The 44,206-nt window shown below is 62.6% G+C and carries 40 protein-coding genes and 1 tRNA gene (1 of these 41 cut by a window edge); 17 read left to right on the forward strand and 24 right to left on the reverse strand.

Annotated features, from left to right (window positions below; genetic code table 11):
* Positions 1-635: the 3' portion of a BamJ family beta-barrel-assembly machinery protein gene (gene bamJ / locus BXY39_RS19965; RefSeq protein ID WP_121939879.1), read on the forward strand. Its footprint begins 331 nt before the window's first position; 635 of the gene's 966 nt are visible here — the last part of the coding sequence; its start codon lies beyond the left edge, outside the window; it ends in the stop codon at positions 633-635.
* Between the two features lie 399 nt (positions 636-1,034).
* On the opposite strand, the gene BXY39_RS15980 is transcribed toward bamJ, so the two are convergent.
* Complete coding sequence (locus BXY39_RS15980) at positions 1,035-1,304, reverse strand: hypothetical protein (RefSeq protein ID WP_121939880.1); 270 nt, start codon at positions 1,302-1,304, stop codon at positions 1,035-1,037.
* Between the two features lie 60 nt (positions 1,305-1,364).
* Here BXY39_RS15980 and BXY39_RS15985 point away from each other — a divergent pair, with 60 nt between their 5' ends.
* The 5 genes from BXY39_RS15985 (at position 1,365) to BXY39_RS16010 (ending at position 6,938) form a co-directional block, all read left to right on the forward strand.
* Positions 1,365-2,381, forward strand: a complete 1,017-nt coding sequence (locus tag BXY39_RS15985; RefSeq protein ID WP_121939881.1) for a GNAT family N-acetyltransferase — start codon at positions 1,365-1,367, stop codon at positions 2,379-2,381.
* A 193-nt stretch (positions 2,382-2,574) separates the two neighbouring features.
* Complete coding sequence (locus tag BXY39_RS19405) at positions 2,575-3,909, forward strand: ZIP family metal transporter (RefSeq protein ID WP_170163891.1); 1,335 nt, start codon at positions 2,575-2,577, stop codon at positions 3,907-3,909.
* Positions 3,910-4,224: 315 nt separating this feature from the next.
* A complete protein-coding gene (locus BXY39_RS16000; RefSeq protein ID WP_121939883.1) occupies positions 4,225-5,052 on the forward strand; it encodes an SDR family NAD(P)-dependent oxidoreductase in 828 nt (275 codons plus the stop codon).
* 218 nt (positions 5,053-5,270) lie between these two features.
* The gene (locus tag BXY39_RS16005; protein WP_121939884.1) at positions 5,271-6,476 is read left to right on the forward strand and encodes an AI-2E family transporter; all 1,206 of its coding nucleotides are present in this window, start codon (positions 5,271-5,273) and stop codon (positions 6,474-6,476) included.
* 108 nt (positions 6,477-6,584) lie between these two features.
* Complete coding sequence (locus BXY39_RS16010) at positions 6,585-6,938, forward strand: hypothetical protein (RefSeq protein ID WP_147453610.1); 354 nt, start codon at positions 6,585-6,587, stop codon at positions 6,936-6,938.
* 434 nt (positions 6,939-7,372) lie between these two features.
* Here BXY39_RS16010 and cysK read toward each other — a convergent pair whose 3' ends face one another.
* From cysK to BXY39_RS16025, 3 genes are all read right to left on the reverse strand, one after another.
* Positions 7,373-8,296 carry a cysteine synthase A gene (cysK, locus tag BXY39_RS16015; protein ID WP_121939948.1) on the reverse strand — a complete coding sequence of 308 codons (924 nt, stop codon included), beginning with the start codon at positions 8,294-8,296 and terminating at the stop codon, positions 7,373-7,375.
* 198 nt (positions 8,297-8,494) lie between these two features.
* Positions 8,495-9,361, reverse strand: coding sequence for a serine O-acetyltransferase EpsC (gene epsC, locus BXY39_RS16020; RefSeq protein ID WP_245999313.1), 867 nt, complete (start codon positions 9,359-9,361; stop codon positions 8,495-8,497).
* A 446-nt stretch (positions 9,362-9,807) separates the two neighbouring features.
* Positions 9,808-10,560, reverse strand: a complete 753-nt coding sequence (locus BXY39_RS16025; RefSeq protein ID WP_170163892.1) for a lysophospholipid acyltransferase family protein — start codon at positions 10,558-10,560, stop codon at positions 9,808-9,810.
* Positions 10,561-10,904: 344 nt separating this feature from the next.
* Between BXY39_RS16025 and BXY39_RS16030 the strand changes: the two genes are divergently transcribed.
* On the forward strand, positions 10,905-11,237 hold the full coding sequence (locus tag BXY39_RS16030) for a PilZ domain-containing protein (protein WP_147453611.1): 333 nt from the start codon (positions 10,905-10,907) through the stop codon (positions 11,235-11,237).
* Positions 11,238-11,489: 252 nt separating this feature from the next.
* Entirely contained in the window at positions 11,490-13,694 is a 2,205-nt protein-coding gene (locus BXY39_RS16035; RefSeq protein WP_121939888.1) for a methyl-accepting chemotaxis protein, read from the forward strand.
* 164 nt (positions 13,695-13,858) lie between these two features.
* On the opposite strand, the gene BXY39_RS16040 is transcribed toward BXY39_RS16035, so the two are convergent.
* Complete coding sequence (locus BXY39_RS16040; RefSeq protein ID WP_121939889.1) at positions 13,859-14,281, reverse strand: energy transducer TonB; 423 nt, start codon at positions 14,279-14,281, stop codon at positions 13,859-13,861.
* Positions 14,282-14,537: 256 nt separating this feature from the next.
* On the opposite strand from BXY39_RS16040, the gene BXY39_RS16045 reads away from it, so the two are divergent.
* Both BXY39_RS16045 and BXY39_RS16050 read left to right on the forward strand, forming a co-directional pair.
* Positions 14,538-14,625: transfer RNA gene (locus BXY39_RS16045), tRNA-Ser, on the forward strand.
* 281 nt (positions 14,626-14,906) lie between these two features.
* Positions 14,907-15,143, forward strand: a complete 237-nt coding sequence (locus BXY39_RS16050) for a GIY-YIG nuclease family protein (protein WP_121939890.1) — start codon at positions 14,907-14,909, stop codon at positions 15,141-15,143.
* A gap of 291 nt (positions 15,144-15,434) precedes the next feature.
* Here BXY39_RS16050 and BXY39_RS16055 read toward each other — a convergent pair whose 3' ends face one another.
* From BXY39_RS16055 to BXY39_RS16070, 3 genes are all read right to left on the reverse strand, one after another.
* Positions 15,435-16,319 carry a tetratricopeptide repeat protein gene (locus tag BXY39_RS16055; RefSeq protein WP_121939891.1) on the reverse strand — a complete coding sequence of 295 codons (885 nt, stop codon included), beginning with the start codon at positions 16,317-16,319 and terminating at the stop codon, positions 15,435-15,437.
* A 1,062-nt stretch (positions 16,320-17,381) separates the two neighbouring features.
* Complete coding sequence (locus BXY39_RS16065; RefSeq protein ID WP_121939892.1) at positions 17,382-17,672, reverse strand: type II toxin-antitoxin system RelE/ParE family toxin; 291 nt, start codon at positions 17,670-17,672, stop codon at positions 17,382-17,384.
* 3 nt (positions 17,673-17,675) lie between these two features.
* A complete protein-coding gene (locus tag BXY39_RS16070) occupies positions 17,676-17,909 on the reverse strand; it encodes a type II toxin-antitoxin system ParD family antitoxin (protein WP_121939893.1) in 234 nt (77 codons plus the stop codon).
* An 850-nt stretch (positions 17,910-18,759) separates the two neighbouring features.
* On the opposite strand from BXY39_RS16070, the gene BXY39_RS16075 reads away from it, so the two are divergent.
* Complete coding sequence (locus BXY39_RS16075) at positions 18,760-19,089, forward strand: helix-turn-helix domain-containing protein (protein WP_121939894.1); 330 nt, start codon at positions 18,760-18,762, stop codon at positions 19,087-19,089.
* Positions 19,086-20,348 carry a type II toxin-antitoxin system HipA family toxin gene (locus BXY39_RS16080; protein ID WP_121939895.1) on the forward strand — a complete coding sequence of 421 codons (1,263 nt, stop codon included), beginning with the start codon at positions 19,086-19,088 and terminating at the stop codon, positions 20,346-20,348. The genes BXY39_RS16075 and BXY39_RS16080 overlap by 4 nt, the downstream gene beginning before the upstream one ends.
* Positions 20,349-21,504: 1,156 nt before the next feature.
* Here BXY39_RS16080 and BXY39_RS16085 read toward each other — a convergent pair.
* From BXY39_RS16085 to BXY39_RS16110, 5 genes are all read right to left on the reverse strand, one after another.
* On the reverse strand, positions 21,505-21,825 hold the full coding sequence (locus tag BXY39_RS16085) for a DUF6522 family protein (RefSeq protein WP_121939896.1): 321 nt from the start codon (positions 21,823-21,825) through the stop codon (positions 21,505-21,507).
* Positions 21,826-21,827: 2 nt separating this feature from the next.
* On the reverse strand, positions 21,828-22,466 hold the full coding sequence (locus tag BXY39_RS16090; protein WP_121939897.1) for a MarR family winged helix-turn-helix transcriptional regulator: 639 nt from the start codon (positions 22,464-22,466) through the stop codon (positions 21,828-21,830).
* Positions 22,467-22,869: 403 nt separating this feature from the next.
* Positions 22,870-24,246 (reverse strand): NAD(P)/FAD-dependent oxidoreductase, encoded by a 1,377-nt coding sequence (locus tag BXY39_RS16095; RefSeq protein ID WP_121939898.1) that lies wholly within the window; start codon positions 24,244-24,246, stop codon positions 22,870-22,872.
* Between the two features lie 293 nt (positions 24,247-24,539).
* Positions 24,540-25,295, reverse strand: a complete 756-nt coding sequence (locus tag BXY39_RS16105) for a class I SAM-dependent methyltransferase (RefSeq protein ID WP_121939900.1) — start codon at positions 25,293-25,295, stop codon at positions 24,540-24,542.
* Between the two features lie 106 nt (positions 25,296-25,401).
* Entirely contained in the window at positions 25,402-25,743 is a 342-nt protein-coding gene (locus BXY39_RS16110; protein ID WP_211332293.1) for a hypothetical protein, read from the reverse strand.
* Positions 25,744-25,860: 117 nt separating this feature from the next.
* Here BXY39_RS16110 and BXY39_RS19200 point away from each other — a divergent pair, with 117 nt between their 5' ends.
* Positions 25,861-26,331 carry a hypothetical protein gene (locus BXY39_RS19200; protein WP_147453612.1) on the forward strand — a complete coding sequence of 157 codons (471 nt, stop codon included), beginning with the start codon at positions 25,861-25,863 and terminating at the stop codon, positions 26,329-26,331.
* A 55-nt stretch (positions 26,332-26,386) separates the two neighbouring features.
* Here BXY39_RS19200 and BXY39_RS16120 read toward each other — a convergent pair whose 3' ends face one another.
* From BXY39_RS16120 to BXY39_RS16165, 9 genes are all read right to left on the reverse strand, one after another.
* Positions 26,387-26,671 (reverse strand): helix-turn-helix domain-containing protein, encoded by a 285-nt coding sequence (locus tag BXY39_RS16120; RefSeq protein WP_211332294.1) that lies wholly within the window; start codon positions 26,669-26,671, stop codon positions 26,387-26,389.
* Positions 26,668-27,021, reverse strand: coding sequence for a type II toxin-antitoxin system RelE/ParE family toxin (locus BXY39_RS16125; protein WP_121939902.1), 354 nt, complete (start codon positions 27,019-27,021; stop codon positions 26,668-26,670). The genes BXY39_RS16120 and BXY39_RS16125 overlap by 4 nt, the downstream gene beginning before the upstream one ends.
* A gap of 73 nt (positions 27,022-27,094) precedes the next feature.
* Complete coding sequence (locus BXY39_RS16130; RefSeq protein WP_147453613.1) at positions 27,095-28,390, reverse strand: relaxase/mobilization nuclease domain-containing protein; 1,296 nt, start codon at positions 28,388-28,390, stop codon at positions 27,095-27,097.
* 600 nt (positions 28,391-28,990) lie between these two features.
* A complete protein-coding gene (locus tag BXY39_RS16140; protein WP_121939905.1) occupies positions 28,991-29,515 on the reverse strand; it encodes a flavodoxin family protein in 525 nt (174 codons plus the stop codon).
* 458 nt (positions 29,516-29,973) lie between these two features.
* Complete coding sequence (locus BXY39_RS16145; protein WP_170163893.1) at positions 29,974-30,807, reverse strand: class I SAM-dependent methyltransferase; 834 nt, start codon at positions 30,805-30,807, stop codon at positions 29,974-29,976.
* Between the two features lie 806 nt (positions 30,808-31,613).
* The gene (locus tag BXY39_RS16150) at positions 31,614-33,041 is read right to left on the reverse strand and encodes a DUF3526 domain-containing protein (RefSeq protein ID WP_121939907.1); all 1,428 of its coding nucleotides are present in this window, start codon (positions 33,039-33,041) and stop codon (positions 31,614-31,616) included.
* Positions 33,038-34,462 (reverse strand): DUF3526 domain-containing protein, encoded by a 1,425-nt coding sequence (locus BXY39_RS16155; protein WP_121939908.1) that lies wholly within the window; start codon positions 34,460-34,462, stop codon positions 33,038-33,040. Before BXY39_RS16155 ends, BXY39_RS16150 begins: the two co-directional genes overlap by 4 nt.
* Before the next feature lie 11 nt (positions 34,463-34,473).
* Positions 34,474-35,202, reverse strand: coding sequence for an ABC transporter ATP-binding protein (locus tag BXY39_RS16160; RefSeq protein ID WP_121939909.1), 729 nt, complete (start codon positions 35,200-35,202; stop codon positions 34,474-34,476).
* A gap of 38 nt (positions 35,203-35,240) precedes the next feature.
* On the reverse strand, positions 35,241-37,187 hold the full coding sequence (locus tag BXY39_RS16165; protein WP_170163894.1) for a TonB-dependent receptor domain-containing protein: 1,947 nt from the start codon (positions 37,185-37,187) through the stop codon (positions 35,241-35,243).
* 724 nt (positions 37,188-37,911) lie between these two features.
* Here BXY39_RS16165 and BXY39_RS16170 point away from each other — a divergent pair.
* From BXY39_RS16170 to BXY39_RS19805, 4 genes are all read left to right on the forward strand, one after another.
* The gene (locus BXY39_RS16170; protein WP_211332295.1) at positions 37,912-38,598 is read left to right on the forward strand and encodes a DsbA family oxidoreductase; all 687 of its coding nucleotides are present in this window, start codon (positions 37,912-37,914) and stop codon (positions 38,596-38,598) included.
* Entirely contained in the window at positions 38,591-39,724 is a 1,134-nt protein-coding gene (locus BXY39_RS16175; protein WP_170163895.1) for an FAD binding domain-containing protein, read from the forward strand. The genes BXY39_RS16170 and BXY39_RS16175 overlap by 8 nt, the downstream gene beginning before the upstream one ends.
* Positions 39,725-39,766: 42 nt before the next feature.
* The gene (locus tag BXY39_RS16180; RefSeq protein ID WP_121939913.1) at positions 39,767-41,056 is read left to right on the forward strand and encodes an NAD(P)/FAD-dependent oxidoreductase; all 1,290 of its coding nucleotides are present in this window, start codon (positions 39,767-39,769) and stop codon (positions 41,054-41,056) included.
* A gap of 64 nt (positions 41,057-41,120) precedes the next feature.
* On the forward strand, positions 41,121-41,489 hold the full coding sequence (locus BXY39_RS19805; protein ID WP_281270024.1) for a winged helix-turn-helix transcriptional regulator: 369 nt from the start codon (positions 41,121-41,123) through the stop codon (positions 41,487-41,489).
* 401 nt (positions 41,490-41,890) lie between these two features.
* Here the strand turns inward: BXY39_RS19805 and BXY39_RS16190 are convergent, their stop codons facing one another.
* Complete coding sequence (locus tag BXY39_RS16190; RefSeq protein ID WP_121939915.1) at positions 41,891-42,604, reverse strand: DUF1826 domain-containing protein; 714 nt, start codon at positions 42,602-42,604, stop codon at positions 41,891-41,893.
* Positions 42,601-43,821 (reverse strand): zinc metallochaperone GTPase ZigA, encoded by a 1,221-nt coding sequence (gene zigA, locus BXY39_RS16195; protein WP_121939916.1) that lies wholly within the window; start codon positions 43,819-43,821, stop codon positions 42,601-42,603. The genes BXY39_RS16190 and zigA overlap by 4 nt, the downstream gene beginning before the upstream one ends.
* Positions 43,822-44,206 lie beyond the last annotated feature (385 nt).

Raw genomic sequence — 44,206 nt, forward strand, 5'->3', positions numbered from 1 at the left:
TCGACGGCACGGTGTTCGACAGCAGCCGCAAACGCGGCGAACCCGCCACCTTCCCTCGCCAGGGCCTGATCTCCGGCTGGGTCGAGGCCCTCGGCCTGATGCGGGCGGGCGACCGGTGGGAGCTGACCGTGCCCGCCGACATGGCCTACGGCGCCAATGAGCGGCCGTCCATTCCGGCCCATTCCACCCTGATTTTCGATATCGAACTGATCGAGGTGAAAAGCCGCGCCGCCCTGATCGAGGATATGAAGGCGCCGCAGCGGGCCTATCTGGACAGCAATGCCGGCGCCGATGGCGTCACCATCACCGACAGCGGCCTGCAATACAAGGTGCTGGAAAAAGGTACGGGCGGCGACAACCCGACGGCGGAATCAAACGTCACGGTGCATTATGCCGGCCGCCTGATCGACGGCACGGAGTTTGACAGCAGCTACAAGCGCGGCGAGCCCGCCACCTTCCCGCTGAACGGCGTCATTCCCGGCTGGACCGAGGGCCTGCAGCTGATGCAGGTGGGCGACAAGTTTGAACTGACCGTGCCCGCCGACCTGGGATACGGCGCCCGCGGCGCCGGCCAGACCATTCCGCCCTACGCCACCCTGATCTTCGAGGTGGAGCTCCTCAACATCGAAGGCTGACTGTTTCACCGCGTGTTCGGCACAGGACACGGGACGGCCGGCTGAAGGATTGGGCCGTCCCGTATTCCAAAGAGTCCCCAACGGGCCTGAGGATACGGCCTGGCCTCTATTAATTTTGGCAGGGTCACACCTTACCCGCAGCGTTCGCGACTGGTATCTGCCGGGTAGGATTTTGCCGGCCTGCTGCCCCTCTTTCCCACTGATTTTTGTTGAGCAGGGCTTAACCGTCCCACGCCCCCACCCGGCCACCCACGGGATCATATGCTATGGGTGGCCGGGTGGGGGCGTGGGACGGTTAAGCTCTTCGGGCTATAATCCCGTGAGGGAAAGGACCGGCCAGGCTTTTCAAACAAATTAAGGCAGGGCACCCAACTTCTGGCACCATCAAAGGTCACACCCTCACACTAGGCACAGCACGCCGTAACAGGTGCCGAAGACAAAGCGGAACAGCAGGTACAGGGCGGTGTCGATTGCCGCCATGGCGGCCAAAAACGGCAGGGCGACATACAGGACGCCATAGGCGAACGCCCACACGGTCAGGCGCGGCGGCGGCAGGTGCCGGCCCTGGACCGGTCCCGGCCTCGATCTCCGGCCCGTTCCACCTGAGGCTTCGTCGGCCTGTCGCTTATGTCTTTTGCCCTTGCGTCCGGGCGGCGGCTGTTCTGTCATGGGCGGCAGTTTAGCCCTTCCCGCCCGTCGCGGCAAAGGGGCGCTAGCAGCTGGACGCCCATGATGACGGACATCGCACCAGACGGCATAGACCTGCATTTCGGCGACATCGCGGCCCCGGACTGGGACGCGGTGGACGCCGACAGGCCACTGCCGGTGCAGCAGCACTGGGCCTACGGCCTGGCGGCGACGGCCATGGGCGGGCGGGTCCGGCAGGTGACCGTCACGGCCCACGGCCGGGCGGTGGCCATCGGTCTGATGGGGACGCGGCGGATCGCCAGGCTGATCCAGTTGTCGAGCCTGCTGCGCGGACCGGTGTGGCTGCCGGCGGCACGGGCCGGGCCGGGCAGGCGGATCGCCATTTTCAAGGCCCTGGCGCAAGCCCATCCCAAGCACCGCTGGTGTTTCCTCGCCGTTCAGCCCGACTGGCCCGCCGGCGGTGGCGCGGATTGGGACGGGGACGTAGACACAGGTGCGCGCGGCGATGCTGTCCTGCGGCGGGCGGGACTGCGGCGCGTGATGTCCGGTTTTTCCACCGCCTGGCTGGACCTGCGCACCGATACGGACCGGTTGCGCGCGGGTCTGCGGCAGAAATGGCGCAACCAGTTGAAAAAAGCCGAGGCCGCTCGGATACAGATCGCCGTCGGCGGCACGCGGGCAAGGCAGTATGACTGGCTGATCACTGCGGAAGACGCACAGCAGACGGCGCGCGGATACCGCGCCCTGCCGGCCGGCTTTGCCCGTGCCTATGCCGGGGCGACGACGACAGCGCCCGGGACCGCGTGCGGTGCCGGCATGCTGTCGGTGACCGCCCATCTGGGCGGGCAGAAAGTGGCGGGCGCCCTGTTTCTGTGCCACGGCACCAGCGCCACCTATCATATCGGCTGGACCGGGGCGCCAGGCCGCGCGGTCTCGGCGCAGAACCGGGTGCTGTGGGAGGGATGCCTGGCCCTGAAGGATCGGGGTATCCGCTTTCTGGACCTGGGCGGGCTGGACACCGGAGCGCTGGCGGGGATCAGCCGGTTCAAGCTGGGGCTCGGCGCCGCGCCCGTGACGCTGACCGGGAGCTGGATGTGAGAAAAGCGGAGAGCGGCGGGGTTGATGCGACGGGAAGCGACACCGGCCCCGCCCCGGGCCAAAAGCGAACCCGGCGCGAATTTACTGGCGCCGAGAAGTGTTATATTATAACAAATTGCGATACAGCCTGAACGGCATTGAGTGTGCCGCCCCGATGGAAAACCGAGACCGCTGGAAAACGAGACTGCCGCCCGTGCCCGTGAACCTTGTCATTTTAACGCTTGTCACCGCCGGCGCGCCGCTGATCGCCGGGATGCTGTCGCGCACGCCGGTCTTGCGGCGGGGGCTGGACGGCTTTGTCCTGGTCACGGTGCTGGCGCTGGGGGTGCTGAGCCTGCTGCCGGACGCCATGGCGCATCTGGGGCTGCCGGCGCTGTTGCTGGCGGCCCTCGGCTTCGGCCTGCCGTGGCTGGCCGAGCGGCTGCTGCACCACGGCGAGACGGCCACCCACCGCCTGCTGCTGGTGCTGTCGGTGTGCGCCTTTGCCCTGCACGTGGCGGGCGACGGCGCGGCACTGGCCCATTTCGGCGCGCGAATCGGCGACGACGGGAACTTTGCCGCCGGCATGATCATCCTGCACCGCATGGGGGTCGCCACCGCGCTGTGGTGGCTGCTGCGCCCCATGCTGGGCGTGGCCGGCAGCCTGGCGATGATCCTGCTGCTGGCGGTGGTCACGCCGGCCGGCTATATGCTGGGCAGTGCCCTGGACGGGGTGGTCCACGCACCGGTGAGCGCCGGCCTGCTGGCCTTTGCCGCCGGGTCGCTGCTGCATGTGATGCTGCATCCGGTGGAAATGCCGGCGCAACACACCCCGCCGGCCGGCGGCACAGAGACCACGGGGAATGCGGGGAACGCGGAGGCCGATACGGGGAACCGGCGCCGGCGCGCCTATGCCATGGCGCACCGGATCGGGACCTGTGCCGGGCTTGTCTTTGTCGCGCTGGTCTGGGGCGGGGTTCTGACCGGCGATGGGACGGCAGACCCCGGCATGGCTGATCACGGCATGGCGGATCATGGCATCGTAGGGCACGCGCCGGCGGATCCCGCGTTGGCAGAGAAGGCCCTGACGGACCCGGAAAAGGCGAACCAAGAACAGGTGGGCCAGGAACAGGCGGGTCGGGAACAGACGGGTCGGGAACAGACGGGCCACACCCTGACGGGACACGACCTGACGGGACACGGGGCCGCCATGGACCTGACCGTGGTGCGCCTGCTGTCACCGCTGCTGCTGACCCTGCTGGCGGTGCGGGGCGCGGCGCCCTGGACGGTGCTGGCCGCCGTCACCGCCGGCCTGACCGGCCCGCTGAGCCCGGCGGCGACATGGATCGCCGCCTGGACATCCGCCTGGCCGCCGGCCGCCGGGATCCTCCTGCTGTGCAATGCGACCCTTGCCCTGTGGGCGGTGGCGGTGGCGGGGCTGATGATCCGCGACGGCGCCCGGCGGTTCTTCGAGCCCTTTGTCCCGGCCCATCGCGGCCACAGCCACGGCACACACGCCAACATGTCCGCGCCGGGCACATCCGCATAAAATATCCGGCGACAGTGACGATATCCGGCCTGCGGGCCCCGGACTGACGGCAAAAGCCGGCAAGGGCCCGGGCGTCCGGCTCATTATGGTTTGAAGAGCCTAGCCGGCCCGCTCCCCCTCCCGGCCACCCATAGCGTACGATCCCGTGGGTGGCCGGGAGGGGGAGCGGGCCGGCTAGGCAGCGCCCGGCAAAAATCAGTGGAGCAACAAGACAACCAAACCCTGGCCCAATTGAAAAAATGAGAGTAGACCGGCCGGGCCCTGCAAAAACCGGACGAACGGCAGGGGGCACAATGCACACATGCGGAAACACCCATGCGATTTAAAAACCGGACAGTGGTTCTGACGGGCGGGACGGCGGGCCTTGGCGAGGTGACGGTCAAGGCGTTCGCGCGCGAGGGCGCGCATGTTTTCTTTTGCGGCCTGATCGACGCGGAGGGCGAACGGGTGGCCGCTGAAGCCACGGAAGCGGCCACACAAGCCGCGACAGACGCGGCCGGGGACGCCGGAGCGGGCGGCACGGCCCGGTACCGCCGGGCGGACGTGCGGCGGGCCGGGGACATGGCCGCCCTGGTGGAGGACGCCGTGACCGCCACCGGCCGACTGGATGTGGCGGTGAACAATGCCGCCATATCCCATGCGGCCGCCCGCATGGCCGAGCAGCCGCTGGACAGTGTCAACGATGTGTTCGCCACCAATATCATGGGGGTGTGGCACGCCATGCACCACCAGATCCCGCCCATGGCACGGGCGGGCCGGGGCGCGATCGTCAACGTCGCCTCGATCCTGGGGGCTGAGGGGGCGCCGTGGATGGCGGCGTATGGCGCCAGCAAGCACGCGGTGATCGGCCTGACGAAAAGCGCGGCGCTGGACTATGCCGGCGCGGGCCTGCGCATCAATGCGCTGTCACCGGGGCCGATGCGGACCCCGATGTTCCGCCGGGCGCTGGAGGATATCGGCGGCGACCTGAGCAAATATGCCGGCGGCCTGCCGGACAGCGGCCCGCTGGACCCGGCGGCGGTCGCCGAGACCGTGCTGTTCCTGGCCAGCGACGGCGCCGCCGGCATCAACGGCGCCAATATCATCGTCGACGCCGCCACCACCAGCGGCCATGCGGGCCCGCCCGAAACGCGGCAGGCATGACCGCACCTTGAAATCCGGGCCGGACGACCCCACAGTCTGTTGCTGACGGGCGATGCGCGGGGGACGGACCAAGCCCCCCTGAAACGGTACTTTGAAACAGTATTCTGAAACAGGGCCATAAAACGGCCCTATAAAGACGGCCTTGTGAAAATCCATGTTCCACGCCCGTGGTGCAAACCGGTGTTTCGAGAGCGGCAGTGTCCGGCGGCAGACGATTTATGACAGACTTGCAGAGCGACAGTGAGACCGGGCCTGAAAACCAGGCCAAGGCCCAAGCAGAGATACAGACAGAGATACAGGCGGAGACACAGGTGGAAACACAGGCGCAGGCCCATCCGGTGAGCGCCTGGTTCCGGCGCACCTTCGCCGACCCGCAGATGGTGCTGCTGGTGGTGGTCGTCGCCCTGGCCTTTCTGGGGATCATGCTGTTCGCCCAGATGCTGGCGCCGGCCATCGCCGCCGTGGTCATCGCCTTTCTTCTGGACGGGCCGGTGAAGTGGCTGGAACGGCGCGGGGTGCCGCAACTGCTGGCGATCCCAGGTGTTTTCATCGGGTTTCTGGCGCTGAGCACGGTGATCCTGCTGTCGGTGGTGCCGCCGCTGGTCACCCAGATCGCCGGTTTCATCAATGAAAGCCCGGCCATGGTGGAAAGCCTGACGGACCTGCTGCTGGAATTGCAGCAGCGGTTCCCGGCCATCGTGACGGAGGCGCAGGTGGAAAGCTGGCTGGCACAGATCGGCGCCGAGATCGGGGCGCTGGGCCCGCGCATCCTGCAATACAGTCTGAGCGGCCTGACCGGAACGGTGACCATGATCGTCTATCTGGTTCTGGTGCCGCTGATGGTGTTTTTCTTCCTGAAGGACAAGCGCGAGATCCTGGCCTGGGCCGCCAGCTTCCTGCCGGCGGAAAAGCCCATCATCGAACAGGTCTGGGGCGAGGTGGTCGGCCGGGCCGGCGATTATGCGCGCGGCAAGATCTATGAAATCCTGATCATGGCGGTGTCGGCCTTTGTCATCTATCAGCTGATCGGCCTGCGCTATGCCACGCTGCTGGCGGTGGCGACGGGGCTGAGCGTGATCATCCCCTATATCGGCGCGGCCGCCGTGACCCTGCCCATTGCGCTGGTGGGCTATTTCCAGTGGGGATTCAGTTCGGAAATGGCGGTGGCGGTGGCGGCCTATCTTGGATTGCAGGCGGTCGACGGCAACATTCTGTCGCCGCTTCTGTTTTCGGAGGTGGTGCAGCTGCACCCCAATGCCATCATCGTGGCGGTGCTGGTTTTTGGCGGCATATGGGGCTTTTGGGGGGTGTTTTTCGCCATTCCGCTGGCCACCGTGGCCAACGCGGTGGTGCGCGCCTGGCGCGACAGAACACAGGACCTGGTGGCATCCGCCGTAGGAGAGGCAAACACCCCCCCGTTGTAAAACGCAAAGACGGCGGGCCGGGGGAAGATTCAATTGCGCTGAGGTCTTCCAATCGGCGGCAATATCTGCACAATGGGCCGCGTTTTCATCATTGAACAAAGACACGCCATGATCCTCGAATCCCGCAGTATTATTTTTTCCGACGAAGAGTTGGTCCTGGCCATGCGCCCGATTATGGAAACCAAGGGTCTGGACCAGAATCTTCATCCCACCGCCGTGGTCTCCGAACTGGACGACGAAGGCGAGGTGGCCGTACGCTTCGAATCAAACGGGTCCGAGCCCGTCCAGTTTTCCAGCCGGGAAGTGGGCGCGGCGGTTTTGAACCATTGTATCGATCAGGGCATCCCCCTGCCGCGCGGATCCTATAAGGAACTGGCGATCCGCGGCGACCATGTGGCGCTGATCGTGCGCCTGGAAACCGGCGGCAGCACCGGCGGCACCGCCGATTACGACGACGAATAACCACACCCCCGTCTGGCGCGTAGCATAGCGGCCGATACGGCATGTTCCCCCGTCAGGACCGGACACCGGGCAAGGTCGGGACGCCTGAACCCTTATTTGATTTTTGGATGTGACCGGCGCCGGGTGTTTTCCGAGCGGCGTGCGGTGCGCCGGGTATTTATGGCTCCAAGAGCTTGGCCGTTCCTGATTTTTGTCGGGAAGAGCCTTGCCAGCCCGCTTTATTGCCCGAAGAGCCTGGCCGTCCCGCTCCACCCACTAATTTTTATTGGGCAGAGCTTAACCGTCCCACTCCCCCACCCGGCCACCCACGGGATCGTACGCTATGGGTGGCCGGGTGGGGGAGTGGGACGGTTAAGCTCTTCGAGTCATAATCCAGTGGGGGAGCGGGACGGCAAAGCTCTGCCCGATAAAACCCGGAACACTAGGCTTCCAGCCTAGTGTTCCGGCAGAAAATCCGGCACGGACAGATAGCGTTCGCCGGTGTCGTAGCAGAAGCCGAGAATGCGCGTGCCCTCGGCGATGCCCTGGTCCGCGATCGCCTTGTCGATGGCGGCGAGTGTGGCACCGGAGGAAATGCCGATGAGCGCGCCTTCCTCCCGCGCGGCGCGCAGGGCCATGGCCTTGGCCGCGTCGGCGTCGACCTGGACGATGCCGTCCAAAAGCGCGGTGTCCATGATGCCGGGGACAAAGCCGGCACCGATGCCCTGGATAGGGTGCGGCCCCGGCGCGCCGCCGGACAGAACCGGCGACAGCGCCGGTTCGACCGCCAGCACCTTCAGGAACGGCCAGTCCTTTTTCAGCAGCTCGGCACAGCCGGTGATATGGCCGCCGGTGCCGACACCGGTGATCATGTAATCGAGGCCGTCGTCAAAATCGGCGAGGATTTCCTGCGCCGTGGTCAGGCGGTGCACTTCCAGATTGGCGGGGTTTTCAAACTGTTGCGGCATCCAGGCGCCAGGGGTCTCGGCGACAAGCTGTTCGGCGCGGGCGACCGCGCCCTTCATGCCCTGTTCCTTCGGCGTCAGGTCGAATGTGGCGCCGTAGGCCAGCATCAGGCGCCGCCGTTCCAGCGACATGGATTCAGGCATGACCAGGATAAGCCGATACCCCTTGACCGCCGCCACCATGGCAAGGCCGATACCGGTATTGCCCGATGTGGGTTCGATAATGGTACCGCCGGGGGTCAGCGCGCCGCTGTTTTCAGCGGCCTCGATCATGGCAAGGGCGATGCGGTCCTTGATCGAGCCGCCGGGATTGGCGCGCTCCATCTTCAGCCAGACTTCGTGGGCGGGGAACAGGCGCGACAGACGCACATGCGGCGTGTCGCCGATGGTTTCAAGAATGGATGATGCTTTCATATGTCCCTCCGCTGGCTTGGCAAGGATTGGAAACGGGGACCGGTGCCGGGCGGCACGGCCGGACAAGGCCGCCGCGCCGCATTCCCGCGTCACAGTGTGTCCGGGTCACACTATGTCATAAATGATTGCCGTTTTGTGGCCGCAAGGCCGCAAAGGGCGGCTGTTCCGGATTCAGTGGGTCAGGGTCGATAAAGGGGCTTACGCCTCTTCGCGGCTGTCGATGGGCACCACCGCTTCCGTGTCGCAGGCGCGGAACATGATGCGCGAGCGCGGCGGCACCGAGCGGGTCAGCCAGACATTGCCGCCGATGACGGAATCGCGCCCGACGACGGTGTCGCCGCCGAGAATGGTGGCGCTGGCATAGACGACCACATTGTCCTCGATCGTGGGGTGACGCTTGACCGTGCGGTCGGCCCCGTCGACCCTGAGCGCGCCGAGGGTGACCCCCTGATACAGTTTGACATTGTCGCCGATCACGGCGGTGCCGCCGATGACGACACCGGTGCCGTGATCGATGAAAAAGGATTTGCCGATCCGCGCGCGGGGGTGAATGTCGATGCCAGTGCGCTGATGGGCATATTCGGTGATCAGGCGCGGCAGAAGCGGTACCTCCAGGCGGATCAGGGCATGGGCGATACGATACGCCGCCACCGCGTAAAAGCCCGGATAGCTGAGAATGACCTCTTCCAGGCTTTCCGCCGCCGGGTCGCCCTCCAACAGGGCGCGGCCGTCCAGCAGGCAGGCATCGGCGATATCGGGCAGGCCGGCGACAAAGGCATCCGCGACGGCCTCGCGGCTGCCGGCCCCGTCCGGCAGGGTCAATGGGCGCAGCAGGACGGCGAGGCGGGCGCTGTGGGCCTTCAGGTCATGGACCAGATCGCTTTCGCCGCGCGGCGCGGCGCAGAAATGCGGAAACATCAGCGCCAGCGTTTCGTGCAGAAAGGTGCCGACACGGTCGAGGCACAGGCCGGACAGGTCGCCGTGCCGCCCGTGATGGGCGGCCAGCCGCCCGGCTGTCAGCGAAAAAACCGGGACATTCGCGCCCGGCATGGAAGATTCCGGCATGTGTTACCCCTTATTGTCACGCCTTGTAACGGTATAGTTTAGGAATGCCGGCCCCGGTCGCAACCCCCCGACACAAGAGAAATTCTTGGTCCAGGCTGAATCTGATCTTGCGTGTGGGGGGTGTGTGTTTTTTGTCTGGCAGAGTGTGGGGGGTGGGCTGCTCCACTAATTTTTATCGGGCAGAGCGTGGCCGGCCCGCTCCCCCACTGGATTATGACTCGAAGAGCTTAACCGTCCCACTCCCCCACCCGGCCACCCATAGCGTACGATCCCGTGGGTGGCCGGGTGGGGGAGTGGGACGGTTAAGCTCTGCCCAATAAAAATTAGTGGGGGAGCGGGCCGGCCACGCTCTGCCCGACAAAAAACAGGGAGCGGGATACTCAAGCTCTACCTGACAAAATCAAACAAAGAGGCAACCCACCTCCGATTCCAACACTCTCGATTCCTCAGTCCTCCGGCAGGACATGGCCGTATCCGGCCTCGACCATCAGGGCTTCGGACCGGTCGACGACGGCGGCGCGCAACCGGGCCATGAAATCGTCTTTGTCGAGGGTGACGTCGATGGGCGGCAGGGCCTCGAACACCACGTGTCCGGGGCGGTGCCAGAAGCCGCGGGTCCAGAACAGGCCGGAATTGGTGGCAACCGGCACCACCGTCAGGCCGGCGCTGCGGCCCAGATGATAGGCACCGGCCTTCAGCGCCCGCCGGTCGCCGGGGCGGACCCGCGTGGCCTGGGGGTAGACGATCAGCGCCCGCCCGCCGGCGTGGATTTCGCCGGCGACCACATCCATGTCCCTGTGGGCCTTGCCCGACTGGCGGTCGATCTTGATCACCCCCATTTTCTTGAAAATCAGGCCGATCACCGGCAAGCGGAACAGTTCCTTCTTGGCCAGCGCCGACAGGTCGGGGCGCACCAGATAGGTCATGATGGGGTCGAGATTGCTTTGATGCGCGGCGGCCAGGATGACGGCGCCGTCACAGGGGATATTGTCCAGGCCGCGATATTCCACCCGGATGCCCATGAGCACGCGGGCCAGCACCACGCTGGACCGGCAATAGATATAAACGCCGCGCCGCACCGCGGCCTCGCCCGTGAAAAGGCACAGCGGCAGCATGACAAGACTACAGTACAGCGCCGTCATGCCGAAAAAGGCGATGTTGAACAGGGCGGACCTGACACCGTTGAAAAGCGAAACCACGAAACCCGTCTCCCCCCTTATTATATGCGGGCGTGGCCGCCCGGCGCGCCGCCAGCGTTCGCGACATGGCTGTTTTATGCCACCCGCGGGCGGCCCATCCGGCGGATCGGCAGGGCCCGCGTCGCACATCGCAATGAATGAAACGGCAAAACTCATCGCACCAAGCGCCTTTTGGACACAAGGGAAAAAATCCGCTAATTTCGTCTTCTGAAACGGGACAGGGCGTGAAGGCGGGCGGATATCCGGCCCCGGCAGCGCGCCACGTATAAGAGAGCCGGCATCCCGTTGGGCACGGGCCGGCCGGATAATGATAATACAGCGATCAACTGGGCAACAGCAACCACGTGACAGACAATAACAGACGCATGGACGACCGGCTGGACGTGTTGTGGACGGCCCGGCTGGAACAGGCGGACGGCCGGGTCGGCGCCTGCACGGTGCACGATATTTCGCTGGCGGGCATTCTGATCAGCACCGACGAACCGGTCACGGCCGGCGAGGAACTTCTGATCGAGATCGAGGGCATCGGCAGTTTCGCCGGCCGGCTGATGTGGCGCCACGAGAAGCAGGGCGGCGTGGCCCTGGTGGCCGGGCCGGACCTGTTGCTGAAAAAATTCGCCGAGCGGGCCGGGGAAGCCCTGTCCACGCACCCGGAAAAACCCGACGACGGATTCTAGACCACGTCTGCACCACTTTTGGGCGACGGCCGGCATTGCCATCCGGTCACGCGGGCGCCCCAATGTCCCGCACGCGCATCCACATCCCCCACAATAAACGCAATTGGTGTATTTTTTACACCAAAACGGCAGGTGCTGGCGAAGCCTTACCGGTATCACCACAAATTTAAGGAAATTTAACCAAGGCGTGACATTAAGTGGACCGCATCTTATACAGCCATCGACATACACGTGTATTGGGGGTGTTCGACCATGGCATCGCAAGGTTCCAAGGACCCGTTTCGTTTTCTGAGTATCCGTAACATTCTTTTCATGATTACCGGCCTGCTCGTGGTCATCATTCTGGGGTTCGCCCTCAATATGATGGTCGACGCGATCAGTCAGCAGAAGCGCGCCGAACAGGGCCAGATCGTCAATGCCCTGATTGACGACCTGAAAACCATGAAACTGGCCATCGCCGGGGCCCGCACGGTGGCCAGCACCGCGCTGGGATACGAGATGACGCCGCCGACCAGCTTCGCCAACGATGTGCGCGAGGCTCGCGCACAGGTGGACCGGGCCTACCGCACGATTCTCGACAAGCTGGGCGCGCTGCCGGAGTTTGACGGCAAGGGCAAGCAGCTGAGCAATTTCAACCAGACTTACGAGGCCTACCGCGCCATCGGTGTCCAACTGACCGAGGACATGGGCCGGCCGGCGGTAAGCCGCATGCTGCGCAGCCGGGACGTCACCCGCGCCCAGAGCAATCTGGTGGAAGCGACGGCGTCCCTGCGCAGCGCCATCGAGACCAGTTTCGAGCCCCCCAATGCCGCCATCGCCGCCCTGCGGGTGATGAAGCTGCAATTGTGGGTGATGCTGGAATATTCCGGACGCGAAGCAGCCATGATCGGCGGCAACATCGCCAGCAGCGACCCCTTGAGCGACGTGGAACTGCAACTGGTCTCGCAATATGGCGGCTATGTCATGAGTGCGTGGGAACAGGTGCAGAAAATGGCCCAGACCAATGTGGCCACACCGGAAATGGCCGCCCAGATCGAGGAAGTCGACAGCCTGTTCTTCGAGGAGTTTTCCTATATCCGCGACGATATCTATGCCGCCTCGGAAGAGGACGGCGCCTACAGCCTGACGCCCGACGCCTGGATCGGTGAGACCGAGACCGCGCGCGCGCCGGTCACCCGGCTTCTGGACATTGCCGACGACGTGAACAGGGTTGTGCGCAGCGAGGCCACCGCGGAAACCCAGAGTAATTTCATCTGGTCCATCGTCATCGTGGTCGCGGTGCTGGGACTGGCGGTGGTCGGCGTGTGGATCGTCATGTCGCGGGTGATCAGCCCGATCAACGGTCTGTCGCGGGCCATGACGGTGATCGCCGGCGGCGATTTCGACACCGAGGTGCCCTTTGCCGGCCGTCAGGATGAGGTGGGCGACATGGCGCGCACCCTGACGATTTTCAAGGAAAACGCCATCGAGCGCCAGCAGCTGGAAGAAGAGCAGCGCCAGCGCGACGAAGAGGCCCGCCAGCAAAAAGCCCGGGAAGAGGACGAAAAACGCCGCGAGGAGGAAGAGCGGCGCCGGCGCGAACAGGAACAGGAAGAAAAGGCGCGCGAGGAACGCCGCGCCGCCATGCTGGACCTGGCCGATCAGTTCGAGGCCTCGGTCAGTGCCGTGGTTGACGGGCTGTCCAGTTCGGCCCGCGACATGGAACAGGCCGCGCGCGGCATGACCCAGACGGCGGAAGACACCAGCGGCAAGTCCGACCTGGTGGCCAGCGCCGCGCAGCAGGCCAGCACCAATGCCAACATGGTGGCGACGGCGGCCGAGGAGCTGTCGGCGTCGGTGCGCGAGATCACCGGCCAGACCACCCAGTCGAGCGAAGCGGCCCGCGACGCCGTGAACCGGACGGAAAACGCCAGCAAGGACATTGCCGAGCTGGTCGCCGCCGCCCGCAAGATCGGCGATGTGGTGCAGCTGATCAACGATATCGCCGAACAGACCAATCTTCTGGCCCTGAACGCCACGATCGAGGCGGCGCGCGCCGGCGAGGCCGGCAAGGGCTTTGCCGTGGTGGCATCGGAAGTGAAGTCGCTGGCCAACCAGACCGGCAAGGCGACGCAGGAGATTTCCGCGCAGGTGGACGGCATGCAGGCGGCCACCAACACGGCGGTCAAGGCGATGGACCAGATCAAGGGCATCATCGCCGACATCGATTCCACCGCGGTGTCGATTGCCACGGCGGTCGAGGAGCAGGACGCCTCGACCCAGGAAATCGCCCGCAATGTGGCCGAGGTGTCGACCGGCACGGAAGAGGTGACCAGCAACATCAACGCGGTGCACCAGGGCGCCACATCCACCGGGGCGGCGGCCAATCAGGTGCTGTCGGCGGCGCAAGGCCTGTCGAAACAGTCCGACGATCTGCGCGGTCAGGTGGACCAGTTCCTGGCGACCATCCGCGCCTGAGCTGAGCGATCCCTATCGCCAATGAAAAGGCTCCGGCACGCATGTGCCGGAGCCTTGTTTTATGATGCGGTCTGTTTGTTGATACCGTCTGTTTGTTTTTGGCCCGTTTCAGGCGCTTTGTCTTTGCTAGGCGTTCCGGCTGTTCTTGGGTTTGCCGGTCCGCGTCAGTTCAGGCGCCAGGAAATCGGGATGATGAAGGTCAGGCGGCTGTCGTCCATATCGCCGGGCGGCGCCGGCAGCGGGTCGAGCCGCTTCATCATTTTCGGGATGGCGTTGTCGAGGATTTTCTGCCCCGTAGCCTCCACCACCTCGAAATTCTGGATGGCGCCGCTGCGGTCGATGGTGACCTTGACCTTGGCCGAGCCCTCGATCTCCCGCATCAGGGCGGAACGTGGATAGACATGCTTGGCCGCGATCTTCTTGGCCAGCGCGCTTTGCCATGATTTGACGTCCTGGGCCGCCGCCGGCTCCACCGCCAGCCCGGCGGCGAGACAACAGGCCAGCAAGACAGCCGGCATGGCGGCCGCGATCGGTGTTTTTGCCCGCGCGGTGGCGGGGCGATGTGGTCTCTTCCTTCTGAAAAGCATTGTTATGACCCCCTGGTTCGTTTTGGTAGTGCCGGTTTCAGTGCAGTGCACGGTGCCGAGTCTAATGAAAAAGCGTAAAAACACCCTAAACGCGCATGGCCTTTCCCCAAAGTGAGGGACGTGGCCGCCCGCATGGCGGCGTGCATGATGGAGCCGGCGGGACGGCTGCACGCAATTCGGCCTTGCGCGGCGGCCCCATATGGCTATAGTGCCCGCCGCACCTGCCGGTTTACCACACCGGCACGGATGACTGGATGGAGCGTTGGCCGAGCGGTTTAAGGCGCACGCCTGGAAAGCGTGTTGGGCGCAAGCCCTCAAGGGTTCGAATCCCTTACGCTCCGCCACCCTACGCCTTCGGCTTCGGGTGGCAGGCCACCCTGGGGCCTGACATGCGAAGACGATATAGGCGTAGGCGTGTCTTCCGAAGCCTTGGCGTAGGAAGGCTGGAAACCGTATGTGGTACGTGTATTTCCTCGAACTGAAAAACGGCGACATTTATGTCGGGTCTATCGGCACCCTACGCCTTCGGCTTCGGGTGGCAGGCCACCTTGGGGCCTGACATGCGAAGACGATATAGGCGTAGGCGTGTCTTCCGAAACCTTGGCGTAGGAAGGCTGGAAACCGTATGTGGTATGTCTATTTTCTCGAACTGAAAAACGGCGACATTTATGTCGGGTCCACCAGTGACCTGAAACAGCGCAAGCATGCGCACGACAGTGGCCGGGTGCCGTCGACCAAGGCTTTCCTGCCCGCTGAGTTAAAAGCGTACGTCGCTGTCGGCACGGCCGAGACGGCGCGGACGCTGGAACGGTATTTCAAATCCGGGTCCGGCAAGGCCGTCGCCAAAAAGCGGTTCTGGTGAGGATGGGGTTAAGCTGCTTGCGCTTGTTGTTTTTGCGTTCACGCAGGATCGCACATGCGATCCGCTCCGCGAGGGCGCCCTGACCGGGGTTGGATTTGCGCTCACGCAAGGGCCGCAAACGCGGCCCGCTCCGCGAAGGCGGCCTGACCGGCCGGGGCGCGGTCGCGCCCTGGGGAATCAGGGGTTAAAAACATCTCCACTTCGGTCGTTTCCACATTTTTCCCCACATGGGACGCAGACTGGGAAATGATGCGGTTGTGTCAGACACATAAAAGGAACCTTTAGTGGAAATCAGGAGTCAGTCGCAGCCAACTCTGTCAGCAACCTTTCCGCCTTGGCGATCTGGGTCTCGAACCAGTCTTCACGTGGCGTTTGTCCCGCTTCTCGAATGTAGACGTCAGCAGCGTTGCTAAAGCACTCTCGCGCCTGCAAGGCCAAGTCTGAGGACCTTCGCCGCTCAGCCAAGAGTAGGAAAACAAGCCCCATATTGCTCTGTATCATCGCCCATTGCAGTGGCACCCGCTCTCGGGTCCATTCCGCCAACGCCCCCCGATAGACAGCCACCGCCTCTTCCAGGCGCGCCGTGCCGCTCTCACGCCCCCCCAAGGTACACAGCGCGGTGCCGAGATTGGTCTGCGTCGTCGCCCAGCCGGCCGGCACCCGCTCCCGCGTCCGCTCCTCCAGCGCCAGCCGATAGGCGACCACCGCCTCTTCCAGACGCGCCGTGCCGCTCTCACGCTCCCCCAAGGTACACAGCGCGGTGCCGAGATTGGTCTGCGTCGTCGCCCAGCCGGCCGGCACCCGCTCCCGCGTCCGCTCCTCCAGCGCCAGCCGATAGGCGACCACCGCCTCTTCCAGACGCGCCGTGCCGCTCTCACGCTCTCCCAGAGCCCGAAGCGCGGTACCGAGATTGGTCTGCGTCGTCGCCCAGCCGAGTGGCACCCGCTCCCGCGTCCGCTCCTCCAGCGCCAGCCGATAGGCGGCCACCGCCTCCTCAAGGCGCGCCGTGCCGCTCTCACGCTCCCCCAAGGTACATAACGCGTTGCCGAGATTGGTCTGCGTCGTCGCCCAGCCGAGTGGCACCCGCTCCCGCGTCCGTTCCTCCAGCGCCAGCCGATGGGCGGCCACCGCTTCCTCAAGGCGCGCCGTGCCGCTCTCACGCCCCCCAAGGTACACAGCGCGGTGCCGAGATTGGTCTGCGTCATCGCCCAGTCGAGCGGCACCCGCTCCCGCGTTCGCTCCTCCAGCGCCAGCCGATAGGCGGTCACCGCTTCCTGAAGGCGCGCCGTGCCGCTCTCACGCTCCCCCAAGGTACACAGCGCGTTGCCGAGATAGTTCTGCGTTGCGGCCCAAGATAGGGCTTCGGTCTGTCGGGGTGTAACGCTTAAGACACGATGCCAAGTCGCAATACTGTCCTGGAGCGCTGCGTTGTCGCCTTTCTTCCCGCCCTGTTCATATTGAGCGTTGGCCGCGTCACTGAGATATTGCCGGTGTAAGTCGTCTCGTCGGCGCGGGACGTCCTCTGCCGCTCTTAAAAACAAAGCCGCAGCATCGGTAAAGCGCCAGTCAGACATGACAGCCTGTGCCCGCAAAGCGCGAATTTCCGCCAACCGGACAGCGTCCTCCGAGGACGCCGCAGCCGCTTCGGCTTGGCGTGCCTCCAATTGTGTCAGGATGCTATCGGCCTCCACCGTGTTGCCGGCCTGCAGCGCCTGATACGCTTCGTCAAGCGGCGCAGCCAAGTCGGGGGCGTCGCGTTCAAGGGTCGCGACACGCGTTAAAAGTTCCTTGTGCTGCTTTGCCAGATCCGCAAGCGCGACAGGGATCTGATCGGTCGGCACCTGTTCGCGGTCCAGGGTTGCGAACATATTGCGTAAGGCCGCATCCGTTACCGCGAACCGTGCCTGAATATCGGCGAATTTTTGAACGAGAGTGCTGTCCGGGCTCCGTTGCTCTTGCACGGCATCCAGCAACTGCCGAAGGTCAGCGCCTGTTATACCGGCGATATAATTGCCTTCAACGGTGACATTGCCCTGGGCTGCAATGGCGCCTTGACTGTCTTTGACCTGATTGGCCGGCGATGCCGCATCCTGCTTTGTCTTGAAGACGTGGGTAAAAACGGTCCAACCGCCTATGGCTAAAGCCACCAGGCCACTTCCGACCCAGGTCAGAAGATCTCGATTCTGTTCATTGAGCACAAAATCCCAGAGTGTTTCCATTATGTCCCCAGTGTCAGCGCTAAAGGGCCTGCTCAACATCCTGCCTTTGGTGGAGAATGCGGATCACGTTAATGGTGCCCGGTGCAGGTTTTTGAAAATACAGCATGTGCCGGCCGACCGCATATTTGAAATAGCCAGCGCGCGCATACTCGGCTGAACGGGCTTTCAGCCGTCCGGCGACCAGCCCTTCACAAGCCGCCCTGATTTCCGTGATATAGCGTCTGGCCTGGGCGGTGTCCCACTGTTCGACCGTATAGGTCCAGATCCGGTCCAAATCGGCCACGGCCTTTGGCGAGAGATTGACCACCACAGGCTATTGGTCTTTCGCGGCGAGGAAGGCGTCAAAATCAAAGGGGCGGGGCGGGCCGGAGTCTTCGCCCTTGACCAGGTCCGCCCTGAGGGCGGCCAGCCTGGCTTCCCGTTCTTCCAGCAGCCGCAATCCGGCGCGCACAACATCGCTGGCGGACCCGTAGCGGCCTGTTTCGATCTGGGTGTCGATGAAGCCGGTAAAATGCTCCCCGAGGGAGACGGAGGTGTTCTTGGTCATGGTCGCATCCTTTCCGGTCTTGATTATACCAAATATTGGTACTTTTGAAAGGTGAGGCCATTTCCGGTTTTCTTTGCGCTCACGGCGGATTGCCGCACAATCGCCTCCGCGAGGGCGCCCTGACCGGGGTTGGTTCTTTGCGCTCACGGCGGATTGCTACGCAATCGCCTCCGCGAGGGCGCCCTGACCGGGCGGGCCGCAGGCGCGGCCTGGGGGAGATGGGTTTGGGAGAACTCGGGCTGGGGCCGGTCTTTGCGCTCACGCTGGGATCGCACATGCGATCCGCTCCGCGAGGGCGGCCTGACCGGCCGGGACGCCGTCGCGCCCTGGGGGAGACTATTTTGGAATATCTCGTCTGGGGCCGGTCTTTGCGCTCACGCTGGGATCGCACATGCGATCCGCTCCGCGAGGGCGGCCTGACCGGCCGGGGCGCGGTCGCGCCCTGGGGGAGACTGGATTGGAAGAACGCGGGCTGGGGCGGTTCTTTTGCGCTCACGCAGGATCGCAGGGGCGATCCGCTCCGCGAGGGCGCCCTGACCGGGCGGGCCGCAGGCGCGGCCTGGGGGAGACTGGATTGGGAGAACGCGGGCTGGGGCCGTTCTTTTGCGCTCACGCAGGGGTGGCCTGACCGGGCGGAATTCGGTCGCGGCCTGGGGAGGCTGGGGTTGGGTGGTTCAACGCATTGCCTGTTCTGTTTGCCATGGCGTTCCTATGAATATTCTATCATATGATCTGTTTAATAGATCATATGGCAACTCTGATATATAAAAAATGATCAATCCCATGGACAAAGTGGGTGATATATAAAAATATATCACCCACCCCGCATTGACACAGCAAAAGGGATCGAATGGATATCGCCGCACAGATGGCTGACGCTCTCAAAAAAGCCCGCCAGGACAAGGGGTTGAGCCAGCGCGCCCTAGCAAAACGGACCGGGATGGCGCAAAGCCATATTTCCAAGATCGAGGCCGGGACAACCAATATCCGGATGTCCAGCCTGGCGGAACTGGCGCATGCCCTCGATCTTGACGTGGTGATCGTGCCCAAACGGCGCGTGCGCGCCGTTCATGCACTGTTGACGGCGGATACGGGCACGGATCGGCAACGCCCCGCTTACAGGCTCGACCCTGTCGGGGATACCGGGACGGGCGGCACGGGGGATGCGGGGCAATCATGAGCACAATTTCCCATCTGGATATTTACCTGCACGACCGGCCGGTCGGCGTCCTCGTCCTGCTGCCCGGGGACCGGAGCCTTTTTACCTTCCTGGATGAGTATATCGAGGACACCGCCCGCCCTGTCCTCAGCCTATCGTTCAAGGACGAATTCGGGGAGACGATCACGGCAACGCGGCCTGTCCAGACCAAACTGCCGCCTTTCTTTTCCAATCTTCTGCCTGAAGGCATCATGCGGAACTATCTGGCCGCGCGCGCCGGGGTCAAGGAGTCGCGCGAGTTTTTCCTGCTGTGGGTTTTGGGGGAGGATTTGCCCGGCGCGGTGACCGCCCGCCCGGCGGACGGTGTCAAACCGCCGCCGCACAGCGCCCTGAGCGACGCGCGGCAATGGGAAAAAGAGGACGATCATCTGAAATTCTCCCTGGCGGGGGTACAACTGAAGCTCTCCGCCCTGCGGCGCACGCATGGCGGCTTGACAATTCCGGCACGCGGCCTTGGCGGTGACTGGATTGTCAAACTGCCCGACCTGCGGTTCGCGGGCATTCCCGAGAATGAGTTTTCCATGATGTCGCTGGCCCGGCATATGGGCATCGCGGTGCCGGAAATCGCCCTCCTCGATCTGGATGAGATCGACGGGCTGCCGCGCGACATCACAGTCGTCAAGGACCAGAACGGGTTGAAGGGTCAGACCGGAGTTCAAGGTCAGGCCTTCGCCGTTCGCCGCTTTGACCGCCCGGAGGGCGGCGGGCGTGTCCACACGGAGGATTTCGCACAGATTTTCCGGCTGTATCCCGAGCGGAAATACGAACGCGCCAATTACCGCAACATTGCCGAAGTGATCGCCGCCGAGATCGGCATGGACGGGATTGAGGATTTTATCAGACGGCTCGTGTTCAACATCCTGATCGGCAACGGCGACATGCACCTGAAAAACTGGTCGCTGATCTATCCCGACCGGCGCCATGCCGCCCTTGCGCCGGCCTATGATTATGTCTCGACCATTCCTTATATCAAAAGCGATACGTTCGCCCTGAACCTTGGGGGACAAAAACGTTTTGACGATATCGGGCTCGACGCCTTTCTCGACATGGCGGACAAGGCATCCCTGAGCACGAAAATGACCCGCCGCATCGCGCTGGAAAGCGTCACGCGGTTCCGCGAGGTCTGGCAAAAGGAACATCCCCACCTGCCGATGCATGACAGCGTGCGGAACGCGATTGCGGCCAATCTGAACCGCTGTCCGCTTGCCAAAGCGCAGTAGGGGCCGGGCGAGCCGAAAGGCCGGTCAGTCCAACCCCCTCAAAATGTCCGCCGCTATGACGGGCACAAACGCGTACGGTCGCCGTTGTCTCCCGCCGGCCTGGGGAGATTATTTTGGAATATCTCGTCTGGGGCCTGTTTTGCGCTCACGCAGGATCGCACATGCGATCCGCTCCGCGAGGGCGCCCTGACCGGGCGGGCCGCGGTCGCGGCCTGGGGGAGACTGGATTGGGAGAACTCGCGTGGGGCCGGTCTTTGCGCTCACGCAGGATCGCACATGCGATCCGCTCCGCGAGGGCGGCCTGCCGGCCGGGGCGCCGTCGCGCCCTGGGGCGGCAGACGTTGAAACATCTCAGTGGGGTCTTTTTTGCGCTCACGCAGGGCCGCTTATCGCGGCCCGCTCCGCGAGGGCGGCCTGACCGGCCGGGGCGCCGTCGCGCCCTGGGGCGGCAGACGTTGAAACATCTCAGCATGGGGCCTGTTTTGCGCTCACGCAGGGCCGCTTATCGCGGCCCGCTCCGCGAGGGCGGCCTGCCGGCCGGGGCGCCGTCGCGCCCTGGGGAGCGGGGTTTGGAGGGCTCGCATGGGGCCGTTCATGTGTGCTGACGCCGAGACAACCTGCCGGGGCTTTGTCGTGCACGAAATTAATCCGGGGACAGTATACGGTTTTTCCTGAGCGATCATTCAGGCGCAACTGTTTGAAAAAACAGGGCTTTCGGAGCCGACCCGGAAGCGTCCGGGCGATATGGTGTCCCCGGTTTCAAGTCAAAGAAAAACGGGGAAAAAGCAGAGAAAGCGGTGGGAAAATACGGTGACAGTATACGGTTTTTCCGCCCGGTCACCGGGCGGCGCCATGCCGCGCGCCGGCCTTTTTTCGGCGGCACGGGGTCGGCACGGTCATCCCTGGTGCCGCGATCCGCGCGGGCACGGTAGCAGAACGAGGCCGGGGCCGTTATCCGCGCTCACGGCGGATTGCTCCGCAATCGCCTCCGCGAGGGCGGCCTGACCGGCCGGGGCGCCGTCGCGCCCTGGGAGAGGTGGGTTTGAGAGGTTTCGGCCGGGATCCGTGTCGTTGACCTATCGGCACAGAGCGACACGTCAGGCCCGTGCCCGCGTTGCCGGGGCACCGTTTGTGCGCATCATCGCCGGGGCGGGCCTTATGACTCGCGTCTGGCAAGGTCAACGAGACTGAGCGGGTCCTCTATGGGCGTGGCGGTGCCGACGGGCAACGGGTCTTCGGACAGGCTGCCGTCGGGTTGGATCACCACGCGCCAGACCCGCGCCCTGTAGCGGAAGGTAAGACGGGTGCGGCCGGCGTCTTCGCCCGCGCCGGTTTCACTGACACTCATGACCAGCCCCTTGGCCATGTTCTCCTTCAGCGCCTGAACGGTAAGGCCGAGCCTAGACGCCAGCACGTCGGCATCGACGGTGATCTGCGCGTTTTCCACCGCGACGGCTGCCTTCGGAATCGTCGGCATCGTCACACCCTTCCGCTGGCGGGCCGCACGGACTGTACAGAACGGGATTGGCCAGAACGGGATCGACCAGAAAGGGGCCCACCGGACTGGAAATTGATGCAAAGGCGATCCAGCTCGTCCGCTGTCAGCGGCGCGTTCACAAAACCGCATTCATAGGCGGTCACGCCGTCCTGACAGCAGCCGCCATCGCCGAAATGAACGCAGGTCCGACAGGTACCGAACAGCGGTTTGCCCGCCCGCGCGGCAACGGTGCCCAAGAGGGCCTGAAGACCGGCGGAGAAGTCGCCGCGCACGCCCGGAGGCAAGGCCTCCACGGCCAGCGCCAGGGCCCGGATGGGATCGTCCTTCAGAAGGGCGCCGGCTTTCTTCGTCACATCCAGTCTCACGCTTCGGCCGTCGGATTTGGAGCGGGTCTGTTTCAGATACCCGTCCGCGACGAGGCCCTTGATGGTTTGCGAGGCGGTGCCCCGCGTCGTGCCATGAAAGGCGGCGAATGCCGACGGCGTGCGCGAAAAGCGGTTGGCACGGGCGAAATAGCGCAATCCGGTCCACTGGGCCGAGGTCAGGCCGCCGGCAAGGCCATCGCCCGACGCGATGCGCCCGAGATGCAGGATCAATTCGGCGATAACGCGGCTGTCCATGCCGGCTCCTTTCACGGTGGGCTTCCCGGCGCCCGTCACGGTCAGGATAGATGATAGTGATTCGAAACTATTCTGGCATAATTATGATTTCGATTCGATATCAAAATACTATCGCCGCAAACCCTTTCGCCGCCGGATGACGGACGCCGCGAAAAGACGCCGATCAGCGGCAACGCCCCCAGGGGCCGATACCATGACGGCCGTATACCGTCCCCAGGTTTCAAGCCGGGATGAAAACCGGGGACAGTATACGGTTTTTCAGCCAGGGAAATTCGGCCCAATCCATTGAAAACCGACACTTTCAGGACAATCCGAAAAGAAATGCGGATCGTGCACTGTCCCGGTTTCAGGAGGCAAAAATCCGGTGACAGTATATGGTTTTTCGCCCCTAGTCCGGGTGGGACTATGCGGCGTGGCGGTCTTTTTTCGGCGGCACAGGGTCGGCGCGGTCATCCCTGGTGCCGCGACCCAAACGGGCGCGGCGGCCCGTGATCAGGCGGGCGCCGCGCTCGAAGCTGAGATAGGACCAAAGCCACTGTGTCGCGACGATGAGACGGTTGCGCAGGTCGATCAGGAAATAGATATGGGCGATGCCCCACAGCCACCAGGCAAGCCAGCCTTTCAGGCGCAACCGCCCGAAGGCGATGACCGCCGCCTTGCGGCCGATGGTGGCGAGCTGGCCGCGATCACGGTAGCGGAACGGCGCCGGGGCCGGCTTGCCCGCGACCCGCGCGGCAATGGACCCGGCCACATAAGCCCCCTGTTGCTTGGCGACCGGCGCGATACCCGGCAGCGGCCGGCCGGCGGCGTCATGCGCCAGCGCCGTATCGCCGATGATGAAAATGTCGTCCAGACCCGCCGGCCTGAGACCGGCCCCCACGGGGGCACGACCGGCCCTGTCCCCGTCCAGACCAAGCCAGGACGCCGCCGGCGAGGCTTTCACGCCGGCGGCCCAGATGATCGTCTCGGCCTCCAGGCGTTCACCGTCATCGCCCAGCGCCACGCCGTCCGCGTCGCACGCGGTGACGGCCCGGCCCAGACGCACATCAACGCCCAGACGCGCCAGCGCATCGGCGGTATAGCGGGACAGAGGGTCGGGAAAACCGGGAAGCACGCGGGGCCCCGCCTCGACCAGCACCACATGGGCCTGGCCGGGGTCGACATCGCGGAAATCGGCGGCCAGCGCCTTGCGCGCCAGTTCGACGACCGCGCCGGCCATCTCGACCCCGGTCGGGCCGGCGCCGACAATGGCGATGGTCAACAGACGCCGGCGCCTGTCGGCGTCGCGTTCCATTTCCGCCCGCTCAAAAGCCAGGAGAAGCCGCCGGCGAATGTCCGTCGCGTCGTCGATCGCCTTGAGGCCGGGCGCATGGGCGGCCCAGGCGTCATGGCCGAAATAGCCGTGCGTCGCACCGGTCGCCAGCACCAGGACATCGTAGCCGATGTCACGATCCCCCAAGCGAACCCGCTGTCGCGCCGTGTCAACGCCCGTGACCTCGCCGAGGAGGACACGTGTGTTTTTCTGCGCGCGGACCAGGCGGCGGATGGGCCAGGCAATGTCCGCCGGCGACAGCCCGGCCGTGGCGACCTGATAGAGCAGCGGCTGGAAAAGGTGATGGTTTTCCCGGTCGATCAGCGTGATGTCCACGGGGGCCGCCGCCAGCTTTCTGGCGACCGTCAGGCCGCCGAAGCCCGCGCCCACGATGACGATATGCGGGCGCGGGCCCGCGTCACGGGCGGAGGCCGTCCGCGTGCCGGATGTGGAGCTGTCGGTGTTCATGCGCGCCATCCTGTCCCCAAAGGGCGAAATCACACCGCGAAACGCGGTGGCCGGCAAAATGCCCCGCCGGTTTCACCGTGTCGGAAAAACCGGGCGTTTGCAATCCACATCGGACAGGACCGGGAACCTGGCGCCCTGGCCATGTCCGCCGTCCGTCCGGCGGCAAGGCGCCGGATGTGTTCCGGCGGGCGCGACGCAGGCGCCGACTGGTCCGCGCACGTGAATTCATCCGGTGACAGTATACGGATTTTCGCAAGGCCGGGCGAGCGGGGAAGGCCGGGCAGGCGCGCGTCTTACCCATCAACCTTGCGGGCAATATAATAGCCGTAGCCGACATGGTCCTTGTGCCGCTCGAACAGGGTGATTTCCTCCTCCTCCGCATCGACGACGGCGCGGGCGGCCGCCGAATGCGCGTGCCGGTCGAGAAACCGGTCGAAGCGCTGCCGCAAGGGCCGATAGTAATTGTCGAACCAGCAGTGTTCGGGCAGGACGAAATAGCCCATGGGCGCGAAGCCGTGACGCTCCAGAACCGCCAGCTTGGCGGCGGCCGTGTCCACCTCGGCATAGGCGTCGGTCCAGTAGGCTGTCAGATCGCGGGGACGCGCGGCCGTCAGCCACGTCAACTCGGAGACGGCGAGGATACCGCCCGGCTTGAGAAAGCGACGCCAGGCCGCGACGCCGGCGGTAAACCCCATAGTGTAAATGGCACCTTCCGACCAGATGGCGTCAAGGCTGCCGTCCGCGAACGGCAGCGCGTCCATGGACCCGGCAAGCGGCGTGATGCGGTCGGCGACCCCGGCGCGGGCGGCGGCCCGGTCCAGCGCGGCGAGAAAAGCGGGCATACAATCGACGGCGGTGATGCGCGCGTCCAGCGCGTCCGCCAGAACCAGCGTGGACGCGCCGGACCCGCAGCCGATGTCGGCGATGGTGAGGTTTTTCCCATCCCCCAGACCCGACAAGGCAATGGCCAGACGGGTTTCAGCGTCGCCGCCCGGCCCCTGGCGCGCGCCGTCCCTGTGCAGATCGTCAAGCAGATGCAGGTCATCCATGGAACAGACTCCGGTTCATCGGGGGTGTTTGTGCAACTCGGCACGATGCCTTACTATCGACTTCGGGTGTCCCCAAAAAGGCGGCCAAGCAGTCGCGGTCCGAGTGTCAGAGCGATCCGGTCGGCACCCAGATCGCGGCGGTCTCATCCCCCATGGGCTGTGCCTGTTGTGACAGGGCGAGAGAGCCGACCCAAGCACAAATAACGGCATACAGCTTATCCTCAAAGCTTTTGAGGTCGTTCGTCCTGGCCCCTGGGGAGGGCAAAGGCAGCATTTCCTTGACGCCGTTGATATGGCGATCAAGCGCCTGAACCAATCCGTCCCACTGTTCGATAAGCTTTTTACGCCTGCCAGCGGGTGTGTCGGCACGCCAGTAATTGCGTATTCTGCCAACCTTATACGGCACACGGTAATCCGCCGCCAAAAGGACCAGCGCGGCAACTATCATAAGAACTTCTGATACAAAGAAAAGCTTCTTATTTGACAAAGAACCTGAGCCAGACGAACTGGCGAAAGAAGCGCATAAATACTTTTCAGCGATTTCCAGAGAAAGAGATATGCAACATTGAAAATGATATTGGAAACTCTCAAGCGTTTAATAATATCACCAGAATTCTTAGTGATCATTGTTGCGTTGGTAGTGCTATATCTTAGACCTGAACAATTATCGGGATTTGCAAATAGTTTTTATCACTCATCAGAATCTGTAAAATACATTGCCCTATTGCCGGTAGCTGTACCGGTATGGAGCCTTAGAAGGTCACAACTGATTTTATTTCCCGATGCCGATGAAGATGGAAAAGTACAAAAATGGCCTCGATTTAGGGATTTGAAGGTCGCTGTATTTGTAGGTCTAATTTATCAGTTTGGCTTTGGAATAGTGAGTATAATTGTTTGGATTGAATTGTCTGAGGAAAATATCTTAATGCAGATGATAATCCTAATTTTCGCTATTTTGGGGTCGATAATCAGCGCGGGAACTTTTTATCTTGCCTCAATAATAGTGATGGAAACTCTAAAGAAGAACGCTAATTAATTGACTCATCTTATCTCGCACTGGTGGCCATATTTTCCAGACACCGCGATACCTCTTAAACCAATTCTACCTTTATGGACCGCCCGACAGCTTTTGCCGCCTGGGCAAGGGTCGCAAGTGTGACACTCGCATTCTCCGGATCAAGCAAGCGGTCTAGTTGCGAGCGACTGGTTGCCAGACGCTTTGCCATTTCAACCTTGGTGATACCTTTTTGCTTCATGGCTTGCGCCAGTTGCCATGCAAGTACGCGCTTGACCGCCTGTTCGGTGGTTGCTTCATAGGTGCCGCCCTCTCTCAGAAAATCTTCAAATGAAGACCCAATACGCTCATTATTCATCATATACCTCCCAAATCTTTCATGCGCTTGGCGGCGATATCCAGTTCCTTATCGGGTGTCTTTTGTGGCTTCTTGATAAAGCCGTGCAGCAGGATCATATGATCCGCATGCGTACAAAAGAATACTCGCCCAATCCGCCCGTCTTTCAGGCGCGTTCTAATCTCCCACAATCCCTTGTGGCCTTTGATAGACCGACAGATCGGCATACCGATAGGCCATCCAAATTCAGCCGTGCGAATATTATCTCCAATGTCTTTGCGGTCGTCTTTGGATAAGGATAAAAGCCAATCCTTGACGGGCTCCTTTCCTGTATCGCTGCGATAAAACCGCGCTTTGATAACTTTATCATTCATATAAATTGTACCTTATATAGTACATTATTGTCAAATATCTTCTAGCGTAACCGATTCTGGACACGCGACACACCTACCCCAATTCCGGTCCGCCCGGAGAGCGGTTTTTGGCCTTGAGTTGCTGGCGCATACGTTCCTGATCAAGAGCCTTATAGCCTTGCATTTTAAGGGCGAGACGGATTTGATAATGCAGGGTTTCGCGGTCATGTTTCTGGCGTTTCTTAAGCCGGGCGATGTTCTGTTGCAACTTCTGCCGGGCGATCTTCTGGGCGAAGATCAAATCATCTCTTTGTTGCTGGTTTGCTTTGAGGGTTTGCCAGATATCAAGCCTGTTCCGGTCTTTAATGATCTTCGTTTTCCCTGTGACCCTGGCCCATAGACCGGATAGGCCTTTTCGCAGTCTTTGCTGGCGTTTGCGCTGTTGCTCTTTCCATGCCTGCTGTTGGAAGTGGTTAAGGGATTGGCGTTCCGTTTTGTGTTTCTTGGCAAGGGCAAAGGCTTTTTCTGTGACGATGCTCTCTTGTGTTCGGTGCGATTGTTTCTGTCTCTTGATCAGGGTTTTCAGGTTCGGGGTGATACGCTCCGCGAACAGGGTTTTAGCTTCATCAATGGAGGGCAAGTCTTCTGCATCCCCCAGTCTGGCCTTGACATCCTTGGTGCGAATACCGGCATATCGGGCAATGGCATAGACTTCGCCTGTATAATCAAGTGCCACATATCCCCGTCTATCGCCACGGGCGATGATGAACCCGCTTTCCATCAAGGCAGAATTGAAGGCTTTGGCACTATCGGAATACCGCCAAGCAGATTGAAAGATTTGTTTGATCTCTCTGGGGTCCCGTCCAACCCTTAAGGCTTGTTGCCATTCCTCACGGGAGAAGTTCAGCGGATCACGCAAGGCCGGGTCTTTAAGACCGTCCGGTAGTGTCCATCCATGCTCAAGATAAAGCTCTTTGGAGAGGGCCGTCAGGTGGCGTTTATAAAAGGGCAGATTGATGGCTTTTAGCTTATCATCGTTCAAAGCAATCCTTGACCACACGACATGCGCATGGCGTCTACCTTCTTTTTCGTGAAAGACAATGGCGCGGGGCTGACCTGAAAGACCCAATCGCTGTTCGGCTTCATCCGCCGCGCGGATAAAGGCTGGTGTTGCAACATCTTCACATTGGGGCGGGTTCAGGGAACGCGAGAACAGATATTGTCTGCACTTGGTGGCTTTGGATATCGCATGCGCTTCTTCAAACGCTCCATGCGGATCATCCGCGATAAAGCCTCTGATCTCATGAATATCAATATGCTCATTTTCTTCCTTAAGAAGATGCATAGCCAGTTGCGCGCCGCCACCGCGTTGATTGCCTTCAAGGATCACTTGGCACCTCGCCCGCCGAGGCCGCGGGTCAAGATCAGACGGATTTCGTTAATATCATCGCAAGCCAACCTAAGCTGCGCCCGTACATCTTCATCTACCAACAACCTATCTGTCTTAGCGGCATCTGACAGAGTACGCATCGACCCCGCAAGACCGGACTGGGCAAATCGCGCGAGCAGTAATGCAACGAGGGTCGGATCAAGTATGCCCGGTTTTGGGGCCGCACGCTTATTGAAAATGCAATGCTTCACATAGGCCGATAGTGCCTGATCACCAGCATGGCGCTCCAGCTCCGCGCGTTCCTGATCGCTCAATCGGATAGATAGCGGAGCCGGGCGTTTTTTATGGAAGCCGTGTTCATGGATACGGCCTCCGATCAGGGAGGGGTTTTGTATTCAGGGTTGGTGTCTCCCCCGAGGAGTCCTCCTCCAGAAATGCAAGATCAAGGTCTCTAAGCTGGACTTCCCAATCCGCTAAAATCTCAAAGAATTGGTTTGAAGACTCGCACCCACTCTCCGCCATTTAAATTTTATATCGCTTCTAGTTACGCCTTTTGATCAAATAAAATTACTGTGAAAAAATTATATACTCTAAAGAGTTTTACAATGTCTTTCGTGCGCGTATGAGGCCAACAAAATTTTCAACTTTTTGTGCATTTTTTTCTTTTTCAAACCCATTTTCACAATTTGCATGTAGATGCCCCCCATACTTCATACCCAGATATCCAAAAGTGCTTTTAAAACATCCCAGAAACGCGTCATCTGCCTCTTCACCAATAGATGTGCAAACGATATAAGCTGTTTTTTTTCTAAGTTTTCGCCCAATGTCCTTTAAATCTTCAATATCTAAAAAATCCGATATTCTATCTATAAAGATTTTCATTTGAGCACTGGGGGCATACCAATATACGGGGGTGGCAAATATCACGCTGTCATATTCCAAGACTTTTTTCATGACAGGAATGAAATCATCATGAATATTCTTATGGTCATAGTCATACGGAGAAATATCAAGTGCAGTTATATCAATAACTTCACCACCCAAATCGCCGGCAATCCAATCAATTAATTTTCCTGTATTTCCGTTACGTCTGGAACTTGCAAGCAGCGATATTGCATCACTCATAATTACATTTCCTGGTATACGCCCATCTAATATAAAAATATTTTTATTTTTATTCTATAATTTCAATTAATTGACAATAATTAGAAAGTTTTAAATTTTCAAATCTATTTATTCGATACCAAAATTGGCGCGTTTGCCTTCGTTTGGACGAACCGAGACAGGGGCAACTCATTTCTTCTTTTTCTTAGGCAGGGGTGCCACAGCCCGTTTGTTAAATGTCTCGGCAATATAGCTATTCGTAGCTTCGATTTAAAACTTGCTCATACGTCCAACGCCTCGAAGTTAGCAGCCTTTAGCTGCGCTTCCCAGTCCTCTAAAGTCTCATATCAAAGAGTTCGAACAGAGCCCCGATCTGTCCGCCATTGGCCGGCGGGTGCGCGGCGCGCCTCCATGCCGGGCGATGCGGCGGCTTTGTGGAGGGCGCGGACGTATGTTGCAAACCACGGCGAAAACAGAGTTCACACCCGTGCAACAACGGCAAGCTCTCCTGCTTCCGGGGTCCAGGGGTCGCCGGTCATGACATCAAGGATGTCCTCGACGACCAGCCCGGCGTCGCGCACTTCGCGCGAGATCATTTCGGGATCGAAATACTGCATCCAGTTGAAAATCTCGAACCGACGCTCCGGCGCAACGATCAGATACCGGTCCAGGGCGATCTTATCCCGATCATAGAGGAAGGTGGTCTGGAAAACGAAGTGGTCGTCCGGTGACCAAAAGTCACCCATGGGACGGCGGCAGTAGGTCATGGCCTCGCACCGCGTGTCGAATTGCCGCGTGGTCGAGACATCGAAAACAAACGCCCCGCCGGGGCTCAGCATCGCCTTGATCCGCCCCAGAAGGGCGCGCCGTTTCTCGGGCGGGAGCGTGCAGAAATCACACCAGATCAGGCTGACGACATCCTGTCCGCCGGGCAGATCGTCGATCAGATAGTCCGCGTGTCTGTATTCGATATCCAGATTATGGGCGGCGGCTTCGGACCGCGCATAGTCGAGGGAACCGGCCGAGAAATCGACGCCGGTCACCCTGGCGCCTCTCGCCGCCATGCGTCTGGCATAGAGGCCCGGCCCGCAGCCCAGATCGCAGACATTCCTGCCCGACAGGCCGATCTTGCGGTCAAACCATTCCACGATGCGGTCGATGGTCCGACCCTTCCGCGAGGCCAGATCCGTGCTGTCGTCCAGATGCACTTTCAGCATTTGCCGTGCGATCCAGGGATCGGTCCAGAGCATATCGGTTGTGTAGCGGGAAAACGGCCGCGGTTTCCTGTTGAAGTCCATCAGATCCGAATACACTGCGGATTGTCTCCTCTCGATAGGGTGCAGCCCGGCAGGAGCGCTTGGCCGACCGTCCCCTTGCGGAACCGGGTTCAGGCGACTGCCCGCGACGGGCCCGAAACGGCGGTACATGGCACTGTGTCGTCACCCTATCGTAGCGCCACGGCGAAAGAACAGTAGGCGGTTTCGTGGGTTTTTGCGCTCACGGCGGATTGCCGCGCAATCGCCTCCGCGAGGGCGGCCTGACCGGGGTTGACTTTGCGCTCACGGCGGATTGCCGCGCAATCGCCTCCGCGAGGGCGGCCTGACCGGCCGGGGCGCCGTCGCGCCCTGGCGGAGACTATTTTGGAAGAACTCGTCTGGGGCCGGTCTTTGCGCTCACGCAGGATCGCACATGCGATCCGCTCCGCGAGGGCGGCCTGGCCGGCCGGGGCGCCGTCGCGCCCTGGCGGAGACTATTTTGGAAGAACTCGTCTGGGGCCGGTCTTTGCGCTCACGCAGGATCGCACATGCGATCCGCTCCGCGAGGGCGGCCTGGCCGGCCGGGGCGCGGTCGCGCCCTGGGGGAGACTATTTTGGAATATCTCGTCTGGGGCCGGTCTTTGCGCTCACGCAGGATCGCCCGTGCGATCCGCTCCGCGAGGGCGGCCTGACCGGCCGGGGCGCGGGCGCGTCCTGGGGGAGGTGTCGAGCGAACCCTCTCACGCGCCGACGGTTTTATCGCACGCCGGGTCAGGCCGGTGCCGGCACCGACGGGGCGCATTTTGCCGGCATGCGGGCGCTGAAATCCCCACAAGGGGTCCGAGGCATCCGCGAACGGACAGCTAGAGCAGCGTTTTCTCCAAAGGCGCGCCCAATCTGCGCCTGGCGCCCCACCCGAGGGCAAGGGCAAGAGCCGACAGGAAGGCAACCGGCACGGCGAGATCGCGGGCCTTGTCGCCCACAGGGGTTTCCGTGAAGGTGAAGGGGTCCATCGCATCATAGGCCGCCAGTGACAGACGCCGTTTGGCGACGACCGCCGGGCCGATCCGCTCCGACAGGTCGGCCAGCGCGGCACGCGCTTCGGCCTGATAGGCGCGGTAGCGGTCCACATCACCGCCCGCAAAGGATAAAAGCGCCCTGTTCGCGATCACCGCCGGCGAGAGATATTGCAGCAGATCGACCGTCTCCCGGCGTTGCCGGCGGCTGTCCTCGAAAGCGTGCAGGATCGGCGCCGTGCGTACGGCCGCCTCGCGATTGGCGAGCCATGTGCCGGCATAGTAGAAAGGCACGTCGTCATCGCTGACGGTCATCTCCGGATGGTCGGCGAGAAACCCTTTGGTCAGCTCGGCGGTCGCTTTCCCCGCCTCGGACTTCGCGTCACGCATTGCGGACAGCGCGGCGAGTTTTGACGGCGGCGGATAAAGCGCCTCGCCGACCGCCCCGCCAATGGCGGGGGTGAGAAAGACAAAGCCCGCCCACAGGGCAAACAGCGTCGCCGCGACCGTTTCGCCGCGACGACAGTAAGCCACCGCAAACGCGATGAGCGCGAACCAGAAGGCGCCGTAGACCCAGGCCGCGCCAATCCAGCCCGCCAGATTGGCAAGCCGCGACGCGGAAAGTCCCGCAGGCCCCGGCGCGGCCAGGCCGGCGGCCAGCGCAACCAGTGTGAAAACGCCCCAGATCAGACCGTTACGGACTATCAGCCGGCTCCATATCAGCGGTTCCACGGCACCGGCCTGCGCCGCGATCAATCGCGCCCGCATGCTTTCGCGTTCCGTGGACCAGATGTCGAATGACGCGGCGATCATCAGCAAGGGCAATAAAAGCACCGCCATCATCGACAGGTCGAAACGCCCGATACTGAGCAGTGTGGGGTTGGCGAATTCATATTCATTGAAGAGATCGGCCGGATTGACCCAGGCGGAAAGCTCCGTCTGCGCCGGCAGCAAATCGCTCGCCCCGATGGCAAAGTCGCCGAGCGGCGCGGGCGGCGCCACCGCCGGCTTGCGGATATTCATCGGCCTTGCGGCATAGGCGGGCGCGGGCGCGTCCGGCGCGCTTTCAATCCTGACCAGTTCGTCGCGCCAGGCGTCGAGGGCGTCACCGCGGGCCTGAACGTAATCGGCCTGGGCCCGCGTTATGCGCGCGACCTGCGACTTGCCGCTGTAAGCCGCGTAAGCACCCAGGATGAACAGCGACGCGACAAGCGCGATGCCCGGCGCGGCGAACAGAAAGGTTCTGCGTTCCAGAAGGAAAATGATCGATTTCATGATTGAATTACTCGCTTTTGCGCGCGCGCGACCGCCCAACGGACAAAGACGATACTGCCCAGGAGATAGGCAAGCAGGACCAGTGCGCTGGACCGGTAGCGTCCGGCAACCGCTTTGAACGACACGGCCCCATGATCGAAATCCTCGATCCGGCGCCACAGTTTTTCGTCGGCCGTATAGGCGGCGCCGGCCGCATCCGCGCCATTGATCATGAAATCGCGATTGAGCTGGCCGATCATCTCGCGGCGATGCGCTTCGGCGTCATCGATGAAGGCCTGCTGATGCAGACGGTCGACGCCGGCAAGCCCGCCCGACAGACGTTTTACGGCCATCACCGGTGAGATGAGCGACGCCGCGCCCAAAATACGCTCCTGGGCATCATGAACCGCGCCAAGCCGGCCATAAACCTCCGCGAACAGATCATGGGCGTACTCCTCCGCCCTCTGGAGGCGATAGCCGATGAAGTTGATCGGCAGGTCTTCCATCCGCTCAACGCCATATTCAGCCATGGCCTCGGACGGCAGCGCCGCCATCGCCTCCGCATCGGCGCCGAGCCCGCGCGCGGCTTTTTGCAGCGACGCGGCGAGCGCGCCGGCGTCCGGTTCGGGATGGGCGCTCACGGCAATGTCGCCGGCAAGGCGCGGCGTAAAGACAAAGCTGACCGCCCAGATGGAGACAAGCGCGATCAGCGCGCCGCGCCGGTCCCGACAGAGCGCGGAGACGCCGATCGCGGTGGCGCCGACCGCGAACAGAAACACCCCGTAGGTGAGCGTCAGGCCCGCGATCCGCAGCGCGTTATCCTCAAGGGTCACGGCCCCGCCGGCCCGCGCGGCGACAAGCAACGCCCCCGCCAATACCGGCGCGATCACGACGCCAAGGCCGAGCGCCGCGCCGGCAAGCTTGCCGGCGGCAAGGACGCGCGGGCCGACGCCAAGCGCGGCGGTCTGGCGCAGGGTGCCGCTTTCGCGTTCCCCGGCGATGGCGCCGAACAGGACGAGAAAAATGAATAGCGGCGTCATCGTCCGCAGAATCCAGGCCGGCGACAGCGACGCGATCCAGCCCGTATCTCCCCGTTCTTCGGCGCGGCGGAAAACGGCCGGATTCTGATAATGCGCCTCCATCCAGAGGGCCATGCCGGCATAATCCGAAACCCCCGGGTCGAAGGCCGCCAGCGTCGGCGTCGGCCGGAAGGCATAGCGCGCGAAATGGGCGGCGCCGTGGGGGTTCTTTACGCCCTGCCCGTCCCAGATGGCGCGGTCGGCGGCCACGGCGCTCGCGCGTTCGCGTTCAAACGCGGCCACGCGTTGAACGGACAGAATGACGGACATGACGATCAGCCCGGTCAGCGCCGCCGCTACCGCAAGAAAGACCCCGCTGCGCCAATGGATTTTCAGTTCCTTGTGAACAATCGCGGATAGCATTGCCGCCTCCCCTAGCCCACATGCATGACGGCGCCGGCGCCGTCATGCATGTGGGAGAGATAGATCCGCTCGATTTCGCGCGCATCCAGCGTGTCGGCTTCAAGCCGGTCGACAAGGCGGCCGCCTTTCATGATGCCGATCCTGGTGCCGATTTCCTTGGCGCGGAATACATCATGGGTGGCCATCAAAATCGCGCACCCCTTGTCGCGCAGCCGTCGCAGCGATGCGCACAAACCGTTCGCCGCGGACGGGTCGAGACCGGAGAGCGGCTCATCCAGCAGCAACACCGGCGCTTTCTTGGCGAGCGCAACGCCGATGCCCACCTTCTGGCGCATGCCCTTGGAATAGGTTCCCGCCTTGCGCCGGGCGGCGGCGCGTTCGAGCCCGGCGGCCTCCAGCGCGTCCAGAAGCGCGGCCCCGGTCGCCTTCACCCCGGCAAGGCGGAGGAAGTAATCAAGGTTCTCAAGGCCGGAAAGCTGCGGATACAGCGCAACCTGTTCGGGGATATAGCCGAGCCTGGCCCTGGCGCCCGCCGGGTCCCGGTGCACGGCCACACCGTCGACCAGCGCCTCGCCCGCGCTTGGCTCCAGAAAGCCGAGGAACAAATTGATCGTCGTGGTCTTTCCGGCGCCGTTGGCGCCCAGCAGGCACAGGATTTCTCCCTCCCGGACGCCAAGGTTCAGGCCGTCCAGCGCGGTCACCGCGCCAAACGATTTCGACAGATTTCTCGCTTCGAGCATGGTCTCCCGTTTCCTTTCCCGGTGGTGCCGCGCCGGCTTTAGAAGTTGCATAACAGGGACAGGCGATATTCACGTCCCGGCAGGTTGACGCCAAACAGCGGCGATTCTTCCGCGAGCCGCACATCCGTGACATTGTCCACGCCGGCGACAATGCGAAGGTTATCGCGAAGCGGATAGGCCGCTTCCGCGAAGACGAAAACATAGTCGGGCAGGGTTTGCGCCGGGCCGAAAGCCTGGGCCCGTTGAACGCCCGTATACTGGGCGCGCAGCCGGATCTTCAGATCGTTCTGGCCGGTCCAGCTCAAAGCGCCGTAGGCGCTATGGCGGGCGCGGTTTTGCAGTTCCTCCCCCGTCGTCGTATCCTCGGTGTCAAGATGGGTATAATTGGCCTCGATGAAGAAACCGGCCGGCAATTCGGCTTTGAATGACGCCTCGACGCCGACAATCTCGGCGAGATCAACATTGTTGAATTGCAGCGTCCGACCAAAAAACACGTCGCAATCGCCGGCGATACATACGGTATCGACCAGATTCCTGAGCTCGTTCCTGAAAACGCCGGCGGAAACAGACCAGGTATCGGTTTGATAGCTGATGCTCGCCTCATAGGTTTTTGAAAGTTCGGGCTGTAGATTTTCATTGCCGATCACCCTGATGGCGCCGCCGGCGATGAAGACCTCGAAGTCCGGGGACAGGTCGCGCAGGCTGGGCGCTTTGAAGCCTTCGCCGTAGCCGCCCTTTATCACCAGCCCGTCAAGCGGTTCGTACACGATGTAACCGCGCGGACTGGTCTCCCAGCCGAAGAAACTGTGATGGTCCGCCCGAAAGCCGCCGACCAGCGACAGTCGCTCCGTCAGTTCGATCTCGTTCTGGATGAAGACAGCGCGATGCCGCGCCCGAAGATCGCCGTCCTCGGCGACAAGCTCGTCTTCAAGCAGCTCATCGCGGACCTGCCCGCCGATCGTGATGTGATGCATCTCGCCAATGCTGAAATTGGCATAGCCGTCGATAACGGTGTCAATCACCTGCTGGTCGCGGGTGCCCGGCATGCCGTCGCGCTGATTGACGCGCAGTGCATCGTTGCGATAGAGGTTGAGCTGCGTGCCGCCCCAGTTCCAGTCGCCTGTATGGCTTAAAACCATCTGCTGCATGGTGATGTCGTCGTCACCGCGAAAGATGGAATCCCCCTGCTGGAAATTGCGCCAGCGACGGTCATCATTGACCGCGTAGATAAGATCGATCCGCTGATTGTCCGTTGGCGTGAACACAAGATTGACACGCCCGGTCGCCGCTTCGCGGGCCTCGACGTTGGAGACCGCGTCATCCAGATCGCCCGCAAGCTCGGCGCGATTGAAATAGTCGCCAAAAACGGAAACGCCCAGTTTGCCGTCGATCAGCGGCGCGGACACATAGAGATTGGCGTTCACTTCCTCGCCCCCTATGGAATTGTGGGGGGTGCTGGCATTGAGACTGATCGAGCCCGTCAGCGCCTCGGCCGGCTTTTTCGTGATGACATTCACCACGCCGCCAAGCGCGTCGGACCCATAGAGCGAGGAAAGCGGGCCACGCACGACCTCGATCTGCTCGATCGCCGCCGGCGGCAGCCAGTTCAATTCAAAGTCACTGTGCGCAATGATCGCATTCGTCGATGCGATACGCCGCCCGTCGACCAGGAACAGCGTATGCTCGACATCCATCCCGCGCAGGCTGATGCCGTTACGCGATTGACCGACGCCGGAAACCTGCACGCCCTCTTCGCCCTGCAAGGCCTGGGCAAGATCGATCGCGGCCCGCAATATCAGTTCCTCCTTATCGACGACGGACACACTCGCCGGCGCGGTTTGCAGATCGGTTTTCCGGGTCGTTGCGGTCACGACAATCTCTTCAACGGCCGGCCCCTCTTCACCGGCCGCCATTTCGGTCGCGAAGGCAGGACCGCAAAGCGGCAAAACGGCGACACCGGACAGAAGTTTTACATACTCTTTCATACACATGGCCTTCATTTTTTCCAGTCAGTCGGAAAGTGCGTTTGAACGTGAACGATCCGGCGGCGCGCGCCCTTCGCGAAGCCAGGCAATATCAGGCGACAGGGACGCCGCCGGGTGCCCGGGCGCGTCAAAATGGCCCCGACACGCCTGACGGTTCCCCACCGCGACCATCCTTCCACGGCCGTCACCCTGGAGTTGCGCATATACGCTTCCGGCCGCCCGGCATGCCGGCGCGGTGCCCGCGAAAAACGCTCGTTGTCCCATATCGTGCACTGCTGTCCCCGGACCACGCGTCAAACCAGGTTCGCCTAATAGCGCATTGTTACGTTATAACAAAATTAATCTTCAAAATAATGCGGCTCCCCGCCCGTGGAGCCGTTATCCGCGCTACCACGAGGGTGGGCTGACAGGGCGGGGCGCGGTCGCGCCGTGGTGGTGTGCCGCGAATCGGGAACGCCCATCACGGGCGCTGCTTTACGCTCACGCAAGGGCCGTTATCCCGGCCCGCTCCGCGAGGGCGCCCTGACCGGGCGAGGCGCGGTCGCGCGCTGGGAAGGGTGGGGCTGAGGGGTCTCGGCTTGGTGTGTGGGTCCTGGGGTACGGTGTTTGGGGGCGCTGTCACGATGTCATTCATGGTTACTTTTAGGTAACTACTATTATTATGGTAACCTTGTTGCTATATATGCCCCGCTGTGGAGCCATCCCCGTCACCGAAAGGACCGTCATGGAAAGCGAGACCATGTTTCTTCTGGAAGTCGTTTCCGATACGATTTGCCCCTGGTGCTATGTGGGCAAACGGCGGCTGGAGGCCGCGCTCGCCGCCATTGGCGAAGACATCGCCTTCAAGGTGCTCTGGCGCCCCTTCGAGCTGAACCCCGACATGCCGCGGGAGGGGGTCGACCGGAAAACCTACCGGTCGGCCAAGTTCGGCAGCTGGGATAAGTCGCTCGAGCTTGATGCTCAAGTGAAAGCGGCGGGCGCGTCCGACGGGCTCGACTTCCATCACGAGCGTATGGAGAAAACCCCGAACACACTGGCCAGTCATGTTCTGATCAATCTGGCGGGTGAAAGCGATGTCCAGGGCGACGTTGTCGAAGCCCTGTTTCGTGCCTATTTCGTCGATGGCGAGGATATCGGCGACCCGACAGTGCTGGCGGCTATCGGCGCCAGGGCCGGCCTTGACCCGATCGAGACCGCACAGGCTCTGGCCGACCAGAAGCGACGCGCCGCCGTCAGGACCGAGGCCCGCGCTTTCAGCCGGTCGGGCATCACCGGCGTGCCGACGGTCCTGCTCAATCGCTTTTCCCTTTTCTCGGGCGCTCAAAGGGCGGAGGTGATCGCGCGCGCCTTGCGCACAGCCACAGCCCATGCAAACGTCATCGCTTCGGGAAGGACATTGGCGCATGCCTAGGCCCGTTCCCGAGCATTTGGCGGTGGCGGTTGCCGGCGGGTCGATCGGCGGGCTGTGCGCGGGCAATGCGCTCCTGCGCGCGGGCTTCGACGTCCACGTCTTCGAGCGATCCGCGCACAGACTGCCGAGTCGCGGCGCCGGCATCGTTGTTCAGCCGGAACTCTTGGACCTTATCGCCGCGGTGGACGCTGAGCCCCTGGCGACGACGGGTTGCTCGATCCGCCGCACCGTTGTGGCCGCGACGGGGCAGGTGGAAACCACGCGCATGCCACAGCGCTTCACCTCCTGGGAGGCAATTCATGCGTCGCTGCGATCGGGCTTCCCGGACGATCGCCATCATTCCGGCTGTGAACTGACCCTTGAGGCACAATCGGCCGACGGGGTGAGCATCGGTGTCGGCGGCGAGCGGATCGACGCTGATCTCCTGATCGCCGCCGACGGTATCCGCTCCCGATTTCGCGAGCGCCTGGCCCCGGACACGATGACGCGCTACGCCGGTTATGTCGCCTGGCGCGGCGTCGTGGATGAGGCCGCGCTTGAGCCTGAGCTTGTCGACCACTTCGATGACACGTTCAGTTTCTGTCAAACGACGGGCGGCGGGCATGCGCTCTGCTACTTCATTCCGGGATCCGGCCTGGCGACCGGGCGCGGCGGACGACGTCTGAACTGGGTTTGGTACATCCATGTCGATGCGGGCCCGGTGCTGGACACGCTGATGACGGACCGATCCGGCCGGCGGCGGGATGCATCGGTCCCGCAGGGCGAGATCAGCGACGAGGCACGGGACTTCCTGTTTGCGCGAACCGGCACGCTGAGCGAACCATTTGCCAGGCTCGTTCAGGCAACCCCGGACCCCTTCATTCAGTCGATCATCGACGTGGTGCCGCCGGCAATGGCCTTCGGCCGTGTCGGCCTTATCGGGGACGCCGCGTTCGTCGTGCGCCCCCACACCGCCGCGGCAGCGGCAAAGGCGGCGGCTGACTCGATGGCGCTCGCACAAGCGCTTCGGGGCGCCGATGACGATTTCAGTCGTGGGCTGGCGGTTTGGGAGAGGCGGCAAATGGCCGTTGGCCGTCAACTGGTCGATTACGGCGTGATGCTCGGCGAACGCTCGCAAAGGCGGTGAGTGTGCCCTCAAGCGAACCGGTGGATTAAGGAGACACGGCATATGACGGGCGATCATGTTTCCCGTGAGCTTGGCGGCAACGCGATCAGGGTCTTCGGCCGCGCCGGGTCGACCGAAGGGTATGATGTCCGGGATTTCCTGACGCGCACCGTCGTCGCGTTCGAGTGGATCGACCTGACCTGCGAAGAGGACTGCCGGGCCGCGCTCGGGCTTGCCGATTTCGCGGCCTTGCGCTTTCCGATCGTTCAGTTTCCGGGCGGCGAGCGCTTGTTCGGTCCCCGTGTGCGCGAGATTGCCGACCGGCTCGGCTGGGTCACGACACCCCGGTACAAGGAATATGACCTGTCAATCTATGGCGCGGGGCCGGCCGGACTGTCGGCGGCGGTCTATGCGGCTTCCGAGGGCCTGCGCACGGCTCTGATCGAGCGTCACGCGGTTGGTGGACAGGCGGGCACCAGCTCGCTGATCGAGAATTATATGGGCTTCCCGCAGGGCATCAGCGGCGCCGCGTTGGCCGAACGCGCGCGCCAACAGGCGGTGAAATTCGGTGCCGAGCTGATCATGATGAGCGAAGGCGTCAAAGCGGAGTTCCGAGACAACCGGATCCACGTCCGCATGGCGGACGGGTCCCGGATGGTCGCGAAATCCAATATCTGCGCGACCGGCGTGGAGTATCGCCGGCTCGGCGTCGAAAACGAGGATCGCTTTCTCGGCGCGGGTCTCTTCTACGGCGCCGGTGCGGCGGAGGCGCCTTACTGTCTGAACGAAGACGTTTATGTGGTCGGCGGGGGCAACTCAGCCGGTCAAGCCGTCATGCATTTCGCCGACCACGCGAGGAAAGTGACCATGCTGGTGCGCGGCGCCTCGCTGGCGGATTCACTGTCATCCTATCTGATTGACCGCATCCGGGGGCGCTCCAATGTCGACGTGCTCCACGATGTCGAGGTCAGCGCTCTTGCCGGCGAGGATACGCTGGAACAGATCGGTTTGCGATCGCTTACCACACACACGCAAGAGATGGTGCCGACACGGCGGCTCTTCGTGTGCATCGGGGGTGTTCCAAACACCGACTGGGCGAAGGACACGGCTATCATCCGCGACCGGTCGGGCTATCTGGTGACGGGTCCGGACCTGCTCGATCAGGGGCGCCCTCCCGCCTGCTGGCCGCTGGATCGTCAGCCCTATTTTCTTGAAACCAGCGTGCCCGGATCCTTCGCCGTTGGCGACGTACGCCATGGCTCGATCAAGCGTGTCGCATCCGCTGTCGGGGAAGGCGCCATGGCGGTGTCCTTCGTCCATCGCCATCTCGAAGAAACGCACACCCCGGCTTGACCGAGGGCATGGGGTGCAATCTCCCGGTTGCCTCATGGCTGGCAGACGTCCTAGTCTTTGGCCCGTGAGCAAGACACCACCGATTTATGACCAGCGCTATCCGGCGCGCCAACTCCTCGATGTCATCGCGGGCAAATGGACGCCGATTATCCTTTACTGCCTTTCAGGCGGCACAAGGCGGTTCTCTGAACTCCAGCATCAGATCCCCGACATCTCGAAGAAGATGCTGATCCAGGTCCTGCGCCGCCTGGAGAGCGATGGCATTGTCGCACGCACGGTGTATCCCGTCGTTCCTCCGAAGACGGAATACCGCCTCACACCCCTCGGGCGCCGCATTCACGAGCCGGTCGCGATGCTTTGCCAGTGGGCGGTGGAGAACGAAAAGGACCTGAAAACCGTCATGCGAAAACGCGGTGTGACGGCACAAGACTGAAGGTTTCCGGTGCCTCAAGCCTGCTCTGGCAGCCGCCGGGGCGGTGTTTGCGCTCACGCCAGGGCCGTTAGCACGGCCCGCTCCGCGAGGGCGCCCTGACCGGGCGGGGCGTGGTCGCGCCCTGGGGAGACTGGATTTGGGGTATCTCGGACTGGGGTCGTTCTTCTGCGCTCACGCAGGATCGCGCATGCGATCCGCTCCGCGAGGGCGCCCTGACCGGGCGGGCCGCAGTCGCGGCCTGGGGAGACTCTTTTGGGATGTCTCGCCTGGGTTCGTTATCTGCGCTTACGCAGAATCGCGCATGCGATCCGCTCCGCGAGGGCGCCCTGACCGGCCGGGGCGCGGTCGCGGCCTGGGGGCAGACTGTTTTAGGATATTTCGGCACGGGACCTGCTTTGTGCTCACACGGATGGCGCGGGCGGCCCCCAGGGTTGCGGCGAAGCCACCGAGCGTTTGTTGAGGCAGAGCAGCAACCGCGTCCGGCCGGACCCCGCAACGGGCGGTGAGCGGTGCACGATGCCGCTGCCCGGTCCGGCGCAACTGCCCTTGAAAATCGCCACATCGTGGGCCCGCAGATGCTCAAGCGGCCCTGTGTATGCTTTTTGCTCGGACAAGGCGCGCTCAGCGTGCAGCGGATGCACCCACTCGGTGGCGGCACCGCGATAGGTCGTCAGCAGCCTTGCTTCGACACAGTCGCGGTGAAATTTCCAGCAAGCGTCATTGTCGACACGCTCCAGACGCACGTCGACCAGATCGCTCCCGGTGATCCGGGAGAAGGCGAGGACAAGGTTTTCCACATCCGCGATCAACGCGTCCCGCATGTCTCCGCGCGGCAGGCCGCATTCGTCCAGATGCGGCGCCACCGCCTGCCGGACGCTGCCGGGCCAGACAAGAACCCGCAGATCGGGCAGACAGGACGCATCCAGATTTTCGAGCCAGGCCCGGAAGCCCGAGGGCAGCGCCCGCCGCCAGATCACAAGCTCCGTCGCCGGCGCGGTGATGGCGGCAAGGCCGTCCGCCCCGTCGCAAATATCGATGCCCGGAGCAAGCGGACCAGGAGCGGGCGGAGCGGCACCACGGGCCTGACCGTCCTTCAATGCCGACAGCGCGGTCATGCCGGTTGCGCCCGTTTCCAGACCGGAAAGGGGTCTTTCAACGTTGCCCAGACATCGGTCCGCATCTCCATGGCCTCATCATCGCCGACAAGGCAGGCGTCGAGCCGGCGACGGATCGCGGTCTCGTCCATGTCGGTGCCGATGAAGACGATTTCCTGGCGGCGGTCGCCATAGACCGGATCCCAGGCGTCGGCGATGTGACGGCGCCAGTCCGGATGGTCCGGCCAACGCTCCTTCGGGACGCTGGACCACCAGATCCCCATGGCCTCATGGCGCACCAGGGCACCGGCCTGGCTGACCTCGCCGACCCAGTCCGGGCGGGTGGCGAGCCAGAAATGCCCCTTGGCGCGAATGACCCCCGGCCAGGAGGAATTGAGAAAGGCATGAAATTTTTCGGGATGAAAGGGGCGGCGGGTCCGATAGACGAAGCTGCGCACGCCGTATTCCTCGGTCTCGGGCGTATGCTCGGCGAAGCCGTAAAGCTCCTTGAACCACAAGGGGTGTTCCTGGGCCTTTTCGTGGTCGAACCGGCCGGTATCGAGGACCTTGTCCAGCGGTACACGCGACATGGTGGTCTCGATCAGCTCCGCGTCGGGATTGAGCGAGCGGATGATCTTGCGGGCGGCATCGCGCTGTTGCGGCGAGGCGGCGTCGATCTTGTTCAGGATGATGACATCGGCGAACTCGATCTGCTCGACAAGCAGGGTGACGAGCGAGCGGTCGTCCTCCTCGCCGAGGGCCTCGCCGCGATCCTTGAGGAAATCGGTCGAGGCGTAATCGTTCAGAAGGTTCGCGGCATCGACCACGGTCACCATCGTGTCGAGGCGCGAGACATCCTCAAGGCTTTCGCCGTCTTCGGTGCGGAAATTGAAGGTGGCGGCCACGGGCAGCGGCTCGGAAATGCCGGTGGATTCGATCAGCAGATAATCGAAGCGGCCGTCTTCGGCGAGACGCCGCACTTCCTTCAACAGGTCATCGCGCAGTGTGCAGCAAATGCAGCCATTGGTCATTTCAACCAGCGTCTCTTCCGTGCGGCTCAGATCGGCGCCGCCCTCCCGGATGAGATCGGCGTCGATGTTCACCTCGCTCATATCATTGACGATGACGGCGACGCGCTTGCCCTCCCGGTTGTTGAGGATGTGGTTCATCAAGGTGGTCTTGCCGGCCCCAAGAAAGCCTGAGAGCACAGTGACCGGAAGGGAATTGGCGAGTGACATGAAGCGGAAACCCTTGTTGCATACTGATGTACGGGGTGGACATAGGACGGAGATGAGGCGGCGTATGTCTATGATTTGATATATTATAACATAACTGATCCGGCGTGCAACAGGGCGGCCTGGGAAGCGGGGTTTGAGAGGTCTTTCCTGTGTCCAATCTTTACGCTCACGACGGATTGCCGCGCAATCGCCTCCGCGAGGGCGGCCTGGCCGGGGTTGGGTTTGCGCTCACGGCAGATTGCCATGCAATCGCCTCCGCGAGGGCGGCCTGACCGGCCGGGGCGTGGTCACGCCCTGGGGGAGATGGGGTGGAGAGGTCTTTCTTGGATCCGAATCTTTACGCTCACGGCGGATTGCCGCGCAATCGCCTCCGCGAGGGCGGCCT

It is taken from the genome of Eilatimonas milleporae (assembly GCF_003688555.1).
Classification (GTDB): Bacteria; Pseudomonadota; Alphaproteobacteria; order Sphingomonadales; family Kordiimonadaceae; genus Eilatimonas; species Eilatimonas milleporae.

Bases quoted from the DNA above. Each gene is read 5' to 3' on its own strand.
- BXY39_RS15980 (WP_121939880.1), bottom strand. From the start codon at position 1,304: ATGACAGAACAGCCGCCGCCCGGACGCAAGGGCAAAAGACATAAGCGA.
- BXY39_RS15985 (WP_121939881.1), top strand. From the start codon at position 1,365: ATGATGACGGACATCGCACCAGACGGCATAGACCTGCATTTCGGCGAC.
- BXY39_RS16000 (WP_121939883.1), top strand. From the start codon at position 4,225: ATGCGATTTAAAAACCGGACAGTGGTTCTGACGGGCGGGACGGCGGGC.
- BXY39_RS16005 (WP_121939884.1), top strand. From the start codon at position 5,271: ATGACAGACTTGCAGAGCGACAGTGAGACCGGGCCTGAAAACCAGGCC.
- BXY39_RS16010 (WP_147453610.1), top strand. From the start codon at position 6,585: ATGATCCTCGAATCCCGCAGTATTATTTTTTCCGACGAAGAGTTGGTC.
- cysK (WP_121939948.1), bottom strand. From the start codon at position 8,296: ATGAAAGCATCATCCATTCTTGAAACCATCGGCGACACGCCGCATGTG.
- epsC (WP_245999313.1), bottom strand. From the start codon at position 9,361: ATGCCGGAATCTTCCATGCCGGGCGCGAATGTCCCGGTTTTTTCGCTG.
- BXY39_RS16035 (WP_121939888.1), top strand. From the start codon at position 11,490: ATGGCATCGCAAGGTTCCAAGGACCCGTTTCGTTTTCTGAGTATCCGT.
- BXY39_RS16040 (WP_121939889.1), bottom strand. From the start codon at position 14,281: ATGCTTTTCAGAAGGAAGAGACCACATCGCCCCGCCACCGCGCGGGCA.
- BXY39_RS16050 (WP_121939890.1), top strand. From the start codon at position 14,907: ATGTGGTATGTCTATTTTCTCGAACTGAAAAACGGCGACATTTATGTC.
- BXY39_RS16070 (WP_121939893.1), bottom strand. From the start codon at position 17,909: ATGACCAAGAACACCTCCGTCTCCCTCGGGGAGCATTTTACCGGCTTC.
- BXY39_RS16075 (WP_121939894.1), top strand. From the start codon at position 18,760: ATGGATATCGCCGCACAGATGGCTGACGCTCTCAAAAAAGCCCGCCAG.
- BXY39_RS16080 (WP_121939895.1), top strand. From the start codon at position 19,086: ATGAGCACAATTTCCCATCTGGATATTTACCTGCACGACCGGCCGGTC.
- BXY39_RS16085 (WP_121939896.1), bottom strand. From the start codon at position 21,825: ATGCCGACGATTCCGAAGGCAGCCGTCGCGGTGGAAAACGCGCAGATC.
- BXY39_RS16090 (WP_121939897.1), bottom strand. From the start codon at position 22,466: ATGGACAGCCGCGTTATCGCCGAATTGATCCTGCATCTCGGGCGCATC.
- BXY39_RS16095 (WP_121939898.1), bottom strand. From the start codon at position 24,246: ATGAACACCGACAGCTCCACATCCGGCACGCGGACGGCCTCCGCCCGT.
- BXY39_RS16105 (WP_121939900.1), bottom strand. From the start codon at position 25,295: ATGGATGACCTGCATCTGCTTGACGATCTGCACAGGGACGGCGCGCGC.
- BXY39_RS16110 (WP_211332293.1), bottom strand. From the start codon at position 25,743: ATGATAGTTGCCGCGCTGGTCCTTTTGGCGGCGGATTACCGTGTGCCG.
- BXY39_RS16120 (WP_211332294.1), bottom strand. From the start codon at position 26,671: ATGATGAATAATGAGCGTATTGGGTCTTCATTTGAAGATTTTCTGAGA.
- BXY39_RS16125 (WP_121939902.1), bottom strand. From the start codon at position 27,021: ATGAATGATAAAGTTATCAAAGCGCGGTTTTATCGCAGCGATACAGGA.
- BXY39_RS16140 (WP_121939905.1), bottom strand. From the start codon at position 29,515: ATGAGTGATGCAATATCGCTGCTTGCAAGTTCCAGACGTAACGGAAAT.
- BXY39_RS16150 (WP_121939907.1), bottom strand. From the start codon at position 33,041: ATGAAATCGATCATTTTCCTTCTGGAACGCAGAACCTTTCTGTTCGCC.
- BXY39_RS16155 (WP_121939908.1), bottom strand. From the start codon at position 34,462: ATGCTATCCGCGATTGTTCACAAGGAACTGAAAATCCATTGGCGCAGC.
- BXY39_RS16160 (WP_121939909.1), bottom strand. From the start codon at position 35,202: ATGCTCGAAGCGAGAAATCTGTCGAAATCGTTTGGCGCGGTGACCGCG.
- BXY39_RS16165 (WP_170163894.1), bottom strand. From the start codon at position 37,187: ATGAAAGAGTATGTAAAACTTCTGTCCGGTGTCGCCGTTTTGCCGCTT.
- BXY39_RS16170 (WP_211332295.1), top strand. From the start codon at position 37,912: ATGGAAAGCGAGACCATGTTTCTTCTGGAAGTCGTTTCCGATACGATT.
- BXY39_RS16175 (WP_170163895.1), top strand. From the start codon at position 38,591: ATGCCTAGGCCCGTTCCCGAGCATTTGGCGGTGGCGGTTGCCGGCGGG.
- BXY39_RS16180 (WP_121939913.1), top strand. From the start codon at position 39,767: ATGACGGGCGATCATGTTTCCCGTGAGCTTGGCGGCAACGCGATCAGG.
- BXY39_RS16190 (WP_121939915.1), bottom strand. From the start codon at position 42,604: ATGACCGCGCTGTCGGCATTGAAGGACGGTCAGGCCCGTGGTGCCGCT.
- zigA (WP_121939916.1), bottom strand. From the start codon at position 43,821: ATGTCACTCGCCAATTCCCTTCCGGTCACTGTGCTCTCAGGCTTTCTT.